Source organism: Agrobacterium sp. MCAB5 (genome assembly GCF_052114365.1).
Lineage (GTDB): Bacteria > Pseudomonadota > Alphaproteobacteria > Rhizobiales > Rhizobiaceae > Agrobacterium > Agrobacterium tumefaciens.
Window position 1 is genome coordinate 1 of record NZ_JBFREP010000005.1, and the last position, 54,770, is coordinate 54,770.

Annotated in this window: 60 protein-coding genes and 1 riboswitch (1 of these 61 running past the window's edge); of the genes, 28 read left to right on the top strand and 32 right to left on the bottom strand. The window is 58.3% G+C overall.

Annotation, left to right across the window (positions count from 1 at the left end; translation table 11 throughout):
• Nucleotides 1-239 precede the first annotated feature (239 nt).
• On the top strand, nt 240-1,613 hold the full coding sequence (locus AB4Z23_RS13170; RefSeq protein WP_112949054.1) for an ISNCY family transposase: 1,374 nt from the start codon (nt 240-242) through the stop codon (nt 1,611-1,613).
• Between the two features lie 38 nt (nt 1,614-1,651).
• Here AB4Z23_RS13170 and AB4Z23_RS13175 read toward each other — a convergent pair whose 3' ends face one another.
• Nucleotides 1,652-2,068 carry a hypothetical protein gene (locus AB4Z23_RS13175; protein ID WP_065657925.1) on the bottom strand — a complete coding sequence of 139 codons (417 nt, stop codon included), beginning with the start codon at nt 2,066-2,068 and terminating at the stop codon, nt 1,652-1,654.
• A 427-nt stretch (nt 2,069-2,495) separates the two neighbouring features.
• Here AB4Z23_RS13175 and AB4Z23_RS13180 point away from each other — a divergent pair, with 427 nt between their 5' ends.
• The 7 genes from AB4Z23_RS13180 to AB4Z23_RS13210 all read left to right on the top strand — a co-directional run bounded on the left by AB4Z23_RS13180 (nt 2,496) and on the right by AB4Z23_RS13210 (nt 7,764).
• A complete protein-coding gene (locus tag AB4Z23_RS13180; RefSeq protein ID WP_141193723.1) occupies nt 2,496-3,923 on the top strand; it encodes an ISNCY family transposase in 1,428 nt (475 codons plus the stop codon).
• Between the two features lie 63 nt (nt 3,924-3,986).
• On the top strand, nt 3,987-4,274 hold the full coding sequence (locus tag AB4Z23_RS13185) for a hypothetical protein (protein ID WP_111796279.1): 288 nt from the start codon (nt 3,987-3,989) through the stop codon (nt 4,272-4,274).
• Between the two features lie 489 nt (nt 4,275-4,763).
• Nucleotides 4,764-5,330, top strand: a complete 567-nt coding sequence (locus AB4Z23_RS13190; RefSeq protein ID WP_421414939.1) for a YceI family protein — start codon at nt 4,764-4,766, stop codon at nt 5,328-5,330.
• A gap of 111 nt (nt 5,331-5,441) precedes the next feature.
• Nucleotides 5,442-5,831, top strand: coding sequence for a COG4315 family predicted lipoprotein (locus AB4Z23_RS13195; protein ID WP_421414937.1), 390 nt, complete (start codon nt 5,442-5,444; stop codon nt 5,829-5,831).
• Between the two features lie 5 nt (nt 5,832-5,836).
• Nucleotides 5,837-6,343, top strand: coding sequence for a sigma-70 family RNA polymerase sigma factor (locus AB4Z23_RS13200; protein WP_003512998.1), 507 nt, complete (start codon nt 5,837-5,839; stop codon nt 6,341-6,343).
• Nucleotides 6,340-7,119: an anti-sigma factor family protein gene (locus AB4Z23_RS13205; protein ID WP_421476328.1), complete on the top strand. Its 780-nt coding sequence runs from the start codon at nt 6,340-6,342 to the stop codon at nt 7,117-7,119. Before AB4Z23_RS13200 ends, AB4Z23_RS13205 begins: the two co-directional genes overlap by 4 nt.
• 3 nt (nt 7,120-7,122) lie before the next feature.
• Nucleotides 7,123-7,764: a cytochrome b gene (locus AB4Z23_RS13210; protein WP_441360279.1), complete on the top strand. Its 642-nt coding sequence runs from the start codon at nt 7,123-7,125 to the stop codon at nt 7,762-7,764.
• On the opposite strand, the gene AB4Z23_RS13215 is transcribed toward AB4Z23_RS13210, so the two are convergent.
• Together AB4Z23_RS13215 and AB4Z23_RS13220 are read right to left on the bottom strand one after the other, a co-directional pair.
• Nucleotides 7,765-8,415, bottom strand: a complete 651-nt coding sequence (locus tag AB4Z23_RS13215; RefSeq protein WP_013636066.1) for a pyridoxamine 5'-phosphate oxidase family protein — start codon at nt 8,413-8,415, stop codon at nt 7,765-7,767.
• A 297-nt stretch (nt 8,416-8,712) separates the two neighbouring features.
• Nucleotides 8,713-9,363 (bottom strand): glutathione S-transferase family protein, encoded by a 651-nt coding sequence (locus AB4Z23_RS13220; RefSeq protein ID WP_421476332.1) that lies wholly within the window; start codon nt 9,361-9,363, stop codon nt 8,713-8,715.
• 268 nt (nt 9,364-9,631) lie between these two features.
• Between AB4Z23_RS13220 and AB4Z23_RS13225 the strand changes: the two genes are divergently transcribed.
• On the top strand, nt 9,632-10,288 hold the full coding sequence (locus tag AB4Z23_RS13225) for a peroxiredoxin (protein ID WP_003512980.1): 657 nt from the start codon (nt 9,632-9,634) through the stop codon (nt 10,286-10,288).
• A gap of 63 nt (nt 10,289-10,351) precedes the next feature.
• On the opposite strand, the gene AB4Z23_RS13230 is transcribed toward AB4Z23_RS13225, so the two are convergent.
• Entirely contained in the window at nt 10,352-10,804 is a 453-nt protein-coding gene (locus AB4Z23_RS13230) for a DUF5680 domain-containing protein (protein ID WP_421476336.1), read from the bottom strand.
• Nucleotides 10,805-10,970: 166 nt separating this feature from the next.
• On the opposite strand from AB4Z23_RS13230, the gene AB4Z23_RS13235 reads away from it, so the two are divergent.
• The 3 genes from AB4Z23_RS13235 to fghA are packed head-to-tail and all read left to right on the top strand — an operon-like array spanning nt 10,971 to nt 12,978.
• The gene (locus AB4Z23_RS13235) at nt 10,971-11,426 is read left to right on the top strand and encodes a YaiI/YqxD family protein (protein WP_003512976.1); all 456 of its coding nucleotides are present in this window, start codon (nt 10,971-10,973) and stop codon (nt 11,424-11,426) included.
• A 25-nt stretch (nt 11,427-11,451) separates the two neighbouring features.
• A complete protein-coding gene (locus tag AB4Z23_RS13240) occupies nt 11,452-12,111 on the top strand; it encodes a DUF1345 domain-containing protein (protein WP_013636061.1) in 660 nt (219 codons plus the stop codon).
• Nucleotides 12,112-12,144: 33 nt separating this feature from the next.
• Entirely contained in the window at nt 12,145-12,978 is an 834-nt protein-coding gene (gene fghA, locus AB4Z23_RS13245; protein WP_421476338.1) for an S-formylglutathione hydrolase, read from the top strand.
• Nucleotides 12,979-13,086: 108 nt separating this feature from the next.
• Here fghA and AB4Z23_RS13250 read toward each other — a convergent pair whose 3' ends face one another.
• On the bottom strand, nt 13,087-13,485 hold the full coding sequence (locus AB4Z23_RS13250) for a RidA family protein (protein ID WP_065657930.1): 399 nt from the start codon (nt 13,483-13,485) through the stop codon (nt 13,087-13,089).
• A gap of 165 nt (nt 13,486-13,650) precedes the next feature.
• Here AB4Z23_RS13250 and AB4Z23_RS13255 point away from each other — a divergent pair, with 165 nt between their 5' ends.
• Complete coding sequence (locus tag AB4Z23_RS13255) at nt 13,651-14,244, top strand: TetR/AcrR family transcriptional regulator (RefSeq protein WP_441360302.1); 594 nt, start codon at nt 13,651-13,653, stop codon at nt 14,242-14,244.
• Nucleotides 14,245-14,268: 24 nt separating this feature from the next.
• On the opposite strand, the gene AB4Z23_RS13260 is transcribed toward AB4Z23_RS13255, so the two are convergent.
• From AB4Z23_RS13260 to crcB, 5 genes are all read right to left on the bottom strand, one after another.
• Entirely contained in the window at nt 14,269-14,757 is a 489-nt protein-coding gene (locus AB4Z23_RS13260) for a hypothetical protein (RefSeq protein WP_421476342.1), read from the bottom strand.
• A 60-nt stretch (nt 14,758-14,817) separates the two neighbouring features.
• On the bottom strand, nt 14,818-15,612 hold the full coding sequence (locus tag AB4Z23_RS13265) for an ATP12 family chaperone protein (protein ID WP_421476344.1): 795 nt from the start codon (nt 15,610-15,612) through the stop codon (nt 14,818-14,820).
• Nucleotides 15,613-15,642: 30 nt separating this feature from the next.
• Nucleotides 15,643-16,311, bottom strand: a complete 669-nt coding sequence (locus tag AB4Z23_RS13270; RefSeq protein ID WP_003512962.1) for an HAD family hydrolase — start codon at nt 16,309-16,311, stop codon at nt 15,643-15,645.
• 6 nt (nt 16,312-16,317) lie between these two features.
• Nucleotides 16,318-17,307 carry an RluA family pseudouridine synthase gene (locus AB4Z23_RS13275; RefSeq protein ID WP_003512960.1) on the bottom strand — a complete coding sequence of 330 codons (990 nt, stop codon included), beginning with the start codon at nt 17,305-17,307 and terminating at the stop codon, nt 16,318-16,320.
• 66 nt (nt 17,308-17,373) lie between these two features.
• Complete coding sequence (gene crcB, locus AB4Z23_RS13280) at nt 17,374-17,751, bottom strand: fluoride efflux transporter CrcB (protein ID WP_013636055.1); 378 nt, start codon at nt 17,749-17,751, stop codon at nt 17,374-17,376.
• 202 nt (nt 17,752-17,953) lie between these two features.
• Here crcB and AB4Z23_RS13285 point away from each other — a divergent pair, with 202 nt between their 5' ends.
• On the top strand, nt 17,954-18,244 hold the full coding sequence (locus tag AB4Z23_RS13285; RefSeq protein ID WP_112752804.1) for a hypothetical protein: 291 nt from the start codon (nt 17,954-17,956) through the stop codon (nt 18,242-18,244).
• A 119-nt stretch (nt 18,245-18,363) separates the two neighbouring features.
• On the top strand, nt 18,364-18,792 hold the full coding sequence (locus AB4Z23_RS13290) for a plastocyanin/azurin family copper-binding protein (protein WP_003512955.1): 429 nt from the start codon (nt 18,364-18,366) through the stop codon (nt 18,790-18,792).
• A gap of 62 nt (nt 18,793-18,854) precedes the next feature.
• Here AB4Z23_RS13290 and AB4Z23_RS13295 read toward each other — a convergent pair whose 3' ends face one another.
• The gene (locus AB4Z23_RS13295) at nt 18,855-19,844 is read right to left on the bottom strand and encodes a copper chaperone PCu(A)C (RefSeq protein WP_421476346.1); all 990 of its coding nucleotides are present in this window, start codon (nt 19,842-19,844) and stop codon (nt 18,855-18,857) included.
• Nucleotides 19,845-19,932: 88 nt separating this feature from the next.
• Nucleotides 19,933-20,313, bottom strand: coding sequence for a hypothetical protein (locus tag AB4Z23_RS13300; protein WP_441360280.1), 381 nt, complete (start codon nt 20,311-20,313; stop codon nt 19,933-19,935).
• Between the two features lie 173 nt (nt 20,314-20,486).
• On the opposite strand from AB4Z23_RS13300, the gene AB4Z23_RS13305 reads away from it, so the two are divergent.
• The 5 genes from AB4Z23_RS13305 (at nt 20,487) to AB4Z23_RS13325 (ending at nt 26,396) form a co-directional block, all read left to right on the top strand.
• A complete protein-coding gene (locus tag AB4Z23_RS13305; RefSeq protein WP_003496099.1) occupies nt 20,487-20,672 on the top strand; it encodes a DUF3008 family protein in 186 nt (61 codons plus the stop codon).
• Between the two features lie 124 nt (nt 20,673-20,796).
• A riboswitch (glycine riboswitch) is annotated at nt 20,797-20,884 on the top strand.
• Between the two features lie 154 nt (nt 20,885-21,038).
• Entirely contained in the window at nt 21,039-22,178 is a 1,140-nt protein-coding gene (gene gcvT / locus AB4Z23_RS13310) for a glycine cleavage system aminomethyltransferase GcvT (RefSeq protein ID WP_111783086.1), read from the top strand.
• A 28-nt stretch (nt 22,179-22,206) separates the two neighbouring features.
• Nucleotides 22,207-22,569 (top strand): glycine cleavage system protein GcvH, encoded by a 363-nt coding sequence (gcvH, locus tag AB4Z23_RS13315; protein WP_112681812.1) that lies wholly within the window; start codon nt 22,207-22,209, stop codon nt 22,567-22,569.
• Nucleotides 22,569-25,433, top strand: a complete 2,865-nt coding sequence (gene gcvP, locus AB4Z23_RS13320; protein WP_013636048.1) for an aminomethyl-transferring glycine dehydrogenase — start codon at nt 22,569-22,571, stop codon at nt 25,431-25,433. Before gcvH ends, gcvP begins: the two co-directional genes overlap by 1 nt.
• A 159-nt stretch (nt 25,434-25,592) precedes the next feature.
• Complete coding sequence (locus tag AB4Z23_RS13325; protein WP_065688276.1) at nt 25,593-26,396, top strand: endonuclease/exonuclease/phosphatase family protein; 804 nt, start codon at nt 25,593-25,595, stop codon at nt 26,394-26,396.
• 46 nt (nt 26,397-26,442) lie between these two features.
• On the opposite strand, the gene AB4Z23_RS13330 is transcribed toward AB4Z23_RS13325, so the two are convergent.
• On the bottom strand, nt 26,443-26,946 hold the full coding sequence (locus AB4Z23_RS13330) for a hypothetical protein (RefSeq protein WP_003512942.1): 504 nt from the start codon (nt 26,944-26,946) through the stop codon (nt 26,443-26,445).
• A gap of 133 nt (nt 26,947-27,079) precedes the next feature.
• Here AB4Z23_RS13330 and AB4Z23_RS13335 point away from each other — a divergent pair, with 133 nt between their 5' ends.
• Nucleotides 27,080-28,420 carry an MFS transporter gene (locus tag AB4Z23_RS13335; protein WP_029658762.1) on the top strand — a complete coding sequence of 447 codons (1,341 nt, stop codon included), beginning with the start codon at nt 27,080-27,082 and terminating at the stop codon, nt 28,418-28,420.
• A gap of 60 nt (nt 28,421-28,480) precedes the next feature.
• Here the strand turns inward: AB4Z23_RS13335 and AB4Z23_RS13340 are convergent, their stop codons facing one another.
• The 5 genes from AB4Z23_RS13340 to cysG form a co-directional block, all read right to left on the bottom strand.
• On the bottom strand, nt 28,481-29,293 hold the full coding sequence (locus AB4Z23_RS13340; RefSeq protein ID WP_038490916.1) for a ferredoxin--NADP reductase: 813 nt from the start codon (nt 29,291-29,293) through the stop codon (nt 28,481-28,483).
• Between the two features lie 146 nt (nt 29,294-29,439).
• Nucleotides 29,440-29,946: a DUF934 domain-containing protein gene (locus AB4Z23_RS13345; protein WP_038492802.1), complete on the bottom strand. Its 507-nt coding sequence runs from the start codon at nt 29,944-29,946 to the stop codon at nt 29,440-29,442.
• A 10-nt stretch (nt 29,947-29,956) separates the two neighbouring features.
• Nucleotides 29,957-31,627: a nitrite/sulfite reductase gene (locus AB4Z23_RS13350; RefSeq protein ID WP_111795849.1), complete on the bottom strand. Its 1,671-nt coding sequence runs from the start codon at nt 31,625-31,627 to the stop codon at nt 29,957-29,959.
• An 8-nt stretch (nt 31,628-31,635) separates the two neighbouring features.
• Nucleotides 31,636-31,950: a DUF2849 domain-containing protein gene (locus tag AB4Z23_RS13355; protein ID WP_003512933.1), complete on the bottom strand. Its 315-nt coding sequence runs from the start codon at nt 31,948-31,950 to the stop codon at nt 31,636-31,638.
• The gene (gene cysG, locus AB4Z23_RS13360) at nt 31,943-33,406 is read right to left on the bottom strand and encodes a siroheme synthase CysG (protein WP_421476351.1); all 1,464 of its coding nucleotides are present in this window, start codon (nt 33,404-33,406) and stop codon (nt 31,943-31,945) included. The genes AB4Z23_RS13355 and cysG overlap by 8 nt, the downstream gene beginning before the upstream one ends.
• A gap of 261 nt (nt 33,407-33,667) precedes the next feature.
• Here cysG and AB4Z23_RS13365 point away from each other — a divergent pair, with 261 nt between their 5' ends.
• Together AB4Z23_RS13365 and mazG are read left to right on the top strand one after the other, a co-directional pair.
• Nucleotides 33,668-34,255 (top strand): deaminase, encoded by a 588-nt coding sequence (locus AB4Z23_RS13365; protein WP_038490910.1) that lies wholly within the window; start codon nt 33,668-33,670, stop codon nt 34,253-34,255.
• A 64-nt stretch (nt 34,256-34,319) separates the two neighbouring features.
• Nucleotides 34,320-35,165, top strand: coding sequence for a nucleoside triphosphate pyrophosphohydrolase (mazG, locus tag AB4Z23_RS13370; protein WP_306625408.1), 846 nt, complete (start codon nt 34,320-34,322; stop codon nt 35,163-35,165).
• A 200-nt stretch (nt 35,166-35,365) separates the two neighbouring features.
• Here mazG and hflX read toward each other — a convergent pair whose 3' ends face one another.
• The 8 genes from hflX to dusB all read right to left on the bottom strand — a co-directional run bounded on the left by hflX (nt 35,366) and on the right by dusB (nt 46,097).
• A complete protein-coding gene (gene hflX / locus AB4Z23_RS13375) occupies nt 35,366-36,790 on the bottom strand; it encodes a GTPase HflX (RefSeq protein ID WP_181408674.1) in 1,425 nt (474 codons plus the stop codon).
• A gap of 108 nt (nt 36,791-36,898) precedes the next feature.
• Nucleotides 36,899-37,141 (bottom strand): RNA chaperone Hfq, encoded by a 243-nt coding sequence (gene hfq / locus AB4Z23_RS13380; RefSeq protein WP_003496145.1) that lies wholly within the window; start codon nt 37,139-37,141, stop codon nt 36,899-36,901.
• Between the two features lie 184 nt (nt 37,142-37,325).
• Nucleotides 37,326-38,702, bottom strand: coding sequence for a Trk system potassium transporter TrkA (trkA, locus tag AB4Z23_RS13385; RefSeq protein ID WP_003512920.1), 1,377 nt, complete (start codon nt 38,700-38,702; stop codon nt 37,326-37,328).
• Between the two features lie 50 nt (nt 38,703-38,752).
• Nucleotides 38,753-40,117: a nitrogen assimilation response regulator NtrX gene (gene ntrX / locus AB4Z23_RS13390; RefSeq protein ID WP_003512918.1), complete on the bottom strand. Its 1,365-nt coding sequence runs from the start codon at nt 40,115-40,117 to the stop codon at nt 38,753-38,755.
• Entirely contained in the window at nt 40,107-42,368 is a 2,262-nt protein-coding gene (locus tag AB4Z23_RS13395) for a sensor histidine kinase NtrY-like (protein WP_003512916.1), read from the bottom strand. Before AB4Z23_RS13395 ends, ntrX begins: the two co-directional genes overlap by 11 nt.
• Nucleotides 42,369-42,517: 149 nt before the next feature.
• Nucleotides 42,518-43,969 carry a nitrogen regulation protein NR(I) gene (gene ntrC, locus AB4Z23_RS13400; RefSeq protein WP_003512914.1) on the bottom strand — a complete coding sequence of 484 codons (1,452 nt, stop codon included), beginning with the start codon at nt 43,967-43,969 and terminating at the stop codon, nt 42,518-42,520.
• Nucleotides 43,966-45,114 (bottom strand): two-component system sensor histidine kinase NtrB, encoded by a 1,149-nt coding sequence (locus AB4Z23_RS13405; RefSeq protein ID WP_003512904.1) that lies wholly within the window; start codon nt 45,112-45,114, stop codon nt 43,966-43,968. Before AB4Z23_RS13405 ends, ntrC begins: the two co-directional genes overlap by 4 nt.
• Nucleotides 45,111-46,097: a tRNA dihydrouridine synthase DusB gene (gene dusB, locus AB4Z23_RS13410; RefSeq protein WP_421476496.1), complete on the bottom strand. Its 987-nt coding sequence runs from the start codon at nt 46,095-46,097 to the stop codon at nt 45,111-45,113. Before dusB ends, AB4Z23_RS13405 begins: the two co-directional genes overlap by 4 nt.
• A gap of 305 nt (nt 46,098-46,402) precedes the next feature.
• Between dusB and AB4Z23_RS13415 the strand changes: the two genes are divergently transcribed.
• Both AB4Z23_RS13415 and AB4Z23_RS13420 read left to right on the top strand, forming a co-directional pair.
• Nucleotides 46,403-47,590 (top strand): bifunctional 2-C-methyl-D-erythritol 4-phosphate cytidylyltransferase/2-C-methyl-D-erythritol 2,4-cyclodiphosphate synthase, encoded by a 1,188-nt coding sequence (locus tag AB4Z23_RS13415; RefSeq protein WP_421476355.1) that lies wholly within the window; start codon nt 46,403-46,405, stop codon nt 47,588-47,590.
• Nucleotides 47,587-48,096 (top strand): CinA family protein, encoded by a 510-nt coding sequence (locus tag AB4Z23_RS13420; RefSeq protein WP_421476357.1) that lies wholly within the window; start codon nt 47,587-47,589, stop codon nt 48,094-48,096. Before AB4Z23_RS13415 ends, AB4Z23_RS13420 begins: the two co-directional genes overlap by 4 nt.
• On the opposite strand, the gene AB4Z23_RS13425 is transcribed toward AB4Z23_RS13420, so the two are convergent.
• Both AB4Z23_RS13425 and AB4Z23_RS13430 read right to left on the bottom strand, forming a co-directional pair.
• On the bottom strand, nt 48,078-48,533 hold the full coding sequence (locus tag AB4Z23_RS13425) for a type II toxin-antitoxin system RatA family toxin (protein ID WP_003512897.1): 456 nt from the start codon (nt 48,531-48,533) through the stop codon (nt 48,078-48,080). The two genes, AB4Z23_RS13420 and AB4Z23_RS13425, sit on opposite strands and share 19 nt — an antisense overlap.
• A gap of 9 nt (nt 48,534-48,542) precedes the next feature.
• Nucleotides 48,543-49,112 carry an AAA family ATPase gene (locus AB4Z23_RS13430; RefSeq protein WP_113555833.1) on the bottom strand — a complete coding sequence of 190 codons (570 nt, stop codon included), beginning with the start codon at nt 49,110-49,112 and terminating at the stop codon, nt 48,543-48,545.
• Nucleotides 49,113-49,360: 248 nt separating this feature from the next.
• Here AB4Z23_RS13430 and AB4Z23_RS13435 point away from each other — a divergent pair, with 248 nt between their 5' ends.
• The 3 genes from AB4Z23_RS13435 to AB4Z23_RS13445 all read left to right on the top strand — a co-directional run bounded on the left by AB4Z23_RS13435 (nt 49,361) and on the right by AB4Z23_RS13445 (nt 51,411).
• Nucleotides 49,361-49,537: a hypothetical protein gene (locus AB4Z23_RS13435; protein WP_003512893.1), complete on the top strand. Its 177-nt coding sequence runs from the start codon at nt 49,361-49,363 to the stop codon at nt 49,535-49,537.
• A 114-nt stretch (nt 49,538-49,651) separates the two neighbouring features.
• Nucleotides 49,652-50,386, top strand: coding sequence for a helix-turn-helix transcriptional regulator (locus tag AB4Z23_RS13440; protein ID WP_421476359.1), 735 nt, complete (start codon nt 49,652-49,654; stop codon nt 50,384-50,386).
• A gap of 95 nt (nt 50,387-50,481) precedes the next feature.
• Nucleotides 50,482-51,411: a DMT family transporter gene (locus tag AB4Z23_RS13445; protein WP_112674415.1), complete on the top strand. Its 930-nt coding sequence runs from the start codon at nt 50,482-50,484 to the stop codon at nt 51,409-51,411.
• 78 nt (nt 51,412-51,489) lie between these two features.
• On the opposite strand, the gene lipA is transcribed toward AB4Z23_RS13445, so the two are convergent.
• The 4 genes from lipA to AB4Z23_RS13465 form a co-directional block, all read right to left on the bottom strand.
• Nucleotides 51,490-52,461, bottom strand: coding sequence for a lipoyl synthase (gene lipA, locus AB4Z23_RS13450; protein WP_003512887.1), 972 nt, complete (start codon nt 52,459-52,461; stop codon nt 51,490-51,492).
• 104 nt (nt 52,462-52,565) lie between these two features.
• A complete protein-coding gene (locus AB4Z23_RS13455) occupies nt 52,566-52,814 on the bottom strand; it encodes a GlsB/YeaQ/YmgE family stress response membrane protein (protein ID WP_003512885.1) in 249 nt (82 codons plus the stop codon).
• Nucleotides 52,815-52,895: 81 nt separating this feature from the next.
• On the bottom strand, nt 52,896-54,341 hold the full coding sequence (gene lpdA / locus AB4Z23_RS13460) for a dihydrolipoyl dehydrogenase (protein WP_421476362.1): 1,446 nt from the start codon (nt 54,339-54,341) through the stop codon (nt 52,896-52,898).
• A gap of 58 nt (nt 54,342-54,399) precedes the next feature.
• Nucleotides 54,400-54,770, bottom strand: partial view of an SGNH/GDSL hydrolase family protein gene (locus AB4Z23_RS13465; protein ID WP_003512881.1) — the 3' portion only. 274 nt of this gene lie beyond the right edge of the window; the window shows 371 of its 645 coding nt (coding positions 275-645); its start codon lies off the right edge, out of view — the gene reads right to left on this strand; it ends in the stop codon at nt 54,400-54,402.

Here is a 54,770-nt window from a genome sequence, read left to right on the forward strand (position 1 = left end):
ACCCGCCCCCGCCCTCTCCTTGCAACCGGAGAGCCGGGTCGGCCGGGGGCTGATCGGAGGAGCAAGTGTCGCATGTCTAAATGGCCAGGACACGGAAACCGGACATTTCTACTTTGCAAATCGGCGGACATTCCAACTCCTCCGCCACATCGTATGTAGCCGCAAAGTTAAAGTGTCCTGTTTCTGCAAAGTTGGAATGTCACACTCCCCGGATCTGAATGATACCGGGGAGATTGCGGATGGGATTGATCACGATGAGCGAGCGCGATTTGCAGCGGATCGAGGTTTTGTCGAAAGTCGTTGATGGCCGCATGACCATCGTCGCAGCGGCGCATGTGCTGGCAATCAGCGCCCGGCATGTTCAGAGACTGATTGGTCGTATTGAGGCTACCGGCGCTGCCTCGATCAGACACAAGGCAATTGGTCGCCCGTCGAACAATAAAATCGCCACCGGCGTCCGCGATTACGTTTTGATTCTGGTGCGCGAACGCTACCTTGATTTCGGGCCAACGCTGGCGGCCGAGAAGCTTAAGGAAGAGCACGGCGTCACAGTCTCGCGTGAGACGCTGCGTAAGTGGATGCAGGATGCTGGCATATGGCTTTCGAGAAAACAGCGGCGGGCGTTTCATCAGCCGCGGTTGCGGCGCGAGGCTTATGGTGAACTGGTGCAGATCGACGGCTCCGAGCACCGCTGGTTTGAGGACCGTGGCCCTGCGTGCTCTCTGCTGGTCTTCGTCGACGATGCGACCGGAAAGCTGATGCAGCTGCGGTTTGTTCGATCGGAGAGCGCTTTTACCTATTTCGAGGCGCTTTCGCTTTACCTTGAAGAGCATGGCGCACCTATCGCCTTTTACTCCGACAAACATTCCGTTTTTCGTGTCGCCCGGAAAGACGCCAAGGGTGGGCAAGGCATGACGCAGTTTGGTCGCGCGCTATCGGAGCTGCACATCGAGATCCTTTGCGCCAATTCCAGCCAGGCCAAGGGACGCGTCGAGCGTATGAACAGGACATTGCAGGATCGGCTGGTCAAGGAATTGAGGCTTGCCAATATCAGTGACATGGAGACCGGCAATGCGTTTCTGCCAGCCTTCACCGAGCGATACAATGACCGCTTTGCGGTGACCCCTACCCGCCCCGACAACCTCCATCGGCCTGTCAATCTGGCGCCAAGCAGGCTGAATGACGTGCTTTGCAAACGCGAGCAAAGACACGTCGGCGCACAGCTTTCATTCTCCTATGAGCGCAAACGCATCATGCTTGAGGAGAACGACGTCACGCGCGGCCTGGTTGGAAAGTATGTCGAGACATTCGCTTACGTTGATGGTCGACTGGATATTCGATGGAAAGGTCACTCGTTGCCTTACAAGATCTTCGACAAGGACCAGCGCGTGACCCATGCGGCTGTGGTCGAGAACAAGCGTCTCGGCGAAGTACTGGCCTACATCAAAGAGCAGCAAGATCGAGACCACGCAGCTGCGCCAAAGACCAACAGTGAGAAGATCGGCTACAAGCCGAGAGGCCGCAAACCCGGTCCGCGCACGGATTTCATGAATGATCCGGACGTCATTGCGAGACGGCAAAAGGCTCTTGCTCAAATGGATGCGGCTGGGTGAAGGCCGCACCCACTTCTGCCGTGTAAACAACTGGCTTTTCAGTAAAAATGGACTTTCGACAGATCGACTTCATATGGATCTGTCTGGATTGGGCTTCCATCTTCCTTGTAAACTTCAAGCTCGGAGATTCTGCCGTTGGTTACGTGCAGCGCCAATCGCACAAGTCTGGCGATGCGAACGATACTTTTCTGGTTTGGAGCTTCATCGTCGTAAAAGCTCTCGATGGGTATATGGTCGTTTGGTCTAGGCGAAGGGGCGTCGTTGTCCTTCACGATCGCCAACGGCCCTTGACTGCGAAGCTTTAGGCTCCCGGTAGGGCTGATGCGCATCACTTCCACGGAGCTCATCTGCTCCAGGATTTCCGCTTTCCCTTGAAAGTCACCTCGCAGCAGATGCATTAGGAGCGCGCGTTCGCGATGGTCGATCTCTCTCCAGTTCTCAAGCCCATCTATCATGCCCTTCCCTCTCATCTGGCGAAGCCAAGGTGAATCTGATTGTAGCTTATGGCGCTGTCAACGGCTGACCATGACGCGACGAAAAGTGCTTTGGAGTGAGAAAGCTAAAGCCGAAGGGTGTGTTCCATCACCCGCCCCCTCCCTACCCTTGCAACCCGGCCCAGCCGGTCCGGTCGGGGGCTGATTGTTTGAGCCAGTGTCGCATTTCTAACTGGCTGGCAGAGCGACAGATGACATTTTAACTTTGCACGATTCGCGACATTTCAACCTTGCCGCCACATCGTATGTAGCGGCTATTTAGTAATGCGACAGTTGGGCCAGTTAGAGATGCGACAGTCTCGCCTCTCGATGTTCTGGTCAATGCCAACGTTGGGAGCAAGGATGACGACCTTCAACCTGGTCGAGACCATGTGCGGTCGGAGTCGTCATGTCCTGTTTGATCACCATGTCGCAGAAAGAATTGCATCGCCTCGAAGTTATTCAGAAGATCCGTGATCAGCGCCTGTGCGTTGTCCAGGCCGCTGAACTGCTTGGCCTCAGCCGAAGTCAGGTGCACAGGCTGCTGCAGGCCTATGACCACTCTGGTGCGGCCGGTCTGGTTTCGAAGAAGCGAGCGCGGCCAAGCAATCGGCGCCACAGCGAGGAGTTTCGCAATGCGGCGCTGGATCTGATCCGCGAACGCTATCTGGATTTCGGCCCGACGCTGGCGCGGGAGAAGCTGATCGAGTTGCACCGGATCTCTGTCGCCAAGGAGACGCTGCGGCAATGGATGACCGAGGCTGGCATCTGGGTCTCGCGTCGCGAACGCAAGAAGCGGGTTTTCCAACCACGCGGCCGGCGCGATTGCTTTGGCGAACTGGTGCAGATCGATGGCTCGCATCACTGGTGGTTAGAGAACCGCGGCCCCAAATGCGCCCTGCTCGTCTACATCGATGACGCCACAGGCAAGCTCTTGCATCTTCGCTTTGCCGGATCGGAGAACACGTTCGACTATCTGCGTGCGACGAAGGCTTATCTGCAGCAATGGGGCAAGCCGCTGGCTTTCTACAGCGACAAACATGGTGTCTTTCGATCGACGCATCCGTCGAAGAAGGACAGGGCAAGCGGTCTGACGCAGTTCGGCCGGGCGCTCTATGAGCTCAACATCGATATCATCTGCGCCAACACCCCGCAGGCCAAGGGTCGGGTGGAACGTGCCAACCAGACGCTGCAGGATCGGCTGGTCAAGGAGATGCGGCTTCGCGGCATCGATACGATTGAGGCTGCCAATGCCTATGCGCCGGAGTTCATGGCGGATTTCAACGCGCGTTTTGGCAAGCCGCCACGCAATCCGAAAGACATGCATCGTCCTCTGGCCGACCATGAGAACCTTGACGGCGCCATGTGCCGCAAGGAAGTGCGCACGCTGTCGCAGGCACTGACGTTGCGCTACGACAAGGTGTTATTTATCCTCGATCCAACAGAACAGGCCAATGCGCTGGCGGGAAAGAAGGTCGTCGTCTGCGACTATCCGGACGGTCGCCTCGATATCATGCACGAGAGCTTCACCCTACCCTACAGAACCTTTGATAAGTTGCGATCAGTGCACCGATCCGCAGTGGTCGAGAACAAGCGGCTGGACGACATGATGTTGATCGTGGCCGAGATGCAGGCCGGGCGGGAACAGCAGCGCAGCAAGAGCGGCCCTCGCCGCACCGGCCAGACGGATCATATGTTCGGCATTCGCGATGGCAGCCAGAGCAACGGTTATCAGAAGCGCGGCCGCAAGCCCGGCCGGCGGACGGACTTCATGAACGACCAGGAGGTGATTGCCAAAAGGCAGAAGGCGCTGGCGCGGATGGAAGCGGCGGAATGAACTGGCAACGTTGAATGCCAGCGGTCTATTGCAGACGTCAGCGGCGCATGCGAGTTTCGCGTTATGAAAGACGAACAACAAACTTCTTCCGATCATACACAAATCCACCTTGCTCCAGACGAAGCTCTGGTTCTTTTTGAGCTTCTTTCTCGTTGGTGCAAAGAGAGCAGCGCTCCCACGCCAAGCGCGTCCTGTTTCGAGAGCCCTGCCGAATGCGCTGTGCTGCACGGACTGCTTGCCGGTCTCGAAAAGCAGCTGGTTGCACCCTTCAGGGCGGACTACCTTGACTTTGTAAAAGAGGCCCGTCGCCGTTTGCAGTCATCGTGGGATTATCCTGCACTTAGGGTTTGATCTCATACCCGGAATGCCTGTTGATTGCCAAGGCAGATTATGCACCCTGCTGAGGAAGCTAAAGCCGAATAGGCATTCCCTCACCCGCCCCCGCTCCTCCCTTGCAACCCGGCCCAGCCGGTCGGATCGGGGGCTGACCGTCGGTGCCTGTATCGCGTTTCTAAACAGCTGGCGAAGTCGCGCCTCTAACCAGCTTTGACATCGTATGTAGCAGCCAGATGAAGCTTTCTATGGTCTTGAGCGCCTCACCTTCATCAGCGCCGCCTAGACACTCTGTACCTCGCTTGAGCACAATAACGAGCAAAGGATTTAGAGAAAGCACCTAGCCTTGAGTGGGCTTTGAACCCATGAAAGACATTGCTGACGAAATGCCCATGCATTGGCTGATGCGGCAAAGATTTTGATGATCTGTCGGAACTGATAGGGATTAAATAGTGGCCAGCGGTGTTCTCACGGGTACGACCACGTACTCATGAAGGAGCCTGCGCCGTGAAGCACCTCTACTCCATCACACTCGTTATTGCCACATTGGCCTGCACGCCTATATCTGCAAGCCCATTTTCGTCCGCCGCCGGACGTTACCGTATCGATCCCGCCTCGCACATCGGATTTTCGATTGCACAGGTTGCCGGTCCGGGCATCAACGGCACTATTCCCGATATATCCGGCCGCTTCGATATCGATCCGGACCAACCGTCCAAGTCCTATGTGGAAATCAGCTTGAACCCTTCCAGCGTGAAGACAGGCCAGGAACGGGTGGAAAATTTCCTGCGGTCCAGCGCGGTTTTCAACATCGCCGCCTATCCGCAGATCGTGTTTCGCTCCAACCGCGTTACGCAGGACGGGCCGCGCAGCGCGGTGGTTGAAGGTGTGCTCACGGCCCGAGGCGTCTCCAGAGCCGAGACGTTTCACGCAACATTCGTTGAGCAGCAAAAGGGTTCCGTCACCTTCCATGTCACCGGAAATATCCCCCGCCTGCCCTATGGCATGGGCGTTGGCGTGCCGCTCTATTCGAACACGGTTGCCTTCGACATAGATTTGAAGGGCGTCAGATAAAAACGAAGGAACGTCAAAAAAATCGGCGGGACGGGATTAATTGCCGCTGGCCGGTGTTCTGTCTTGTATCGGACATGGTGTCCGCACCGTTACCTCTCAAAGGACGATCTCATGCGTGAACATCATTTCATTCTGGCAGGCGCTCTCGCGCTCGCCTCCACTGCCGCGCTTGCCGAACCATACGCCGGTGGCGCGGTGGTTGAAACGGCGACGGCAAAGGGCACGATCCTGACTGACGCCAAGGGCATGACGCTTTATACGTTCGACAATGATGGCGATGGCTCGTCAGCCTGCTATGACGGCTGCACGAAGAAATGGCCGCCGCTTGCGGCTGCCAAAACCGACAAGGCGGATGGCGACTACAGACCACTCGCCCGCAGGGATGGCACGATGCAGTGGTCGCATGATGGAAAGCCGCTATATCATTGGCAGATGGACAAGAAGCCCGGCGATGTCACAGGTGATGGTGTTGGTGGCGTCTGGCACGTTGCCAAGGAATAGCACCGATGCCTGATTTTCTTGACGAGATCACAAGTTGCATACCGGCGCTTCGACGTTACGCGAATGCGCTCACGCACGACCGTGACACGGCTGACGATCTCGTTCAGGACTGCCTGGAAAGAGCCATCCGCAAAAAGGCGCTGTGGCGGCCGCAGGGGCCGTTACGTCCATGGTTGTACCGTGTGCTGGTCAACGTTTACCGCAACAATCTGCGAGGCAGAAACCGCCGGCCCTCGCAAATCCCGATTGATGATGTTGCCGAACAGATGTTTGTGCCGGCGCCGCAGACGGGCCGGATCGCGCTTGCCGAAATGGCCCGTGCCATCGAAAAACTGTCAGGCGAGCACCGTGAGGCCCTCCTCCTCGTCGTCGTCGAAGGTCTGAGTTATGCGGAAGCGGCAAAGGTCCTGGAAATTCCGTTGGGCACTTTGATGTCCCGTCTGGGGCGCGCCCGAACAGCCTTGGCCCGCATGACCCAGGAAGACCAGCCAAATCTCAAGGTGATAAAATGACTGGCAACGAGCCGCAGATAACCGAAGCCGATCTGATGTCCTATGTCGACGGGCAGCTCGAAGACCAGCGACGTGATGCCGTTCGCTCCCACCTCGCCTCCAATCCGGCCGATGCGCGCAAGGTCGAGATATGGCAGCGGCAGAATGCGACACTTACGGCTCTCTATCGCCCTGCTGATGTCGATGTTTTACCCGAGCGCCTCGATGTTTATCGGATGGAGCGGCGCTTGCGATCGGAGCGTGCAAATTGGCGCAATCTGGCAGCGGCTTCCGTTCTCGTTCTGGCAGTTGGACTGACAGGTGGCTGGTTCGGGCGCGGACTTGTGTCGGAGGTCGAGGCACCTGCCCATTCCATCGTGGCGGATGCGACGCAGGCGCACAAGTTGTTTGCAAGCGAGGTTCTGCACCCGGTCGAAGTTCGGGCTGATGCCGAGAACGGTTCGAGCCTGCCGAAATGGCTGTCAAAACGGCTCGACCGTAAACTGAACGTGCCGGACCTCACCCGCCATGGCTTGTCGCTTGTCGGCGGCCGGGTGCTGCCCAGTTCCGAAGGCGCCGCAGCTCAGCTGATGTACGAAGACAAAAGTGGGCAGCGTGTCACTCTTTACATCGTGGCCGCGGCTGAAACGAGCGATACCGCCATGCGGCGCTTCAATGTCGACGCGCTGGAAACAGTGTCCTGGGATGACGAAACAATCCGCTGTGCTCTGGTCGGCAGCCTGCCGTCCGACCGCATGGACGCTATTGCCAAAGACACCTATCAACAGCTGAGTTAGCAGATGCAATATCTCAAGGGTCATTCCGATAGAGCGACAAGCGGCGTAAGGAGATGGCGAAACACGCCCGCCTCCTTTAGTTTGGTGGCGATCGTTTTCCATTGGACAATCGCGCTCCTATTCCTCGCGCAGCTTGCGCTGGGATATCTCATGAGCCGCGACATCGATCCGGTGCTTCAGTTCAATCTTTTTCAGTATCACAAGTCGATTGGGTTTCTGGTTCTGGCCCTCGCCGCCCCCCGCTTCATCTGGTCGGTTTTCAGCAGGAAACCGCGGGCTCTGGATGGTGAAGGGATGGCTTCGAGGTTGGCCGCAAGGGCGGCTCACGCTGCACTGCTGTTCCTTACTCTTGCCGTTCCCCTTGCCGGTTGGGCCGTCGCGTCGACGTCTCCTCTGCAGATCCCCAGTTACGTCTTCGATCTTGTCGTCGTGCCGGGACTACCCATGGCGATCTCCGACCAAGCCGAGGCCTTCTGGACTAAGGTTCACGCCACTCTGGCCTATCTTGCCGCAGTTATCGTCGTTCTTCATGTGGCAGCAGCGCTGTGGCACCATTTCGTCTGCAAAGATCCAACGCTTCGGCGCATGATCCCTTTCAGGGCTGCTGACGATAACAGGAGCCGCACCGCCTCCCCTCGAAAATAGCTAATAAAGTGTTCTCTGGTAGTCCTTTTCCAGATCGTCATCCAATTTCCGCATCTCATCCTTGTTGCTGGGCGCCCCCGTCGTTTCGTCAAGGATGATTTTGATGAGCGACGGCATCTCGGAGCGATCCTGAAAATGATCCGGGCTCCACAAATGAGACCGCCGAAACGCCTTGGCGCAATGCATGAAAACCTCACTCACCCTGACGACAATCGCGAGTTTGGGCGCACGATCATTGATGCTCATGCTTCTCAGAAGTTCCGGGTCGGTTGCGAGCTTTGCCTGCCCGTTCACACGCAACGTGTCGTCAAATCCCGGTATGACAAACAACAGCCCGACGCTTGGATTGGCAATGATATTGGTCAACGTATCCAGACGATTGTTACCCGGCCGATCCGGTATCGCGAGTGTGCGTTCATCAAGAATCTTGACGAACCCCGCAGGGTCGCCGCGAGGGCTTACGTCAGCACTTCCCGCCAAATTCTGCGTTCCTATGCACAGGAACGGAGAGCGTCTGATAAATTCCCGCGCATGCTCGCCAATGGTGTCCTGACACTTCAATATCGCCAACGCGTGGGTCGCCTCGAACAATCCTCGAAGCGATGGCTCATCTGTTATTGCAAATTCCGGATCAAGTTCAAACGCCGTCATCATCCTCACCCTTGTGACGTTGCCCCGTTGTTCCCATCAGCTTCACCAGACGAAAACGCCTGGATATTGCTGACATATCGATTGTTCTTCTCTGTCCGCATTTGAGCTGCTTCTAAATCTGAGGTACGTACCTCAATATTAGCACTATCGCAGATTTCCATTTCAATCAAGCAGTAGAACCGGCTGCGATAGAGGCACAACAATCACCGAAGCGGCTGCGGGAGCCTTTGAGGGCGGGCAATCCTGTACAGACAGTGTAGTTGGTTCTTACCTAAGGCCCTCGCTATTCACCGACGTTCAACCGGTCAAGGCGGCCTTGAAGACGGCAAGCTGGTCGGCAAAGGCGCGTTGATAAGCCGGACGCGCCTCACCGCGAGCCACATAGGCTGAAAGGTTTGGATATTCGTCGAGGATGCCTGAGCTTTTTATCCTTTGCAGCACCGATATCATCAACAGATCTCCAGCGCTGAACGCACCGTCGAGCCAGTCGTCGTCACCGAGGCAGCGGGAGAGTTCGCCGAGCCGCTTGCTGATATTTTTATCGATTATCGCTAAGCGCTCTTCGTACCAGCTCTTGTCGCCCTCCAGAAACCGGGCAATCGAGCGGTCAACGATTGGCGGCTCCACTGTGTTGAGCGCGGCGAACATCCAGGTTATCGCCCGTGCCCGCGCATTCACATCCCGCGGCAACAGGCCGGCATTGCGCTCCGCGATGTGGAAAATGATCGCGCCGGATTCGAACAGTACGAGGTCGCCCTCCTCATAGGTCGGGATTTGTCCGAATGGCTGAAGTGCCAGATGCGCAGGTTCCCTCATCGCCTTGAAGGAGAGAAGGCGAACATCGTAGGACAGCCCCGCTTCCTCCAGCGCCCAGCGGACGCGCATGTCGCGGGCCAGACCCTTGCCGCCATCGGGCGAGCGTTCAAAAGCGGTAATCGTGATCGTCATTGCTGTTCCCCATCGCGTCTGTTTGGAGACTATTGGCTCATTGTGGTCGAGCATCAGCTTTTTGCACCGGCCGGAAAAGGCAGCGCGTCAGAATAGGCGTTTGCAAGAACGAAAACAATCCTTGTACGTTTCAATGACAGGTCATTAGCGTGCCGTTTGCCGTGGAAAGGGCTGGCCATTTCACGCAAAAACTCTAAGCTCCTGCGCCGGACGCGAATTGCCAAAACCTTCAGGATTTCAATTTAAATCATTAGGGAGAAACCATCAGATGAGCCTACGTATAAACGACATCGCACCCGATTTCACCGCCGAGACCACACACGGTCCGGTGAGCTTTCACGAATGGATCGGCGACGGCTGGGCGGTCCTGTTTTCGCATCCGAAGAATTTCACGCCGGTCTGCACCACGGAACTCGGCGCGATGGGCGGCCTGCAGCCGGAATTCGAAAAGCGCGGCGTCAAGATCATCGGCATTTCGGTCGATCCGGTCGAAAGCCATGAGAAATGGAAAAACGACATCCGCACCGCGACCGGCTTTAATGTCGATTATCCGCTGATCGGCGACAAGGACCTGAAAGTCGCGAAGCTCTATGACATGCTGCCGGCGGGCGCTGGCGACAGTTCCGAAGGCCGCACGCCGGCCGACAACGCCACCGTGCGCTCCGTCTTCGTTGTCGGTCCCGACAAGAAGATCAAGCTGGTCCTCACCTACCCGATGACCACCGGGCGCAACTTCGACGAAATTCTTCGCGCGATCGATTCCATCCAGCTGACTTCTAAACATCAGGTGGCGACACCGGCAAACTGGAAACAGGGCGAAGACGTCATTATCACCGCCGCCGTCTCCAACGAGGATGCGATTGCCCGTTTCGGCTCCTATGACACTGTTCTTCCATACCTGCGCAAGACGAAGCAGCCCGGCTGATTTGAAATCGATAAAGGGGCGATGGATCTCCATCGTCCCTGTTTGATCTTACTCGCGGCGCGGCTACGGCTTTATCACGCCGCCGTGGTAGTCGAGCCGGTACACCTCAACGCTGTCCCGATATATGCGCTCCACGCCAGTAAAAGTCCGAAATTCGCCCTCATTGGTATCGACATAGATCATGTCTTCGACCTCTTGGGTGAAGCCGCCGAGGAAGCGCCCTTCCCTGTATAGCGTGGAAAGCGATCGCTGGATCACCCTGCCCGCCACCGTGCCGTCGATTAGCTCAGGGCGGATGATGCGGCCGTAATAATTCATGGCCCAAAGTGGAATTCCCTGATGCCAGACGACCTCCTGACCGATGAAGTCGGTTCCGCCGAAATAGCTATCGATGTAGTTCCAGTCGCCACTTCGAAAGCCGAGGTCGTGTGAGCCGATTCGGGTGGGCGTCGAGGATTTGTTGCCGCCGCCCACATAAGTGGCGGACTTGGCCTGCACGATGAATTCTTCCACCATCGGGAATACCTCATATTAGGAACATAAAGTGAACATACTGGAGTTGCGTGAAGGTCGCAAGCGTATTCCTTACCCTGCCTGTCGCCATATTTTCACAGATGGCGGGCTTGGTAATCGCAGCGTTTGCCCTTAAAAGCGATGCATAAATGATCCTCGAAGAGTGCCCATGTCGCAGACCCCGCAAATCTATGTCGATGCCGACGCTTGCCCCGTGAAACCCGAGATTCTCAAGGTGGCGGAACGGCATGGGCTGGAGGTGACTTTCGTTGCCAATTCCGGTTTGCGCCCGTCGCGCGATCCGATGGTGAAAAACGTGATCGTATCGGCCGGTTTCGATGCGGCGGATGACTGGATTGCGGAGCGTGCGGGCGAGAACGATATCGTCATTACCGCCGATGTGCCGCTTGCCGGGCGTTGCGTTGCCAGGGGCGCGCTGGTGACGGGACCGACCGGCCGCGTTTTCGACCAAACCAACATCGGCATGGCAACTGCGATGCGCGACCTTGGCGCACACCTGCGCGAAACCGGTGAGAGCAAAGGATATAACGCGGCTTTCTCGCCGCGCGACCGGTCTGCTTTTCTGGAGACGCTTGACCGTTTCTGCCGCCGTGTCAAAAAATGACCGCGTAAACAGGAAGGCGCAGCCCATGACCCCGGCCAATCCGCAGAGCAACACCTATAGCCGCCATAAGCCTTTCTTCGTCGCTCTTTTTGTTGGCGCCTTCGGCCTTGGCTTGGCGCTGGCATTCGCACGGCCGCTCGCCATCGAAATTGCAGCCATTCTGTTTTTCCTGACCTATCTCGGGCTGGTGGCCTTTCGGCTTCCGAAATTAACGGCCCAGCACCTGAAAGCGCATGCCGATAGTGATGACCTGCCGGCAATGGCCATCATCGCCATTACGCTGATCGCTGCCACCGTCGCCGTCGTTTCACTTTTCCAGGCACTCAACCATTCCGGCGAAACCGTCTGGACGCTGCTGCTCGCCTTCGGCTCCGTGATTTTCGGGTGGCTGACAATCCACACCATGACCGCCTTGCACTACGCCCATCTTTACTGGCGTCCGGAAACCGTTGATGGCAAGCGCAAGCATCGCGGCGGCATGGATTTTCCGGCAACGAAGGAACCCTGCGGTTACGACTTCCTCTATTTCGCTGTTGTCATCGGCATGACGGCGCAGACCTCGGATGTTGCTGTAACCACGACACCGATGCGCAAGGTCACGCTCTTGCACTCCATCGTCTCCTTCTTCTTCAACACGGTTCTGGTAGCAGCGGCGGTCAATGCTGCGGTCGCGCTTGCGGGCTGAACCGGAAAAAACTCTTCATAAAGGAATGGCTTCATGAATATCATCTCGCAAAATACGACCTTTGGCGGCATGCAGGGCGTATTTTCGCACCCATCCGAAACCCTGAAATGCGAGATGACATTTGCAGTCTATGTGCCGCCGAAGGCGATCAGCGAGCCGTGCCCGGTTCTGTGGTATCTTTCCGGCCTCACTTGCACCCACGCCAATGTCATGGAAAAAGGCGAATATCGCCGCATGGCATCCGAACTCGGGCTGATCATCGTTTGCCCGGATACCAGCCCGCGTGGCAACGATGTGCCTGATGAAGTGACCAACTGGCAAATGGGCAAGGGCGCGGGCTTTTATCTCGACGCCACGCAGGAGCCTTGGTCGGAGCACTACCATATGTACAGCTACGTGACGGAAGAGCTGCCAGCCTTCATTGGCCAGCATTTCCGCGCGGATATGAGCCGTCAGGGCATTTTCGGCCATTCGATGGGCGGCCATGGTGCCATGACGATTGCGCTTAAGAACCCAGACCGCTTCAAGAGCTGCTCCGCCTTCGCCCCAATCGTCGCCCCCTCCTCTGCCGACTGGTCCGAACCGGCGCTGGAAAAATATCTCGGAACGGATCGTGCCGCATGGCGGCAATACGACGCCTGCTCGCTGGTCGAAGACGGCGCCCGTTTTCCGGAATTCCTGATCGACCAGGGCAAGGCCGACAGTTTCCTCGATAAAGGCCTGCGTCCCTGGCTGTTCGAAGAGGCGATCAAAGGAACCGATATCGGCCTGACGCTGCGCATGCACGAGCGTTACGACCACTCCTATTATTTCATCTCCAGCTTCATGGATGACCATCTGAAATGGCATGCCGAGCGACTTGGCTAAGGCTGCGAAAGGGGGAGCTTAACCTGCGCGGTTTGGATTCGTCCGACATCTTGAACAGCGACGTGACGGCGTTTTCAGTACGCCGTCTTCGCCATGGCTTTCGGAAATTTATGCATCCAAAGGAATGCGGGCGATGACCTTAATCTCGAAATCGAAGCCCGCGAGCCAGTTCACGCCTATTGCAGTCCAGTTCGGGTAAGGCTTCGTGCTGAAAATCTGCTGCTTGACGGCCATGATGGTTCCGAACTGTTTTTCGGGGTCCGTATGGAATGTCGTCACGTCGACAATATCGTCAAATGTACAACCCGCTGCATGCAGCGTGGCTTTGAGATTTTCGAAAGCCAATTGTACCTGACGTTCAAAATCGGGTTCTGGCGTTCCATCGGAACGGCTGCCCACCTGCCCGGAAACGAACAGAAGGTCCCCGGATCGGATAGCCGCCGAATAGCCGTGCTCCTCGTAAAGAGCATGTCTGTTTGCAGGAAAGATTGCTTCGCGCTTCGCCATTTTTAAATCTCTCTTCTTTGTAATCAAGTGCACTCTCTGGGCGGAACGTTACGCTTCGAGCGCTTCACACAACGCCTTATTTGATATACGGTGCGTATTTGAATTTGGTGGCATACATGCCGTATGTCAACCCATATACGTCACGTATGTAAAATTGAGGAGAGAATGGCGAAACGACGCGCGGAAACGATGGAGGAAAATCGCGTAAAACTGATCGCGGCTGCACGAAAGATTTTCGCCGAAAAGGGATACTCTTCCGCATCAATGGACGAGTTGACTGCTGAGGTTGGTCTGACGCGTGGGGCGCTTTATCACAATTTCGGAGATAAGCGTGGGCTGCTGGCGGCGGTGGTCGATCAGATCGATTATGAAATGGCGTCTCGCGCTCAAGAGATCGGGGCATTGGCCGAGGACGATTGGCAAGGTTTGCTCGCCGAGGGCGCCGCCTATATCGAAATGGCGCTTGATCCGGAAGTACAACGCATCGTTCTGCTCGACGGGCCTGCGGTATTGGGTGATCCGTCGCAGTGGCCTAGCCAGAGCAGTTGTCTGCATGCGACCAAGCGAACGGTTCAGAGCCTCATCAAACAAGGGGTCATCAAGTCAGTCGATGCGGAAGCTGCTGCTCGGCTTCTAAGCGGCGCTGCACTTAATGCTGCGCTATGGATCGCCGCCAGTGACGATCCCTTGAAGGTGCTGCCGAAGGCTGTCGAGGCTTTCCAGTCCATGGCCACCGGCCTTCTTGTGAAACCAGTTTAATCTCTATCTGGAAACCAAACTTGTTCACGGAAACAACGCCGTCGCAAGCGTTGCCGGTCCGGGTCGGCTCAGCCGGAACTCGCGGATCACGCGCTCCGCGACGCCGTAAGCGAGATCCTGCTCGATCGACTGATTGTCGAAGCTGACGACGGTGGCTGTGAATTTGGCCTCGGCGATAACCTCGCCCGTCGCCACGGCGGCCGCACGAACGATGACACGGGCCGATGCCCGTTCTCCAAACAGGAAGGGGCCGCGGGTGACGGATGCGAGGCGAATGGTCAGCACAACGCGCGGTCTGATTTCGCCGCGTGCCGTCGTTTTGATGGCATTCTGTAGTTGCGCATGAATGGATTGCATCAATGCTGGCGCTACATCCGGCCGTGCCGCTACAAAGGCGCCGCGCACATCATAAAGCAGCCGGTCGGCATTGGTCGCCTCCGGTTCCAGCCTGAAAGACATGAGCGTGAAACACGCCAGCACAACAATGCCAAGGCGTTTCAATCGAGTGTTCATGATCTGCGGCTCCCCTAACGTGAGGTAACCGCATATTCGGTCATCAGGGTTAGAAAAGCGTTAAGGCGCGATCTTCAACGCCTCCAGAACGTTGAGTGCTGCACGCATGTCGACGAGCCTGGTGGCGCGGCGCTCCAGCGCCTCCTCGTCCTCGCCCCAATGTTCGGCGGTCCAGTCCTCGTCAAGATGGGCCAGCGCCCAGGTTTCCTCCAGCGTCAGCTGCCCTTCCGCCAGTGCCAGCGCCAGAATGGCGGAGCCGGTCAGCGACGTCATGGTGTGCAGGGCGGCAAGCGCGATCGGCGTATCGTATTTTTTGAGCGTCACGGCAAAGGCTACAACCGCTTCCCGAGGCTGATCGCGATGCATGACGCCTTCGACGAGAATGAAGCGTGCGCCGAGAACATTGGCCGCCCAGTCGATCACCGGATCCCAATGGTCCGCCTGCCGCGCCACAAGCGCTTCCGGTTGACCTGCGCGGTAGCACAGGAGATCGGAAGAGGAAAAGCGCAGTATGTCCTCGAAAACCGCCTGGGTGTCGCTGGCGATACCGTCGATGGCGGTGTTCACATGCCGCGAGACCGGCATGACGACCGGGTTCACCACTTCTTTCTGCGCATCCCATTCATCGCGAAGCAGATCCGCAAGCGCCTTCGATGGCAAGACAAGCGGCTTCTTGGCGGGCGTGCGCAAAGGTTTGCCATCGAGATGGATGGTGAAGCCGCCGTCTTCCCCGTCAGCAACGGTAACGTCCTTATAGAAACGTTTCGGCAGGGGCCGCTGCATCTGGATTTGGGCGCGAAGGATCGGATCGGGGTGGCTGAGGCCTTCCGAAAGGTCGTTCAGGAGATCACGCATGGCACGTCCTCATCAGTCGAATAGAAAGGATCATTCAAGAATATCGGCGGGAACATGGGCCGGAATTTCGCTCGGATGGCTGACGACGGCGTCTGCGCCTGCCTTCCAGAGATCATCGACCGAGGCGTAGCCCCAGGCAACGCCGATGGCCTTTGCGCCGGCGGCCTTTGCCATCTGCATGTCATAGATAGCATCGCCGATGACGACAGTGTCGGCCGGAACCATGCCGGTTTCATGGCAACATTCCATCACCATGGCCGGATGCGGCTTGGAAGGGCAATCATCCGCCGTGCGCGACACGATGAAATGCTCGGCAAAACCATGCGTTTCGAGAATATGGGTCAACCCGCGACGGCCCTTGCCGGTGACCGCGCCGATCAGCACCTCATCCCGCCTGGCGAGCGTGTCGATCAAGGGCGCGATACCGTCGAACAGCGGCTCGATCATGCCAGGTCGGGCGCGGATCGGGTGATAGATTTCCCGATAGCGCTCAGTCATCGCGCGCGCCTCGTCATCCACATGCGCCTTACCGAGCATGCGGGCGATGGCGATGTCGAGCGTCAGGCCGATAATTGCCTTGGTCTGTGCAATATCAGGCCGTGGCTTTCCGAAATCGGCGAAGGTATCCACCATGACGGCATGGATAAGGCCGGCGCTGTCGACCAGCGTGCCGTCACAATCGAAAAGAACGAGTTTCATCTGATATCAGCCTTCCCTGTCGCCATCGGCCACGTCGAGGCCGAGCAGGTTCCAAGTCTGTACCATATGCGGTGGCAAAGGCGCGCTGACGCGAAGCCGGCCGCCATTCGGGTGCGGAATGTCGATATGGCGTGCATGCAGGTGCAGACGCTTTTGTACACCGCCCGGAAAATCCCAGTTCGGATCATCGATGTAATATTTCGGATCGCCGATGATCGGGTGCCCCATATGCAGTGCGTGAACGCGCAGCTGGTGGGTACGGCCGGTATAGGGCTCCATTTCCAGCCAGGCGAGGTTCTGCGCGGCGGTATCGATGACACGGTAATAGGAAATGGCGTGATCTGCCCCCTCTTCGCCGTGCTTGGCAATGCGCATGCGGTCGCCGTCGGGGGTCTGCTCCTTGACCAGCCAGGTGGAAATCTTGTCCTGATGCTTGCGCGGTACGCCGCGAACCAGCGCCCAATAGGTCTTCTTGGTATCGCGCTCGCGGAAAGCGGCCGTCAGCTTCTGTGCAGCACCTCGGGTGCGGGCCACTACCAGCACGCCCGACGTGTCACGGTCCAGACGGTGCACCAGACGCGGCTTTTCGCCCTTCGGACTGGTCCATGCTTCCAGAAGCCCGTCGATGTGACGGTTGACGCCCGAGCCGCCCTGCACGGCAATGCCGGCCGGCTTATTGAACACCAGAACCTTGTCGTCCTCATGCAGCAGCATGCGGGCCAGAAGTTCACCGTCTGCCGAATGTTTGAGGTCCCTTGATCCGATCGGTCCGCTTTTGACCTTGAGGTCGGAATCAACAGGCGGCACACGCACCATCTGTCCCGGCTGCACCCGTGCGTCCGTCTTCACCCGGCCGCCGTCCACACGCACCTGTCCGGAGCGCAGAAGCTTTTGCAGCTGCCCGAACCCCAGACCCGGATAGTGAATCTTGAACCAGCGATCGAGGCGCATACCGGCCTCGTCGGCCTCGACCTTGATATGCTCGATACCTGCCATGAAATTTCCAGTCTCTCTGTCTTGATCGCGCGCCCTGTTATCCGGCGCACCGTTTGGAGCAAGCCTTTAGAACAAACTGCGGCCCAAGGCCAGCCCGGCGAAAACCGCCGCGATGGAAACCACCAGGCTTGCCGTGATGTAAACCGCTGAAAGGCCGAGCGCGCCGCGTTCGAAAAGCGCTACCGCATCCAGCGAGAAGGACGAAAAGGTGGTGAAGCCACCGAGAACGCCGGTGACCAGAAACAGACGCATCTCCATGGACGCGTTCAGCCGCCTTGCAACAAGCTCAACCAGGAAACCGATGAGAAAGGATCCGACCACATTCACCGCCAGCGTTCCCCAAGGGAAAGTCATGCCGACAAGGCGCACACTCAACAGACCCACGAGATAGCGGAAAACCGAACCGATTGCGCCGCCTGCTGCGACAAGAGCGATATTCAGCATTTGGGGAATGTCTCCGGAGAAATACCCGACGGGTCTGTTGAAGACGTTTTCTAGAACATAGCCACGGGTGGTGAAACCCCCTTGTCCCGACCTTTTTTCGATTAAAACTCGATTAAATTGCACGTCCGCGATTTAGGCTTCCAACAAGACGCAGCTGCTAATCTGCGGTTTTACGGGTCGGCGAAGGATGGCCGGAGGTTGGATGACACAGGTTCTTTCCGTTTCTGCAAACACTGCGGCCTACGCACTGGAGGCCGTGAAGCCGTCGCAGCGTGTATCGCGCAGAAGCGAGGTTGAGGAAGCCATTCACGAATTGGCGCGCAAGGCCGAACAGGGAGACGATTTCCAGTTGAGAGCCTTGCTCACCGCCATCAAGCCGCCGGCCTTGACCCTCTATTTCCTGACAAACGCCAGCCAGCGGCAAGCCCCCCAGACAACACTCGATCAGGCCGTGCAGGCCTATGAGGAAAATCAATCCAATAAAAACTTATAATATCAATTTGATATCCATACTTATTAAATCGATTTGTAAGTTTTTTGGTGCGCATTTCGCGCGTTCAGGTTGTTGTCAGATTCAAATTTTAGTCCTTCGGTACCAACCGGAGGAAGATCATGATTTCTATTGCCCGTCACGTCACAGCCACCACGATCGCGCTCCTTGTTTCGGCGCCGGCTTTCGCGGCCACGACCATCAAGGTCACCGAAGGCGGTGAAGGTGGCGGACCAATGACACTCGTTATGGACCAGACGACGGTCAAAGCCGGTGAAGCCGTGTTTCATGTGCATAACGATGCGATGAGCGAGCAGCACGAAATGGTGCTCGTCAAGCTGAAGTCTGCAGACGAAAAAATACCGCTCAATACCGCGAAACACCGTGTCGATGAAAAACAGCTTAAAAGTCTTGGCGAAGTGGCCGACCTGAAGCCCGGCGGCGATGGTCAGCTCAAGGCAAAGCTTACGCCCGGCACATATCTCCTCTTATGCAACATAAAAGGTCACTACGAAGCGGGTATGCAGGCCAAGCTGACTGTTACAAAATAATATTGGTCGAACAAGCTGAGGCTACCGGATGAGTATTGCGTTCCGGCAGCCTCTTTTTTGCGTCAGTTGTGCTGGTGAGCGTTCTTGTCGTCACCACCCTTGGCCGAGCCTGCGGAAAGCACAATCTCGACCTTGCCAGCCTTTTCAAAGATCAGCGTCACCGGTACCTTGTCGCCTTCGGCGAACGGCTTCTTCACGTTGAAGAACATCATGTGCAGGCCGCCGGGCTTCAGTTCCACTGTCTCACCGGCGGGAATGACGATGCCGTCATCCAGCTTGCGCATCTTCATGACGTCGTTGACCATGGCCATTTCGTGAATTTCCGCACGGCCGGCGGCGGAGGATTCGACGCCGATCAGCTTGTCGTCGCTGGAACCGGTATTCTTGATCGTCACATAACCGCCGCCCACGGGCTGACCGGGCAGCATGGCCTTTGTCGCGCCAGCCGAAAGCTCGAGACTGCGAGCCTTCACCACGTCCATATCCATATCCATGGCCATAGCGGAATGATCATGCCCGCCGGCATGGGCTTTTGCGGTAACGCGGATGGTCGGCGCCGGGCTTTTCAACGAATGCGGATCGACGCCTGCGGCCGCCACCTCGTCCCAGGAAACCTTGCCTTTGTCGCCGCAAAGCTGCGTCACCTTGAAGGGAAGGTCCTGCCCGGCCTCTATGCCGGAGATTTTTCCCTGAACGGCAAAGGTGTCATAGAATTCATCCGGCAGATTGCCGCCCTTCCAGCGGATTTCGACCGCGCCGCTTTTGATGTCCTTTCCGTGGTTCTTGTAGGCTTTCTGATAGTCGCCCTTGATGACCTCAAGGTCCCAACCGGCCTTGGGCTGCGGCTTGGCAGTGATGAAGCCTTCCGGCAGCTTGATCTGCACTTCCGTGGTGGCAAGTCCGCCATCGCAGCCATGCGGCACCTGAAGTGCGGCAACGATGGTGCTTTCCTGTTCGGCCGAACCGTCAACGAAGGTCGTATGGGCGAAGGCCTGCGCCGTCGAGACGGAGGCGACGAACAGGGTGCAGGTGATGATCTTGGTGGTTTTCATTTGTTTGTCCTTGCGACTGCGGCGCCATTGGCCCGGGCAGCTGCTCCGTGCCGCCACCCGGCGGCGATGATCCTGTGAAACGAAGAGATCAGACGGACAGGGTTGGTGGGCCGCGTGCGGACGGTTTGCGGATCGTCTGGACCGAGTGAAAGCCCCATTCCGCGGTCAGGCGATTGTCGAGCCAGGCGAATTCCGTCCTCAGCCAGCCGGCCGCACCGGGCACCGGCAAGAGAATGGACGAGGCCAGCAGGCAGGCCTCGCAAAACAGGATCGCATCGCTTGAATGGGCGGGGCCGTCATTGGGGTGCGAGGCATTTACCCCGCCGCCGTGGCCTAGGCAGATTTCGGCAAAGGTGCCGTCCGGCAGCCGGTAACTCTCATCCAGAAGAACGGCAGGTGCCGCGGCGAGCGCGGGCTTGTGGGCAAAACCAAGCGACAACATCAAAAGCGCGCAGAAAATGCGAAGCATTTTCTCCACCCTTGTCAGCGGTCGTTTTCGATTTGCGTCCATCTTCTGGCGATACCCCTCTTTCCTTCCGATTTCAAAGGGGAAATTTGCCGCAGGCCCAACCGCTCAACGGAACAATCGATACAGGGCGGCATTTCCTCTCCAATACGGATCGTTTCGGAAGGAGTACCGACATGCCAGCCAAATCGAAAGCCCAGCAGAAAGCCGCGGGTGCGGCGCTGGCCGCCAAACGCGGTGAAGTCAAGAAATCCAGTTTACAAGGTGCTTCAAAAAGCATGGAGAAGTCCATGACAGAAAAGGAACTTGATGAATTGGCGTCGACAAAGCGCAAGGGTCTGCCGGAGAAAAAATCAGACTGACGGCACGCTTCGTGCGTGGAACTCGCCGTGTATCTAGCCAGCGATGGCGCAGATGGAGCAAAAATCTGTTCAGATGCGTCATTTCGTCCTTGCCAATGACCGGGCTTCGAAGATAATGAGCCTCGCATCATCGTTGGGAGAAACCGCTTCATTGCGGTGCCGAAGGAGCAACCGCCCCGGAAACTCTCAGGCAAAAGGACCACCGGTGACGACGGAACTCTGGAGAGAAGCCACCTTTCATAAGGACGGCTCGCCGAAGGGATAACAATCTCAGGCGACAAGGACAGAGGGGGCTCTTGAACCCGGCGCGTTTTTCGCGTCATGACCTGAGCCCGCGCGATCTTTCGCGCAACCCTGGAGGCGTCCTTGGACGATACCGCCGAGCTTAAAATCACGCCGCTCCATTCCCTGCATGTTTCCCTTGGCGCCCGCATGGTTCCTTTCGCCGGTTACGACATGCCGGTACAATATCCGGCGGGCGTGCTGAAGGAACATCTTCAGACCCGTACGTCTGCTGGCCTCTTCGACGTGTCCCACATGGGCCAGGTTATCGTGAAGGCGAAGTCGGGCAACAATGCCGACGCTGCAATCGCGCTTGAAAAACTGGTGCCGGTTGACATTCTCGGCCTAAAGGAAGGCCGCCAGCGTTACGGTTTCTTCACCGATGAAAACGGCTGCATCCTCGATGATCTGATGATCACCAATCGTGGCGATCACCTTTTCGTCGTCGTCAACGCGGCGTGCAAGGACGCCGATGTCGCCCATATGAAAGCGCATCTTTCTGACACTTGCGACATTACCCTTCTCGATGATCGGGCGCTGATTGCGCTTCAGGGACCACGCGCTGAAGCGGTTCTGGCCGAACTTTGGGCCGGTGTTTCCGAAATGAAGTTCATGGACGTACTGGAAGTTCCCCTCCACGACGTTCCCTGCATCGTTTCCCGTTCCGGTTATTCCGGCGAGGATGGTTTTGAAATCTCCGTGCCTGCCGAAAAGGCGGAAGAGATCGCCAAGGCCCTGCTTGAGCACCCTGATTGCGAGCCGATCGGGCTTGGAGCGCGCGACAGCCTGCGTCTTGAAGCTGGCCTTTGTCTCTACGGCAACGATATCGATACAACGACGTCCCCCATCGAAGCCTCGCTTGAATGGGCGATCCAGAAGGCGCGCCGCGCCGGCGGTGATCGCGAAGGCGGTTTCCCGGGGGCGGAGCGTATTCTCGGTGAACTCAAGGACGGCACATCGCGTCGTCGCGTCGGCCTGAAGCCAGAGGGCAAGGCACCGGTGCGCGGTCATTCCAAGCTTTTCGCGGATGCAGAAGGCAAGACGGAAATCGGCGAAGTGACTTCCGGCGGCTTCGGTCCGTCGGTCGAAGGTCCCGTTGCCATGGGTTACGTCCCTGCGGCCCATACTGCTCCCGGCACGGCGATCTTTGCGGAAGTGCGCGGCAAATATCTGCCCGTCACCGTCGCTGCCCTGCCCTTCATCAAGCCCACCTACAAACGATAATCTTCATCCCATCTCCGGAGAGAATACGATGCTGAAATTTACCGCAGAACACGAATGGCTGAAGTTCGAAGGCGATATCGCCACCGTTGGCATTACCAGCCACGCCGCTGAACAGCTTGGCGACCTCGTCTTCGTCGAATTGCCGGAAGTGGGCGCCACCTTCTCCAAGAATGGCGACGCGGCGACCGTTGAATCCGTCAAGGCGGCTTCGGATGTCTATTGTCCGCTGGATGGCGAAGTGGTGGAGATCAACCAGGCCATCGTCGACGATCCCTCGCTGGTCAATTCCGATCCGCAGGGTGCCGGCTGGTTCTTCAAGCTGAAGCTCTCCAACGTCGCGGATGCCGATACGCTGCTCGACGAGGCAGCCTACAAGGAGCTGATCGCGTAATGACGACGCCCACGGAATTCCATTTCACCGACTATCAGCCCTATGATTTCGCCAACCGGCGTCACATCGGGCCGTCGCCGTCGGAAATGGCGGAGATGCTGAAGGTCATCGGCTACAAGAGCCTCGATGCCCTGATCGACGCCACCGTTCCCTCCTCCATCCGCCAGAAGGTGCCGCTGACCTGGGGTGCAGCGCTGACCGAACGCGAGGCGCTCGACCGCCTGCGCGAGACGGCCAACAAGAACCAGGTGCTGACCTCGCTGATCGGCCAGGGCTATTACGGCACAATCACGCCGCCGGTGATCCAGCGCAACATTCTGGAAAACCCGGCCTGGTACACAGCCTATACGCCTTACCAGCCAGAAATCAGCCAGGGCCGTCTTGAGGCGCTGCTGAACTACCAGACCATGGTCTGCGATCTGACCGGCCTCGATGTCGCCAACGCATCGCTGCTCGATGAAGCGACCGCCGCTGCCGAAGCCATGGCGATGTGCCAGCGCGTCGCGAAGTCCAAGGCGACCGCCTTCTTCGTCGATGCCAATTGCCATCCGCAGACCATCGCGCTGATCGAGACACGCGCGGCGCCACTCGGCTGGAAGGTTATCGTTGGCAATCCCTTTACCGATCTCGATCCTGTCGACGTGTTCGGCGCGATCTTCCAGTATCCGGGCACCCACGGTCATGTCAGCGATTTCTCGGGCCTGATTTCCCGCCTGCACCAGACGGGCGCCATCGCTGCCGTTGCCGCCGATCTTCTGGCGCTGACGCTGTTAAAGTCCCCTGGTGAAATGGGTGCGGATATCGCCATCGGCACCTCGCAGCGTTTCGGCGTTCCGGTCGGCTATGGTGGTCCGCATGCGGCTTACATGTCCGTCAAGGATGCACATAAGCGCTCCATGCCTGGCCGTCTGGTCGGCGTCTCAGTCGATGCGCGTGGCAATCGCGCCTATCGTCTGTCGCTGCAGACCCGCGAGCAGCATATCCGCCGCGAGAAGGCTACCTCCAACATCTGCACCGCGCAGGTGCTGCTTGCAGTCATGGCGTCGATGTATGGCGTCTTCCATGGCCCGCAGGGCATCAAGGCGATTGCCCAGCAGACCCACCAGAAGGCCGTTTTGATGGCCAAGGGCCTGGAGAAGCTTGGCTACGTCATCGAGCCGGAAACCTTCTTCGACACCATCACCGTCGAAGTCGGCCATATGCAGGGCGTCATCCTGCGCTCGGCCGTTGCGGAAGGTGTGAACCTGCGCAAGGTCGGCGCGACCAAGATCGGCATGAGCCTTGACGAGCGCACGCGTCCCGCGACGCTTGAGGCGGTCTGGCGCGCATTCGGCGGCAATTTCTCGATCTCGGATTTCGAGTTGGAATATCGCCTGCCGAAGGAACTGCTGCGCACCAGCCAGTACATGACGCATCCGATCTTCCACATGAACCGTGCCGAAAGCGAGATGACCCGTTACATCCGCCGTCTTTCGGACCGTGATCTCGCGCTCGACCGCTCGATGATCCCGCTCGGTTCCTGCACCATGAAACTGAACGCAACTGCGGAAATGCTGCCCATCACGTGGCCGGAATTTTCCGACATCCATCCCTTCGTGCCAGCCAATCAGGCGCTCGGCTACAAGGAGATGATCGATGACCTCTCGGAAAAGCTGTGCTCTGTCACCGGTTACGACGCCTTCTCCATGCAGCCGAATTCCGGCGCGCAAGGGGAATATGCGGGGCTCCTGACCATCCGCAACTACCACATCGCCAATGGCGGCGCACATCGCGACGTTTGCCTCATTCCAACCTCGGCGCATGGCACCAATCCAGCCTCCGCGCAGATGGTCGGCATGAAAGTGGTGCCGGTGAAAGTGCGGGAAAACGGCGATATTGATATCGACGATTTCCGAGCAAAAGCAGAGCAGTATGCGCAAAACCTCTCGTGCTGCATGATCACCTATCCGTCCACCCATGGCGTGTTTGAGGAGACGGTTCGCGAGATTTGCGAGATCACCCATAAACACGGTGGTCAGGTCTATCTCGACGGCGCCAACATGAACGCCATGGTCGGTCTTGCCCGTCCCGGCGATATCGGTTCCGACGTCAGCCACCTCAACCTGCACAAGACCTTCTGCATCCCGCATGGCGGCGGCGGTCCGGGCATGGGGCCGATCGGCGTCAAGGCGCATCTTGCTCCCTATCTTCCCGGTCATCCGACGACGGACGGTCGTGAAGGTGCGGTTTCGGCTGCCCCCTTCGGCTCGCCGTCGATCCTGCCGATTTCCTGGAGCTACTGCCTGATGATGGGCGGCGAAGGGCTGACGCAGGCGACCAAGGTTGCGATCCTCAACGCCAACTACATCGCCGAACGGCTGAAGGGCGCTTACGACGTGCTCTACAAGTCCGAAACGGGACGAGTGGCGCATGAGTGCATCATCGACACCCGACCGCTGGCAGACAGCTGCGGCGTGACGGTGGACGACGTTGCAAAGCGTCTCGTCGACTGCGGTTTCCATGCGCCGACCATGAGCTGGCCGGTTGCCGGCACGCTGATGATCGAGCCGACGGAGTCCGAGACCAAGGCGGAAATCGACCGTTTCTGCGATGCCATGCTGGCGATCCGCGAGGAAGCCCGCGACATCGAGGAAGGCCGTGCGGACAAGACCAACAATCCGCTGAAGAACGCGCCGCACACGGTAGAAGATCTCGTCGGCGAGTGGGATCGTCCCTACAGCCGCGAACAGGGTTGCTTCCCGCCCGGCGCCTTCCGCATTGACAAATACTGGTCGCCGGTAAACCGCATTGACAATGTCTATGGCGACCGCAACCTCATCTGCACCTGCCCGCCGATGGAGGCTTATGCCGAGGCCGCCGAATAAAGGCATCGGTACGAACGAACTTATGAAGGCCCGGAGCGATCCGGGCCTTTTTCGTTCCGGACACAAGCCCCAAGACCGGGCGACCACGTCACATGCGATTGATCGTAACCCGTTCCATGCTAAACCGGATGCTGCAATTTAAGCGGTGATGGAGTTTGAATGCGTTTGATTTGCCTGAATGGTTGGGGCGGAAAGCTCCATGACGAGCTTGTTCCCTATATCTCCGCGTCCGATCCCGACATTCTATGTTTGCAGGAAGTGGTGCATACACCGGCAGCCGAAGAGGACTGGCTGAGCTATCGCGATGACGGTAGGGACCTGCCACAAAGGGCGAACTTCCTTCGCGATGTCGAAGAAGCCCTACCCGATCATCTGGCAATCTTTTGCCCGGCGGCACAGGGTGACCTCTGGCACGGGGAGACACGATATCCCTCACAATGGGGGCTGGCGACTTTCGTGCGTAAATCCATCGCGATTGTTGCGCAGGCTCAAGGTTTCGTGCACGGCTGCTTTTCTGCGGATGGGTACGGAGATCACCCGCGTTCGCGCACGGGCCATGCTGTCAGGGTTTTCGACTTCACGACCGGCCAGCCAGCCGTCATCGCCCATATGCATGGGCTGCGTGACCCCAACGGTAAACACGATATTCCCGCCCGTCTGATGCAGGCAAAACGCCTCGTGAAACTCGTCAAAGACATCGCGGAGGATGGTGACCGGATCATCGTCTGCGGCGATTTTAACGTTCTGCCTGAGAGCGACACCTTCACGATATTGAAGGAACTGGATCTCATCGAACTCGTCACGACACGTGGTTTCACAGACACGCGCACCTCGCATTATGCCAAACAAAACCGTTTTGCAGATTACATGCTGGTCAACCCGGTTGTGCAGGTCGATCACTTTGATGTGGTGAGACAGCCACAAGTCTCGGATCATTGCCCCTTGCTGCTCGAATTCAGCTAGAGGCTTAAGCCGCCTTATCGGTCGTTGTCTTCATCTCACGGTTTGGTCAGCGCACGAGCCGAATATCGCTCGTCACCACCGTCTTGCCGGTCCTGCCGTCCTTGTCGGTGGTGCGAAGCCGCAGGCCGTTTTGCCCGACTTTTTCGATTGTCATGGCTGCGACGCGGTCGCCGTTGATGTCGCGGTTCCAGCGAACCGTCAGATTGATTGCATTTCCCTGCCGCGTACCGGAAAGGGCAGACGGTCGGCCGGAGGGTCCGGTGTAAGCGCCGCTGTAACGTCCACCTTTCTCCGACAGGTCGGCCGCAATTGCGCGCCTGACCACCAGAAGGCCACGGCATGTGCCGGACATATTGAGCGACGAGGTCCCCGTTTTGGAATTCAGCGTACAATTGACGTTGATTGGTGGCGTGCCAATGCGGGTGATCACGGTTCCCTTCCCCGCCCATGTGCCTTTCAGCGACGAAAGGAATTCGCGTTCGTCCGCTAATGCCGGCTGCACACCGAGCAGCCCTGCAAAAAATAAACTCGTGATAGCCGTCGTTTTCATGGCGCGTATCCAATTTTTCACGAAGACTAACTCGCTTGCACCGTCAAACGTTCCTCCCGTTTATTTAGCAACTGTCAAAAAATTCGAGAGGCTCATGTTTCTATCGTGCCGATGCAACCAAATGCAGGCATAGATGTTTCTCGCCAGCGTCGATCAATTTCTGATCACCTACCGCATATTTTTCGGAGCATATTTCATGACGACGATCGGCGTTTTGGCACCGCGCGGCAGCCTCCCCTCCGGTGGTCTGCCTCGCAGCGGTGGTATGTCAGACCGCACGCTTTTTGCCCTTGCGGCGCTTAATTTCTTTCTGGCCGATGCTCGCGACGGGCTAGGGCCGTTCCTGGACGCATTTTTGGCGACACAGGGCTGGTCTTCGCTTTCTCTGGGGATGATTGCCACGGTCGGCGGCCTCGTCGGTCTGCTTGCCACACCGCTCTGCGGCGCGTTGGTGGACGGCACGACGTGGAAAAGAACGTTGATTGCCATCCCCGTCGTTCTCGTGACCGTCGGCGCGCTGATTACGCTGATCTTTCCCGATGCGTGGATCGTCTGGACCGGCCAGATCATGACTGCGGTTGTCGGCGCCGTCGTGGGACCGGCTCTGGCCGGACTGACGCTTGGTCTGGTCGGTGAACGCCTGTTCTCCCGTCAGATATCGAGAAACGAATTCTGGAACCATGGCGGCAATTTCGCATCGCTCTTCGCCACTTACGTTGCCGTTTCCTTCTTCGGCCTGCATGGCGTCATCGGACTGATGCTTCTGACGGCTGCCGGCGCACTTGTTGCCGCCGCCGCCATCGACCCCGACAGGATCGACCACAAGGTGGCGCGGGGCCTTGGCGAGGACAAGGGCGAACCGGGGCCTTCAGGCATCAACGTGCTGCTTCACGAACGCGGTCTGATATTCCTCGCGATCATTCTTCTCATCTTCCACTTCGGCAACGCGCCGATGGGGCGGCTTATCGCGCAGAATTTTGCCATCGAACTGCAGACACCATTTCGCACGACAGCGATCATTACCGGTGTCGCGCAATTTGCCATGATCTTCGTTGCGGCCCTGGCGCCGTGGCTTATCCGGCGCTTCGGTCTTGCGACGGTGTTCCTGATCGCGCTTGCGGCCCTGCCGATCCGCGGTCTGCTGGCTTCCGCCTTCACCGATTTCTGGGTAATCTTTCCGGTACAGTTGCTTGACGGTATCGGTGCCGGCCTTCTGGGCATCGTGACGCCTGTGGCCGCCGAACGCATTCTCAAGGGAACCGGCCGGTTCAATGTCGGCCTTGCAAGCGTCATGATGGTGCAAGGCATTGGTGCGTCCCTCAGCAACGTCGTTGCCGGCTGGCTGGTAACCAAAGGCGGTTACGCCCTTTCGCACTTGGTCGGCGGCGGCATATCGGCCATCGCCATCGCTCTCTTCTTCATCTACCGAAACGAGATTGCCCCGAAGCAGGCCGACGAAGCACTGCCTCAGTAAACCGTACAAATAAAAAAGGAGGCCTCACGGCCTCCTTCATCCAACTTGCGCAAATATCTGCTATCCGACGAAAGCGCGCTCGATGACGAACTCGGCAGGCTTGTTGTTCGCACCTTCGTTAAGCCCGGCCTTTTCAAGAAGCTCCTTCGTGTCCTTCAGCATGGCCGAAGAACCGCAGATCATGCCGCGATCGATAGAGGGATCGAGTGCGGGAACACCCAGATCCGCAAACAGCTTGCCGTTCTCAATCAGCGAGGTGATGCGGCCCTTGAAGGGATAATCCTCGCGCGTGACAGTCGCATAGTGCTTGAGCTTGTCGCCGACGATCTCGTTCAGGAATTCATGGTTCCTGATTTCCTCGACCAGATCGAAACCGTATTTCAGTTCGGCCACATCGCGGCAGGTATGGGTGAGGATGACCTCTTCAAACTTTTCATAGGTCTCAGGATCGCGGATCAGGCTTGCGAAGGGTGCGATGCCGGTGCCGGTCGAGAACATATAGAGCCGTCTGCCTGGTGTCAGCGCATCCAGAACCAGAGTGCCTGTCGGCTTCTTTCGCATAAGCACGGTATCGCCGGGCTTGATCGCCTGAAGATGCGAGGTCAACGGGCCATCCGGAACCTTGATCGAGAAGAATTCAAGTTCCTCGTCCCAGGCAGGGCTGGCGATGGAATAGGCGCGGTAGATCGGCTTTTCGCCGACCATCAGGCCGATCATGGCGAATTCGCCGGAACGGAAACGGAAGCCGGCCGGACGCGTCATGCGGAAACGGAACAGGTGATCCGTATAGTGTTCCACCGACAAAACTGTCTCGGCGTAAACACCATCAGGTATCTTGATCGCGAAATCTTCCGTCTTGGCTGGCGCGTTCATTTCAGGTTCCGTCCATTCATTCGATAAGCGACATTCTTCGACCGGGCAATTATACCATTTTTGCCGCGGTTTGAAGGCATGAGAATATCAATACTGCCATGCGCGCAGAAAATATGCATCTAAAACTCATATTTCCGCGCAACGCGTCATTGGGCCGCACGGCGGCGCCAGCTATAGGCCTCTCCACCGTTGGCCGGAAGGGCCGTCGGCTGGTAATAGACCGGGATTTCCGGCAGGCGATTTTCGGACAGGCGGCGGATCGCCGTCTCGTTCGTGACCGCAAAGCTGGTGAAGCCGGTGCGCAGCATCAGCGGCACCTGGTCGATCAAAACATCGCCAACCGCCCTCACTTCACCGGCAAAATCAAGACGGCTGCGCAGCAACGAGGCATGGCTGAAACCACGCCCGTCATTGAAGGCCGGGAAGCTGACGGCGACAAGGTCGATACGGTCGAGATAGGGCTCGAGCCGGGTGACATCGTCGGCAGGCGCAATCAGAACGCCGAGGCCGACATCATTGCTTTCGGCCGCACGGACAAGGAAATCAGCAAGCGACAGCACCGGTTTCTGCTCGGCAGTTGCCTTCACTTCTTCCGTTTCGATCACCCAGGGATCGTTTTCCACGAAGCCGTCGCGGTTCCAGATTTTCGTCATGGCAATCTCCTCAGGCGGCTTCAGCGGCGGAACCGTAGAGCGCATCCTTGAACGGCTGCGGTCCGACGCGGCGATAGGCCTCGAGGAAGGTTTCTTCCTTCGAAAGACGCAAGCCCAGATAGGTGTCGACGATAGTTTCCACCGCGTCGGTCACTTTTTCCGGCTCGAAACCACGGCCAATGATCTCACCAATCGACGTGTTTTCATCACCCGATCCGCCAAGCGTGATCTGGTAGAGTTCCGCACCCTTCTTCTCAACACCCAGAAGGCCGATATGGCCGACATGGTGGTGGCCGCAGGCATTGATGCAGCCGGAAATCTTGATCTTAAGCTCGCCGATTTCCGCCTGACGTTCCGGCGCGCCAAAACGGGTGGAGATTTCCTGCGCCACCGGAATGGAGCGCGCATTGGCAAGCGCGCAATAGTCCAGCCCGGGACAGGCAATGATATCGGTGATCAACCCGGCATTGGCAGTCGCCAGTCCGGCTCCTACAAGTGCGCGATAGACCGGCTCGAGATCGGCCAGTGCCACATGCGGCAGGATAATGTTCTGCTCGTGGCTGATGCGGATTTCGTCAAACGCGTATTCGGCGGCGATATCGGCGACGAGTTCCATCTGCTCGTCGGTCGCATCGCCGGGAATGCCGCCAATCGGCTTCAGGGAAATCGTCACCATGCCGTAGTCCGGATGCTTATGCGGCTGGACGTTCTGCTCGACAAAACGGGCAAAACCCTCATCCGCCCGCTTCCAGCGCGCCAGGCTCTCCCAGCCTTCAGGACGGTCCTTAAGTGCTGGCGGTGCGAAATAGGCGGTGATGGCTGCAATATCGGCATCCGGCAGCTTCAATTCCGTGTTTTTCAGCTGCGCGAATTCGACCTCGACCTGGCGGGCCAGTTCTTCTGCGCCGGTTTCATGCACGAGGATCTTGATACGCGCCTTGTACTTGTTGTCGCGGCGGCCGTGCAGGTTGTAAACGCGCATGACGGCCGTGGTATAGGACAGCAGGTCTTCTTCCGGCAGGAAGTCGCGGATCTTCTTGGCGATCATCGGCGTACGGCCCTGCCCGCCGCCGACATAGACGGCAAAACCGATCTCGCCCTTGTCGTTCTTTTTCAGATGCAGGCCGATATCGTGAACCTGAATCGCGGCGCGGTCGCGCTCGGCACCCGTTACAGCGATCTTGAACTTGCGCGGCAGGAACGAGAACTCCGGATGCACGGAAGACCATTGACGCAGGATTTCCGCATAAGGACGCGGATCGGCGACCTCGTCTGCGGCGGCGCCCGCGAAATGGTCGGCGGTCACGTTGCGAATGCAGTTACCCGAGGTCTGCAGCGCATGCATTTCCACGCTTGCCAGTTCGGAGAGGATATCGGGCGTGTCGGACAGGCGCGGCCAGTTGTACTGAATGTTCTGGCGGGTGGTGAAGTGGCCGTAACCCCGGTCATATTTGCGGGCGATATGGGCCAGCATCCGCATCTGCTGCGAATTCAGCGTGCCGTAGGGAATGGCGACGCGCAGCATATAGGCATGGAGCTGGAGATAGACACCGTTCATAAGGCGCAGCGGCTTGAACGCGTCCTCAGCAAGCTCGCCGGACAACCGGCGCTCGACCTGATCGCGAAACTGTGCCACGCGGCCTTCAACAAATGCGTGATCGAACTCGTCGTAACGGTACATATTCTTCCTCAGACTGCGATGAATGCTGCATCGGCCGGCTTGAAGCCGTTGGCATAGTGCATGGTCGGGCCAGCGGCGCGAATGCGCTCACGAAGCCGCGTCGGCCAAAGCTTGCCATTCTCCTCCACCACGTCTATGACATTCACGTCAACGACCTTGTTGGCGGAAAAATCCCGCTTGCCGATTTCCTCGAACGAAGCGACGGCCTCTGCGTGGCGGGCGACGATTGCGTCCTGCAGGTTCTCCGTCCATTCGCCATTGGCATCGAGCCATACAGCGATCCCATCGCCCAGGCGGTTGGCGGTCAAAACCTTGTCAGCCATTTGCATACTCCCTTTTAAGGTTCGCTGGCCGCGCAACAAGCGCGAGCGCCTCGGACCTGTCAAAATTGGCGCCCGCCACCGCATCGCCGATGATGACCATGACCGGACCGGTCAGTTCGTCGCGATGTTCGAGGTCGGGCAGATCGTTCAAAGTGCCATGCAGCAGGCGGCGATCCGCGCGGCTGGCATTTTCGATGACGGCTACGGTCGTTTCCACGCCCAGACCTGCCTCTATCAGCCTCGTCGCGACCGACGCGGCAACGCTGCGGCCCATATAGACAGCAATGGTAGCACCAGATACGGCAAGCCGCGCCCAGTCCGGCAGGACATCGCCGGTCAGATCGTGGCCGGTGGTGAAAATCAGCGACGAAGCGACACCGCGCAGCGTCAAGGGCAATTCGAAATCCGCAGCAGCGGCGAAGGCGGAGGTGATGCCCGGAACGATCTCGTAACCTATACCGGCATCGCGCAGCGCCGCCATTTCCTCTCCCGCCCGGCCGTAGACCAGCGGATCACCGGATTTGAGGCGCACGACGCGCTTGCCGTCTTTACCAAGACGCACCAGCAGGCGGTTGATCTCATCCTGCGACTTGCTGTGGCACCCCTTGCGTTTGCCGACGGACAGCCGCTCGGCGTCGCGGCGCCCCATGTCAACGATTGCCTGCGGCACTAGCGCATCATAGACGATCACATCCGCTTCCATCAGCACGCGCTGCGCGCGCAGCGTCAGCAAATCTTCAGCACCGGGACCAGCGCCCACAAGCCAGACGCGGCCTTCGCTGCGCTCGGGCGATTGCAGCAAACGGTCAGCGGCATGGCGGGCGGATGATGTATCGCCGAGAGCGACGGCATCTGCGACAGCACCGGAAAAGAACCGGCGCCAGAAATTGCGCCGCAACGCGCCCTTGGGAACATTCTGCTCGGCAGCGTCACGATAGTGCACGGCGAGGCGCGCAAGCTTGCCCAGCGACGGAGACAGCATCTGATCGATACGCGCGCGGATCATCTGGGCAAGAACCGGGCCGGCGCCTTCGGTGCCAATGGCGATGGCGACGGGTGCGCGGGCAACGAGTGCCGGCGTGAAGAAATCGCAGAACTCCGGCTGATCCACCGCATTGGCGGGGATTTTCTTGGCGCGCGCAGCCAGAACGATCTCACGGTCCAGTGCCTCGTCTCCAGTGGCGGCAAAAACCAGCGTCGCGCCTTCAATCAGCTGGCTTGCGAAACCCAAGGCCCGATGATCGATGCCGTTTTCGCTGATATAGCGCGCAAAATCCGCTTCCGGCTCGTCGGCATAAGCAATGATATGTGCATTGGTATTGGCAAGCAGCCTTACCTTCGCAAAGGCCTCGTCGCCATTGCCGAAAACAGCGACCTGCCGTCCCTCAACCCGGAAGAACGCGGGGAAGGTCGAAAGGCGATCGCCAGAAGCGGAAAAATCATGTTCGTTGTGCATCGGGCATTTATCCCGCATTGCGGCGAAAGATTGAAGAAACAGAAATTCAAGCCTTTCCGACACCTGGATTTTTATTTCTCGAACACCCCTGTTTTTGAGGAAAACTAACCGGCACACCTTTATCAACCCTGTCGAACGCCTCGAAATCCCATGAGAATCCCTTGACAAACCAGGCCCTCGCGCCGAACAAGAAGGGACTATTTTCGTCGATATCTCCATGCAAAACCGCTTCCCCCTGAGGCGGTACGAAGGATCAGACCCTTGACCAGCTCGACCATCGCCGCCCGTCTTCTCGATGTTATCGAACACGATATCCTGCCCCTGACGGCGCGCGGCGTCAGCCTCGGCAACAAGGTTTTCGGTGCGGCGATCCTGCGCAAATCCGACCTGTCGCTGGTGATCGCGGAGACGAATAACGAGTTGGAAAACCCGCTCTGGCATGGCGAAGTGCACGCGCTGAAGCGGTTTTACGAGCTGGGTGAGAAGCCGAACACCAAGGAATTGATTTTCCTTTCCACCCATGAACCCTGCACCATGTGCATGTCCGCCATCACCTGGGCCGGCTTCGATAATTTCTACTCCTTTTTCAGCCACGAGGATTCGCGCGACGCTTTCGCCATCCCGCACGACCTGAAAATCCTCAAGGAAGTTTTCGGGCTGGAGCCGGGCGGGTATCGCCGCAGCAACGCCTTCTGGAACTCTTTCTTCATTGCCGATCTGGTGGAGAGCGAAGACGATCCGCTGAAGACCGAGTTGAAGGCGCAGACGGCCCGCATCAAGGCTGCCTATGACGAGCTTTCCACCAGCTATCAGTCATCGAAGAGTGGCAACGATATTCCGCTGAACTAGAGCATTTCTAGACGGTTTTCCGCCTGGATATGTATGAAAATAAAGAACGAAGGTTTGAAAGACTATGGAAGCCTCGAAGGATATTTCCCGCCTGATCGAGATCATGGAAGCCCTGCGCCAGCCGGAAACCGGCTGCCCCTGGGATGTCGTCCAGACCTTCGAGACGATCAAGCCTTACACCATCGAAGAGGCTTATGAGGTTGCCGACGCCATCGAGCGCAAGGATATGGACGATCTTTGCGAAGAACTGGGCGACCTGTTGCTGCAGGTGGTTTTCCATGCCCGCATCGCCGAGGAACGGGGCGAATTCGCCTTTGGCGACGTGGTTGAGGCCGTGACGTCCAAAATGATCCGCCGCCATCCGCACGTCTTTGCCGTTTCCGCCGCCAATACGCCTGACAGCGTCAAGCTGCAATGGGACCAGATCAAGGCCGAGGAAAAGCGCGAGCGTGCGGAACGCCGCGCCCGCCGCGGTATCACCGAGGATTTCAAGGCCGGCTTTTTAGGCAGTGTGCAGCGTAGCCAGCCGGCTCTGACCGAGGCTCTGAAGTTGCAGGAACAGGCTGCGCGTGTCGGTTTCGATTGGTCGGATCCAGCCCCCATTCTCGACAAGATCGAGGAGGAAATCGCCGAACTGCGTGAAGCGCTAGCGGAGGGAAAGCCGGAGAAGGTCTCTGATGAACTTGGCGATCTCATCTTCGCGCTGGTCAATATCGGCCGTCACGTCAAGGCCGATCCGGAAGACGCGCTGCGCGGCACCAACACGAAATTCCGGAGGCGTTTCAATCACATCGAGACGTCGCTCACCGAAAATGGCGAAACGCTTCAGGAAGCGAGCCTTGAGAGAATGGAAGACCTGTGGCAGGCGGCAAAACGCATCGAACGCTCGCTGGATATGGTTTCGTCCTGATAACCCAGATATGCCGAAAAATTCAGAGCGCCCGGTGCTTTCGACAGTGGTGACGAAAATCTAGACCTCTCCTGCGTCACGCTCTGGCCTGCCCCGAGCATCTGCGACGTCCTGATTGTATCTGTGTGTCTAGATCCTTGGGACAAGCCCAAGGATGACGTTGAGTATAAGGGAATATACCGCAATCGTTCTGGGAGCGTTTACTGCTCCCAGTCTTCCCGCTCGCGGATGGTTGCCTTTCCAAGCTTCCGTTCCAGCTCGGTGGCCTGCGCTTCCGACAGGCGCACATCAAGGGAAACCGAACCGTCCTCATTGTCTTCGCGGCTATCCACGATGGAGTTGCTGTAGACCCATGAGATCAGCGGCAATTGCTCGACGGAGAGGACGACAGTCGTTTCCGTCAGGACACCTGACAGACGGCCGGAAATCTCGTCCATCAGGGCATCGACGCCCTCGCCCGTGACCGCCGAAACGGCACGAATATCGGAGCGGCCCTCGGCACGTTCAATGATGGCGTCATGCGCTTCTGGTTCGAGACGATCGACCTTGTTCCAGACCTCGATGATGCGCTTTTCGGCTTCCTTCTCGTCAATACCGAGATCGCCAAGAATGCGCAGCACATCGGCCGACTGGGCGGCATTATCCGGATCGGACATGTCGCGCACGTGCAAAATAAGATCGGCTTCCAGCACCTCTTCCAGCGTTGCGCGGAAAGCGGCGACGAGATGTGTCGGCAGATCGGAGATGAAACCGACGGTATCGGACAGGATAACCGTGCGGCCATGCGGCAGCTTCATGCGGCGCAAGGTTGGATCGAGCGTCGCGAACAGCATGTCTTCCGCCAGAACGCCAGCGCCGGTAATGCGATTGAACAGGGTGGACTTGCCGGCATTGGTATAACCGACCAGCGCCACGATCGGGTGCGGCACCTTGCGGCGCTTGGCGCGGTGAAGCTGGCGGGTGCGCACCACCTGCTCCAGCTCGCGCTCGAGCTTGACGATGCGATCCTGCAGCAGCCGACGGTCGGCCTCGATCTGCGTTTCACCCGGACCCCCCATGAAACCCGCGCCGCCGCGCTGGCGTTCAAGGTGGGTCCAGCTTCTGACGAGGCGGCCCTTCTGATAGTTCAGATGCGCAAGATCGACCTGCAACGTGCCTTCCTTGGTGGAGGCGCGGCGGCCGAAGATTTCGAGGATCAGGCCCGTCCTGTCGATGACCTTCGCATTCCATTGCTTTTCAAGATTGCGCTGCTGCACCGGAGTCAAAGGATGATCGACGATCACCAGACCGGAATTGGTTTCATCCAGAAGATGGCCGATTTCCTCGATCTTGCCGGTTCCAAACAATGTCGCCGGACGCGGCTGGTTGACCGGCACGACAAGACCTTGCGTCACCTCAAGATCAATGGCGAGCGCCAGCCCCTTTGCTTCCTCAAGCTTGGCCTCAACAGACCGTACAGGAGAAACCGGACCCGCCACAGCATCACGGTTTTCGCGCTGCTGCTTGAGGACAGGCACGATGACCACCGCACGCATGTCGTCGCGGTGCTTTTCCTGTTCGGGGATGATCGATTCGTTCGAGGTGTCGCGCGTCGTAATGGGTTCAGCCTTATCAAGAAATGACATTGCAGCCGACCGCATCCGTGCGGACGACTATCTGGATTAACCTGATTGAACCGGAAATGTTCCCGGTTCAGGTCAGCTTATATCGAAGATACCGTTGAGGGAGCCTGATCAGGCTGCGCCTTCTTCGCTCTCGAACATCTGCATCGGCTGGCCGGGCATGATGGTGGAGATCGCATGCTTGTAAACAAGCTGCGAGTGACCGTCACGGCGCAGAAGCACGCAGAAATTATCGAAGGAAGTGACAACGCCCGTCAGCTTGACGCCGTTGATCAGGAAAATCGTGAGCGAAATCTTTTGCTTACGAACGGTATTGAGGAAAAGATCCTGAAGGTTTTGAGAACGTTCCGCCATGGCGCCGCTTCTTTCTTTTTTGCCGGCAGGGATACCGGAAAATAATCAATCAATAATAAGCCGGCCGAGTCTAGTCCCCCGCTTGGCCGACCTGCAACTCTGGTATCAAATCGTGTCCTGTTCCGCAACGGCGAAAACAGCCGAATGAGTACGAGTATTGACCTGCTTTTTCGATTCGAAACAGTCAGAAATATTGTATCGAAACCCGGAAAAGCTGTTCCACGTCGCGCACCGCATCGGCAGATGCAAACAGCACGACGCGGTCCTTCGCCTTGATCTTCGTGCTGCCGTCCGGGCGGATCACCACACCGTCGCGATAGATCGCGCCGATGCGCACGCCATCAGGCATATCGATGTCACGGAAGGACTGGCCGACCAGCGGCGAAGTCTCCAGCGCCTCTGCCTCGATTACCTCTGCCGAGCCGCGCTGAACGGCATAAACCGACCGGATACGGCCCTTGCGCACATGCTGGAGAACGCGCGAAATGGTAACGGCCCTGGGATTGATATAGGCGTCGAGACCGAGTGAATCCGCAACCTCGTGAAAGGACGAGCTGTTCAACAATGCAAGGTTGGATTTGCAGCCGAGCTGCTTGGCCATCACCGCCGCCAGTATATTGGTCTGATCGCTGTTGGTGAGCGTCACGATCAGATCCGCATCCTGAATATCGGCCTGCAGCAAAATCTTCTGGTCCAGCGCCGAACCATGCATAACAATGGTGTTGCTGAGCTGTTCCGATGCGGCAATAGCCCTGTCGCGATCCGCCTCGATGATCTTTACCCGCGTCTTAGGCTGCAACTCCTCGATCTTCTGCGCGACGAAGTGGCCAATATTGCCGGCGCCCGCAATGACGATGCGCTGCGCCTCCTGCTCCTCATGGCCGAAGAGGCCAAGGGTGCGGCGTGCGTGCTGGCGCTGACAGATGACATAAGCGAGGTCGCCGACGCGCAGCTGCTCGGAGGAGTGCGCGACCTTGAGGATGCCGTTCCGGTAGACACCCACCACGGTTGCGATAAGGTCCGGAAAGAGGTTGGAAAGCTGCTGCAGTGGCGTGTTGATGACCGGGCAGTCCTCCATGCACTCGATTGCCAGCATGAAGACCGTGTCGTCGGCGAAACGCACGACATCGGTGGCACCCGGAAAGGCGATGCGCCTGAGTACCATCTTGCCGACTTCGACTTCAGGCGAAATCGTCACGTCGATCGACATGTTTTCGCGGCTGAACAGATCGGCATATTCCGGTTTCAGATAGCTTTGGTCGCGGATGCGGGCGATCTTGGTCGGAACGCTGAACAGCGCATGCGCAACCTCGCAGGCGACGATATTGATCTCGTCATGCAGGGTCACGGCGATGATCATGTCGGCCTGGTCCGCACCCGCCTTTGCCAGCATGTCGGGATGGGCGCCATGGCCGACATAACCGCGCACATCCAGCGTCTCTGTAATGGCGGTAATGAGGGTCGCGGAGGTATCGATGACCGATACCTCATTATCCTCGCGCGACAGTTGTTCGGCAATGCCGTAACCCACCTGCCCTGCGCCGCAAATGATGACTTTCATGCTGTCTCTCTGACGGAATAATCGATTACGACGACTTGGGCCTTCGTCTCTTATACGCCGAGAGATTTCAGTTTGCGATGCAGTGCCGATCTTTCCATGCCGACAAATTCCGCCGTTCGCGAAATATTGCCGCCGAAGCGGTTGATCTGGGCAACCAGATAGTCGCGCTCGAACATTTCACGTGCTTCGCGCAACGGCAGGGTCATGATGTGCTGATCGCCTTGCGCCGAAATCTTCGGCAGCATGTCGCCAATATCCGCCGGCAACATGTCTGCCGAGATTGGTGCCTCACCGCCTTCGGGGCGTGCCAGAATCATCAGCCGCTCGATATTGTTGCGGAGCTGGCGAATGTTACCCGGCCAATCATGCGTCTGGAGAACGGCCATGGCGTCATCGCCGATCTTGCGCGGGCGGATGCCGGCCTGTTCGGAAATCTGCCGCATGAACATGTCGACGAGGAAAGGAATATCCTCACGCCGCTCGGACAGCGCCGGCACCTTCACCGGCACCACGGCGAGGCGATGGTATAGATCTTCGCGGAACTGGCCTTCGGCGATCAGGCTTTCGAGGTGATGGGCAGTTGAGGAGATGATGCGTACATCCACCTTTACCCGCTTGCCGCCACCGACACGCTCGAACTGCTGATCGACCAGCACGCGCAGGATCTTGTTCTGCGTTTCGCGCGGCATCTCGCCAACTTCATCGAGATAGAGAACACCGCGATGGGCCTCTTCCAGAGCGCCCACCTTGCGCGGCTGCCCGGGCAGACCTTCGGTACCGAACAAGGCAATTTCCATGCGGTCCGGCGTGATGGTCGCAGCGTTCAGCGCAACGAAAGGTCCTGTGGCACGCGAGGATTTCTTGTGCACCATGCGCGCCACCAGCTCCTTTCCGGAACCGGAGGGGCCGAGGATCATGATGCGGCTGTTGGTGGGCGCCACGCGGTCAATGGTCTGGCGAAGTTGGGAAACCGCAAGCGACGCGCCGACGAGTTCAACCGCGTCGCCGGTGCGCTTCTTGAGTTCCTGCACCTCCCGCTTCAGCTTGGAGTTCTCCAGCGCGCGTTCGGCAATCAGGATCAGGCGGTCCGCCTTGAACGGTTTCTCAATAAAATCGAACGCGCCGCGCTTGATGGCGTTGACGGCGGTTTCGATGTTGCCGTGACCGGAAATCATCACAACAGGGATATCGGGATGGCGGCTCTTGATCTCGTCCAGCAGGGCCAGACCGTCGAGCTTCGACCCCTGCATCCAGATGTCGAGAAAGATGAGACGCGGAACGCGTTCGGAAATGGCGGCCAGCGCGCTGTCGCTGTCGAACGCCATGCGCGTCTCGTGGCCTTCATCGGAAAGAATACCCGCTACGATTTCGCGAATGTCCGCCTCGTCATCCACGACCAGAATATCAGACGCCATATGCTGCTTCCTTGTTATTTTTGCCGCCGACCGCCTCGATATAGGGCAGCAGCACTCTGATCATGGCACCGTGGCCATGGTCGAACTCCGGCGGGGCATCGTGGAGTTCCAGATACCCGCCATGCTCTTCGATGATTTTCTTGACGATGGCGAGGCCGAGGCCCGTGCCCTTGTCCCGCATCGTCATATAGGGTTCGAGAATGCGGTGACGGTTCTCGACGGGCAAGCCTCTGCCATTGTCGATGATGTCAGCCACGAACCGCGAATTGGCCTCGTCGAAGGATGCGCGCACCAGGATTTTGCCTGGCCGCTTTTCGCCTTCCACTGCCTCGATCGCTTCCGTTGCATTCTTGATGAGATTGCCGAACGCCTGTCCCAGCATGCGGGCATCGAACATGCCCTCCAGCGGGACATCGCCAAATTCCGTGGAGAATTTCGTGTCTGCGGCGCTTATTTCGCGCAGGAATGCCGCGTCCTTCAAGATCGAACGCAGGTCCGACTTTTCCTTCGTGGGCTTCGGCATGCGCGCAAAGGCCGAGAATTCATCCACCATCCGGCCGATGTCACCAACCTGCCGGACGATGGTGTCCGTACACTGGTCAAAGATGGCGCGATCGTTCTCGTCGATCTGCTTGCCGAAGCGGCGTTTGATGCGCTCGGCGGAAAGCTGGATAGGTGTCAGAGGATTCTTGATCTCATGCGCAATACGCCGCGCGACGTCGGACCAGGCGGTCGAGCGCTGGGCAATGACGAGATCGGTGATATCGTCGAGCGTGATGACGTAGCTGTCGCGGCTGTCGCGTGCATCCTCACGGGTCACCTGCACATTGAGCGTCCGTTCGGTGCCGCGCCGCATGATGTTGATCTGCTTGCGGAAATTGCCGCGCGACCAAGTGTTGGCCTCGGTCACGACCTCTTCGATTTCAGGCGCGATATCAGATAGTTGCGCGCCGATCAGCTGGTCGGAGGAAAGCGCCACGAATTCTTCAGCCGAAGGATTGACGATGGTGATCCTGCGGTTTTCATCAATGCCGATAACGGCGGCGGTAACGCCCGACAATACGGCCTCGATGAAGCGGCGGCGATCATCGATGTCGTCTTTCGCTTCAATGATCTGTTCCTGTTGGCTGCGCAGTTCCGAGACCATCTTGTTGAAGGTGCGCGACAGGCGGCCAACGTCGCCATCGATGGCGCGAACGGGAACCAGCACATGCATGTTCCCGGTGGCTACACTGTCTGCGGCGCTGATGAGGAGACGGATAGGACGCACGATACGGTCGGCCACCGCAATCGCGGTCCAGATCGCCGCCAGAAGCACGATCAGCGCGAAACCGAGATAAAGGATTGCAAACGCAATCTGCAACGGCGCACGGCCGGCCTCCATCGCCTTGTATTCGGCGCGGTTCTCTTCCATCAGCCGCATCGCGCCCATTACCTTGGGATCGACGGCACGCACGGTATAAAGAAACGTACCGCTGATGCCCTCGAGCTTGATGATGGCGCCGACGAGATTGGTGATGCCAGGCGGAATAAGGGTTGGCTGACCAGCGGCGGCCTTTTCAAGCGCATCGTGCGGAATGGCCGGAAGCGGCTTTTCCGTCTTGATATCGGCTTGCGCGACGGCGTCGCCGTCTTCCTGCACCAGGAATGCGCCGAGAAGACCACGGCCCTTGGCCTGACGGGTCATGAGATCGACGAAGCCGGTGCGGTCGAGATAAAAGAGCGCGCGATTGCGGTCGAGGTCGGTGGCCATCGACAGGGTCTGTCCCTGAAGATAACCGGCATTCTCCATCATATAGGCCTGGGCAATATTGCTGGAGGAATCGACGATCGACTGGGTACGTAGCGCAAACCAGCGGTCGAGACCGACATTCAGCGTCAGACTGGCGAAGATGGCGACGAGAACGGCCGGTGTAATCGCAACGATGGAAAACAGCACGACGATGCGCACATGCAATCGTGCCGCCGCCCTGCCCTTTTTCCGCGCTTTCAGCAGGCGGTTGATTTCCCGACCGATGAGAAAGATCAGTCCGATCACAAAGACCGAATTGATGACGACCGAGGCGATGACGACATTCGATGTCGGCGCAATCGGTGTTACGCCCAGAAGCACGAAAAGTGTCAGTATGGCGCAAACAAGGGCGACACCGGCAAGCACCAGCCCCGGCAGAGCGAAAGACATCCTGCGATCGGCTACCACCATTCCCGCTGCGTCTTCGGCAACGGCTTTCTCGGCGGCGGGTTTCCGCATGCATTTCTCCCAATCGCTGGCTAGCCAGCACCACATTCATGAAAATGGGCGAATCCGCCTCGTGCCGGCGAATCTCTCTCCATCCTAGTGTTTTCCAAGCAACACAATGTGGCGAAAATGCAACGACAACCGCGGCCTTGTCAACATTCTCAGCTGGGGCGGGAGCTGCGATACACGGAAACGCCAAGCTCGCGAATCTTCTTGCGCAGCGTATTGCGGTTGAGGCCAAGAAGATCGGCAGCCTTGATCTGGTTACCGCGCGTCGCCGTCAGGGCGGCGAGAATGAGCGGATATTCCAGTTCGCGCAGAACACGGTCGTAGAGACCTGGCGGCGGCAGGCCTTCGCCGAAACTTGCGAAATAATCCCGCATGTTTTCCTCGACCGCCTGCGAAATGGTCAACGAGCCGGTGCGGACCGCCATCTTGTCGAGCGGGCTGTCTGGAACATCCGACTGCAATTCCTGCTCGATGATCTCGCGGGTGATGACTTCCTGCGGATAAAGCGCCATCAGGCGACGGATCAGGTTTTCGAGTTCGCGCACGTTGCCGGGCCAGGCATAGGCCTTCATGACTTCCAGCGCCTCGGTCTCGAAACGCTTTCCTTCCAGCCCCTCCTTCTCACCCGTCTGGATGAAATGGCGCACAAGATCGGGAATATCCTCAGCGCGGTCGCGCAGCGGCGGTAGCCGCAGCGGCACGACGTTCAGGCGGTAATAGAGGTCTTCGCGGAAAAGGCCCTGGTTGATCGACTGCTTCAGGTCCTTGTTGGTGGCGGCGACGATGCGAACATCGGTCCTGATCGGCGTGCGTCCGCCCACCGTCGTATATTCGCCCTGCTGCAATACGCGCAGCAGCCGCGTCTGGGCGTCCATTGGCATATCGCCGATTTCGTCGAGAAACAGCGTGCCGCCCTCGGCCTGTTCGAAACGGCCGGTCGAGCGGTTCTGCGCGCCGGTGAAGGCGCCCTTCTCATGGCCGAACAGTTCGGATTCGATCAGATCACGCGGGATTGCCGCCATGTTGATGGCGACGAAGGGGCCGTTGCGGCGCTTGCCGTAATCATGCAGCGCGCGCGCCACCAGTTCCTTGCCGGTGCCGGATTCGCCGGTAATCATCAGCGTCAGATCGGTCTGCATCAGGCGGGCGAGAACCCGGTAGATTTCCTGCATGGCGGCCGAGCGGCCGACGAGCGGCATGCCGTCCTGCATATCGTCGTCCAGTTTGGCGGGCTTGCGCTTCGGCTCCGACAGGGCGCGGCCGATGATGGCAATCAGCTCCGTCAGGTCGAAGGGCTTGGGCAGGTAATCGTAAGCGCCCTTTTCCGAGGCCTTGATCGCGGTCATGAAAGTGTTTTGGGCACTCATCACCAGAACCGGCAGGTCCGGGCGGGCCTTCTTGATGCGCGGAAGCAGATCGAAGGCGTTTTCATCGGGCATCACGACATCGGTAACGACCAGATCGCCCTCGCCGGCAGAAACCCAGCGCCAGAGCGTTGCGGCATTGGACGTGATGCGCACATCGTAACCGGCACGGCTGAGCGCCTGATTAAGCACGGTGCGGATCGCGGCATCATCATCGGCGACGAGGATAGTAGCTGTCATCTGTCATTTCCTGTCGAGTTCGGCAAGATGCGGTCGTCCAGCGCCACTTCAGGCGAGACGGGCATCAATACGCGGAAAGTCGTGCGATGGTTCTGGCTGTCGCATTCGACAATGCCGCCATGGGCGCCAATCAGTTTGGCGACAAGCGCCAGACCCAGGCCCGAACCATTCGTCTTGGTGGTAATGAAGGGGTCGAAGAGATGCGGCAGGAGATCGGCCGGCACTCCCGGCCCATTGTCATGGACGCAAAACTCAAGCGGCAGCGAGATGCGTTCGCGGCTGCCTGCCACGGACATGCGCATGCCGGGACGATATGCCGTCGTCAGCACGATCTCGCCCTCCGACTGATTCCCGACGGCTTCCGCCGCGTTTTTCACCAGATTGAGAAAGACCTGCACCAGCTGGTCGCGATTGGCATAGACCGCCGGCAGCGATGGATCATAATTCTCGGAAATCTTGATGTTGCGGGCAAAGCCAGCCTTGGCTATGGCCTTCACATGGTCGAGCACCGAATGGATGTTGACCGGCACGCGGTCCACCGGACGCTCGTCGGAAAACACTTCCATGCGGTCAACCAGCGAGACGATACGATCGGTCTCGTCGCAGATCAGCCGCGTCAGCGCACGGTCCTCATCGGCAACCGATGTCTCGAGAAGCTGCGCGGCACCACGAATGCCCGAAAGCGGGTTTTTGATCTCATGCGCCAGCATCGAGGCAAGGCCGGTGACAGAGCGTGCAGCAGCCCGATGGGTCAATTGCCGGTCGATCTTGTCAGCCATCGACCGTTCCTGGAAGACGACGACAACAGACCCCGGCTCGCTGACAACAGGCGCGACATAGAGATCGACGAGCTTGTCCTGTCCAAGCCGGGGGGAGCTCAGATCGACCCGATATTCATTTACCGGCGCGCGGCGTTCCCGCACCTGATCGATCAGCGCAAGCAGCGGACTGCCGAAGGGAATGAAGGTGGAGACGCGGTAGCGGGCGAGATGGGAGGCGCTGGCCCCGAAAAAAGCTTCTGCTTCCCAATTGGCAAAAGCGATGAAACCTTCGGCATCCACCAGAATAACGGGATTCTGCACCGCGTTCAGAACCGCCATGGCGAGCGGGTTCGCATCTGCCGGGCTGTGTTTATCAGCGCTCATGCGGCCTTCCTTGCGGCTTCTTCGCCCGCATTGTCGCAAAGGGCGGAGCGCAGCAGATCAGCCACTTCCCCCGTATCACGCGATGTCATGATTTTAGCCTTGTCGGTGGTGGCGATCTCCGTCGCGAAACGGTCGAGATACCAGCCCAGATGTTTGCGGGCATGCCGAAGACCGGCTTCCCTTCCATAAAATTCGAGCATCATGTCGTAATGTTCGACGGCGATATCGGCAATATCGGCGAGTTGCGGCGCTGCATGTCCGGCCAGTACCGCCGGCAGCCAGGGTTGACCCTGTGCACCGCGACCGACCATAACGGCATCCGCGCCGGAACGGCTGAGGATTTCACGCGCATCTTCGGCGGTCTCGACATCGCCATTGGCGATCAGCGGCACGGAAATCACCTCCCGCACGGCGCGAATGGCATCCCAGTTCGCCCGTCCTTCGTAAAACTGCATGCGGGTGCGGCCGTGAATGGTGATGAGCTGGATGCCAGCGGCTTGAGCGCGGCGAGCAATTTCGGGTGCATTGATGGTGTTTTCATCCCAGCCGAGCCGCATCTTCAGCGTCACGGGCACATCGACCGCGCCGACGGTCGCCTCGATCAACGACAGCGCATGGTCAGGATCCCGCATCAAGGCTGAACCGGAGTACCCGCCCGTCACCTTCTTGGCCGGACAACCCATATTGATGTCGATGATGCCAGCGCCATTGTCAGCCGCAATTTTTGCCGCTTCCGCCATGAAATGGGCTTCGCGTCCGGCGAGCTGCACCATATGCGGAACCATCCCGGCATTTTTCAGCCGCGCCCAGGATTCCCCACGATTGGCGACAAGTTCCCGGCTTGCGACCATTTCAGTCACCACAAGGCCCGCGCCGTAACGCCAGGCGAGCTGACGGAAAGGCAAATCTGTCACGCCCGACATAGGCGCCAGCACTGCGCGATTACGGATCGCGACTGAGCCGATGCTGAACGGGACTGACAACTCCGGAAGGGGCAAGTGATGATCTTTCGTGCAGAAGAGTTATATGCATTATTTTTAGACAGTGTTTGCGCAGTTGCCAAGCACTTTTACAGGGTTGCACCTTTTATTTGCGCGTGGCCTGCCTGCCTGTTTTGCTGGCGGCGGCAATTTGTGCAGGTTTGAACAAACGGGATGACCGATCCTGCGGCATGTGGGTGCGGGTGGGCGGCTTATCGGGCTGGCCATTCGGGTTTTGAAACGCTAGAGCAGGACTGTCAACCATTAAGGGTTGCGCACAAAGCATAAGACCAATGCAGGAAAGTACTATGAAACTCGGCATCGTGGTTGTCGCCGCAGGACGCGGAGAAAGAGCCGGCTCCCCCGAGGAAGGGCCGAAACAATATCGCCCGATCGGTGGCAAGGCCGTGATCGAGCATACATTGTCGACCTTTTTTGCCTGGGCAGGCACATATCCTATCGTGGTCGTTATCCATGCCGACGATGCGGCACTCCTGTCACCAATCCTTGAACGGCTGAATGCCGGGGAGCGGATCGCCACCGTCACGGGCGGCGCAACCCGGCAGCAATCGGTGCTCGCTGGTCTGGAAGCGCTGGCCGCGCAAGACCTCACACATGTGATGATCCACGATGCCGTGCGGCCTTTCATCGCCGTGGACATGCTGGAACGCATCGTGGCGCTGCACAAGGCGGGCGCTGTCGGCGTTCTGCCTGCCCTGCCCGTCACTGATACGCTGAAGCGTGGCGCAGGCGATTCTGTCGCGGAAACGGTTTCAAGGCAGGGTCTTTATGCGGCGCAGACACCGCAAAGCTTCGGTTATGGCGAAATCCTCGCCGCGCATCGTGCTGCTGCCACATCTGGAAAAACCGACTTTACCGATGACGCCTCGATCGCCGAGTGGGCAAGTCTGCCTGTGACGCTGACCGAAGGCTCGGTCGACAATGTGAAACTCACTCTCAAGCGGGATATCGCCATGGCCGATGAAAAGCTCTCCTACGGACTGCCTGACGTGCGCACCGGCAATGGTTACGACGTGCACCAGCTGGAAGCAGGAGACGGTGTGACACTGTGCGGCGTCTTCATCGAACACGACCAGAAACTCAAAGGCCATTCGGATGCCGATGTGGCGCTGCATGCGCTGACGGATGCCCTGCTCGCCACCTGCGGCGCTGGCGACATAGGCGATCACTTCCCGCCTTCCGATCCGCAATGGAAGGGTGCCGCTTCGCGCATCTTCCTCGAACACGCGGCCAAGGTAGTCCGCGGCAATGGCGGCACGATCATGAATGCCGATGTCTCGCTGATTGCCGAAGCGCCGCGCATCGGACCGCATCGGCAGGCCATGCGTGAGGCGCTTTCCGACATTCTCGGCATCGCGCTGGAGCGCTGCTCGGTCAAGGCGACCACCAACGAGACGATTGGCTTCGTCGGCCGCCGCGAAGGTATTGCTGCGATTGCCACTGCCACTGTGGTCTACAAGGGCAGACCGCTATGAGCCTCTTTCCTGCGGATATACAAGAACTGGCGCGGCGGATCATTTCTGACTTTACCGCCGGCGGCTTCATGGTCTCGACGGCGGAAAGCTGTACGGGCGGCCTGATTGCTGGTTCGCTGACGGAAATCGCCGGCTCTTCTGCCGTCGTCGATCGCGGCTTCGTCACCTACACGAACCAGGCCAAGATGGACATGCTTGGGGTTGGAATTGAGACGCTGGCGAATTTCGGCGCCGTATCCCGACAGACCGCGCTGCAAATGGCGCATGGCGCGCTATTTCGTTCCCGGGCGGATTTTGCCGTGGCCGTGACCGGCATTGCCGGTCCGGGCGGAGGTTCGGCTGAAAAACCGGTGGGGCTGGTGCATCTGGCCGCCAGGTCGCGCAGCGGTAAAATCCTGCACCATGAAATGCACTACGGAGAGATCGGGCGCACGGAAATCCGTCTTGCGACCATCAGAACGGCGCTCGAGATGCTGATTACCCTCAATCAGGCTGGGTCCGCGTAGATTTTATCGGCGCGGGTCTCGAAGGCTTCGGCGAACATGCGGAAGGCCCTGTCGAACATCGATCCCATGACCGCACCGAGCAGCCGGTTCTTGAATTCATACTCGATGAAAAAATGAATGGCCGAGCCGCCCTCTGCGGAGGCTTCAAAACGCCAGCGATTGTCGAGATATTTGAACGGGCCGTCGATATATTTCACGTCGATAGCGCGCTCTGCCGGGTTCAGCAGCACCTGCGTGGTGAAGGTCTCGCGAATGGCCTTGTAGCCCACCGTCATATCAGCCACCAGCAGAGTCTTGCCGTCCCGCTCTTTGCGAGAGCGGATGACCAGCGCTTCGCAAAGCGGCAGAAACTGTGGATACTTCTCCACATCGGCGACGAGGTCGTACATGCGGTCGGGCGAGTGTTTTACAAGGCGATGCGTTTCGAACTGTGGCATGAGCGGGAGTTAATCCTCGACAACAAGAAGATCAAGAAGGCGGCGAAGCTGTTTTCGGCTTTTAAGCTGGAATACCGGCACGTTGGGACCATAAAGCGCGAAATTCTGCTCGAAGATCGGAGCGTGTCGGCGTTCGAAATTCCAGATATAGCGCAGGAAATCGAGATCCAGTCTTTCGGGGCAGCCTTCAGCCATTTCAGGACGCGCCTTGCCATACCCCTTGGCAATCCGGGTGATGGCGCCCCAAAGGCAAAGCCAACGCGGCATGCGCACCCAAAGGACGATGTCGGATCTCGGCAGACGCATGTCGAAAGACGATGGATTGCTGCCGTCCATCAGCCACCGGTCTTTGGTGACGATGGCGGCGATCCTTTGCCGCTGTTCTTGGCGCGGGCGTGCCTGCCAGCCGGGCAACCAGAAAATATCGCGATCCATGGAAATGTATTCAAATCCAAAGCGTCTTACGAGCTTCCGGGAAAGCGTAGATTTTCCGCCTCCGGAGCAACCTACGACCGAAATACGCTGCGCAGATGCGATAATCGCAGCCGCGTCCTCCACGTTTTCAAGATAGTTCGGCATCGAATAAACCTCGTCTTCGCCACCATGCCATTTTTAAATAGCGCGGCTATTATTCTGCGGCGGCATGGCCGCGGCGTCCGATGTTACGGAAATTTAACTATTGCAACCCCCTCGCAGGGATTGCTATTTATTTGCGACTAATATTACACCCATGGGATGCAACGGCGCTGGAACCTCCCATTTTCACCGCGCTTATTCATCCCTGGGTTCACACCCACATAACCCGCTTTGAGCCACTGAGTGAGCCGATGGACGATTTTTCCAACATCATCAACCTTCTCGAATCCGCCAAGCAACTTGCATCGATGAACGAAATGCCGATGCTTGCCTATCTCATCGACGTTGCGAAATGCGAGGCGAGAGAGAACAAGCCGGTTTTGCGCAAGCGCAAACGCGGCGAATCGACCGCCAAGGAAGAATGTTAGACGCCGGCTCGATAAAGCCGGCTGGCCCAATCTTCAAGACGATGTCATAATCAGGACTGAAACCGGCCGCTTTTCGAGGCGGCCGTTTCTTTGCACGATGGAAATGACAATCTCATGATCGCCGCATCCGCCGATATCAGAACCTATACGCAGGAAAGACCGAAGGAACGGCACGGCTTCGTGCAGATCGTTCTTCCGGTCTCGGGATGTCTGCGGATCGATGTAGCAGGGCTACAGGACGAATTGTCCACCGGGCGCGCGGTCTTCATTCATCCCAACACATCGCACACACAGGAAGCGACGACGATCAACCGGTCGCTGGTGGTCGATATCAACGAAACTGCTGTTCCCGAACAGGTGCTGGAGAGATTTGTCCACAAGCCGTTTCTCGATATCGCACGGGATACACGGCAGCTGATCGCTTACATGCGCGGCGTCATCGGATCGGATGGGCCGCGTGAGGATATTGCGAACCTCTGGGCACCGCTCCTGATCGACAGCCTTGCGACTGAAAAGACCGATATCCGCCACCGCCTGCATGCGCTGGGCGAGATCGTCAGAGCGGAGCCATTTTTCCCCTGGACCATCGAGACGCTCGCATCCTGCGCCGCGATCAGCGATAGCCGCCTGCATGCGCTGTTTCTGGAAGAGTTCAGCCTCCCTCCTCACCGCTGGCTTGCAGAGCTGCGCATGGACAAGGTCTGCGCATTGCTGCGCCACTCCACATTGCCGATTGCGGAAATTGCCTTGCGGGCCGGCTTCTCCGACCAGACGGCACTGACGCGCGCCATGCGCAACGCGATGGGCAAAACGCCTGCCGCTTATCGCCGGGCCTTCGGAATTCAGTGAAAGCACAGCACCTCTTCTCTCAGGAGTTTTTGTCAAGACAGCCGTACGTGGCTGTGGCACATCGCGGGCAATCGTGAATGCGGATGTGACATGACATGAACAAGACAAGCCTCGGTGTTATCTACGGCATGATGGCGGGCGCTCTCTGGGGTGCGATCTTTCTCGCCCCGAAACTCGTACCGGATTTTTCCGCCCTGCAACTGTCGACGGCCCGTTACCTGACCTACGGGCTGATTTCGCTCATCATCATCGGACCGCGCCTGAAACGGGTATCTGCCCATTTCGGTGCGCGCGAATGGATCGCGCTCGGCTGGCTGAGCATGATCGGCAACATCGCCTATTATGTCTTCATATCAACGGCGGTGAAACTGAGCGGCGTTGCCTTCACGTCCATCATCATCGGCTTCCTGCCGGTTGCCGTCACCATCATCGGCACGCGCGATCATGGCGCGGTATCGCTCAAGCGTCTGTGGCCGTCGCTCGCCTTTGGCGCAATCGGCATTATCGGCATATCCTGGCAGTCGCTGACAGAAAACGATGCGGGGCTGGATGTCTCCCGCCTTATCGGGCTGGCCTGTGCGCTTGGCGCGCTCGCCTCATGGACGGCCTTTGCGGTTGGCAATGCCCGCTGGCTGTCACGCCTTCACGATGTCAGCGCCGACGACTGGAACATGATGACGGGTGTGGTGACCGGAGGGCTGGCGCTGGCGCTCGCCATACCGGCCTTTGCTTTCGGCGGGGAAAGCCATAGTTCCGAGGACTGGCTGCATTTTGCGGCCATCGCCGCCGGTCTCGGGTTCACCGCATCCATTCTCGGAAATGCTCTCTGGAACCGCATGAGCCGCCTGCTGCCGCTCACTATGGTTGGGCAGATGATCCTGTTCGAGACGCTCTTTGCCTTGCTCTACGGTTTCCTCTGGGAAGGTCGTGGGCCAACAATCGTAGAAGTCCTGGCGATTTGCTCAGTCGTGCTGAGCGTCATCCTGTGCATGCGCGCGCATCGGCCGGAGAAGGTTGTGGCTTGACTTCAGGTGAAAGCAGCAACGTCATCCTCGGGACAAATCCAAGGATGACGCGTGAGAGAAATTGCCCGCCCCGCCCACTTACTCCGCAGCGGCCAGAAGCTTCTTCTCGCGGGCTGCGCGCAGGCGTGCAAAATCGTCGCCCGCATGGTGGGAAGAACGCGTCAGCGGGCTGGAGGAGACCATCAGGAAGCCCTTGGTATAGGCGACCGTCTCATAGGACTTGAATTCCTCCGGCGTGACGTAAGCCTCGACCTTGTGGTGCTTGCGGGTCGGCTGCAGATACTGGCCGATAGTCAGGAAGTCCACGTCAGCACTGCGCAGATCGTCCATCAACTGCAGCACTTCGTTGCGCTCTTCGCCAAGGCCGACCATGATACCTGATTTGGTGAACATGGTGGGGTCCAGTTCCTTGACGCGCTGCAACAGGCGCACGGAATGGAAATAACGCGCACCGGGGCGAACCGTGAGGTAATTGCCGGGAACGGTTTCCATATTGTGGTTGAAAACATCGGGCTTCGCCGCGACGACACGCTCCAGCGCGCCGGGCTTCTTCAGGAAGTCCGGGGTCAGAATTTCGATGGTGGTGTTGGGAGACGCAGCGCGGATCGCCCAGATCACCTTTTCGAAGTGCTCCGCGCCGCCATCGGCGAGATCATCGCGGTCGACCGAGGTAATGACGACGTGGCTGAGGCCCATCTGCTTGACGGCCTTGGCGACGTTTTCCGGCTCGTCCATGTCAAGCGCATTGGGCTTGCCGGTCGCGACGTTGCAGAAGGCGCAGGCGCGGGTGCAGATCTCACCCATGATCATGAAGGTCGCGTGTTTCTTGTCCCAGCATTCGCCGATATTTGGACAGCCGGCTTCCTCGCACACCGTCACCAGCTTGTGACTGCGCACCAGTTCGCGCGTCTCGTGGTAGCCCTTGGATGTCGGCGCCTTGACGCGGATCCATTCCGGCTTGCGCATAACCTCGGTATCAGGCCGATGGGCCTTTTCCGGGTGGCGGATACGCTTTTCTTCGGACGAAGTCCTGTCGAGAATAGTGACCATAAGAAACCTGTTTCTATCGCTTGCCGCGATCATCACATTTATTGACGCGATGCTTTAGAACAATTCCAGAAAAAGCGTAAGCCCCTTCCGGGCACGAAGCCTAGTCAGCGCCGTACCAGCTTAGCCATGAACAACAACAGGCTCGCGCCGATGAAGGACGTTACGAAATAACCGAGCCTGCTGTCCTGCACGAAAACGTCGAAGGTTCTCAGCACCGCAACGGCAACCACCGAACCGACGATGCCGAGAACGATATTCATGAAGATGCCGAAACGCATATCCATGAGTTTGCCGGCGAGCCAGCCGGCAAGACCGCCGATGATGATTGCCGCAATCCAGCCAATATTTTCCATTCCCGCGCTCCCTTATAGAACCAGCGTTGAGACATATGGGACACCCGGCATGGTTAGACAATGCCGGGCATCACGGGGCACTCATGCGTTCAGCACACGTCCGTAGGCGTCGAGCACGCTTTCCTTCATCGACTCGGAAATGGTCGGATGCGGGAAGATCGTGTGCATCAGTTCTTCTTCGGTGGTTTCGAGGTTCATGGCGACCACAAAGCCCTGAATGAGTTCGGTGACTTCCGCACCAACCATGTGCGCGCCGATCAACTCGCCTGTCTTCTTGTCGAAGATGGTCTTGACCATGCCCTGATCTTCACCGAGCGCCACGGCCTTGCCGTTGGCCGCAAAGGAGAAGCGGCCAACGCGAATATCGCGGCCCAGTTCCTTCGCCTTGGCTTCGGTGAGACCAACAGAGGCGACCTGTGGGTTGCAATAGGTGCAGCCGGGGATCTTGAGCTTGTCCATCGGGTGAACATTCGGCAGACCGGCGATCTTTTCAACGCAGATCACGGCCTCATGCTCGGCCTTGTGGGCGAGCAGCGGCGGGCCGGCGACATCGCCGATGGCGTAGACGCCAGGCACGTTGGTCTTGCCGTAACCGTCGATGACGATGAAGCCGCGATCGGTCTTCACGCCGACGGCCTCAAGGCCGATGCCTTCGATGTTGGCGACGACGCCGACAGCCGAAATCATCCGGTCAGCGGTGATCTTCTCGGACGAACCGTCCTTCTTCTCGAGCGTCGCAGTAACCGAATTCGCAGCCTTCTCGACCTTCGCAACCTTGGTTTCCAGATGGAACTTGATGCCCTGCTTCTCCAGCTGCTTCTTGGCGAAGGCAGAGATCTCCGCATCTTCGACCGGCATCACCTGGCTCATGATTTCAACGACGGTAACGTCGACACCCATGGTGCGGTAGAAGCTGGCGAATTCGATGCCGATGGCGCCGGAACCCATGACGAGCAGGGACTTCGGCAGTTCTTCCGGCTTCATTGCCTCGAAATAGGTCCAGATCAGCTTGCCATCCGGTTCGATGCCTGGAAGCGCGCGCGGGCGGGCGCCTGTGGCGATGATGATGTGCTTGGCGGTATAGGTGCCCTCGCCCAGCGTGTTCTTCGGAACCGGGCCCATCGGTTCGACGGGCTTCTTCTGGGTCTTGGAAACCACGATTTCACCGGGCTTGGTGATCTTGGCCTCGCCCCAGATGATATCGACCTTGTTCTTCTTGAACAGGAAACCGACGCCGTTGTTCATGCGGTGCGCGATGCCGCGCGAACGATCAACGATCGCCTTGACATCAGGCTTGATCGAGCCTTCGAGCGTCAGGCCGTATTCCTTGGCGTGCTGAGCCGTATGCAAGACATCGGCAGTACGCAGCAGCGCCTTGGTGGGAATGCAGCCCCAGTTGGAGCAGATGCCTGCAAGGTGCTCGCGCTCGACCACGGCAACCTTCATGCCGAGCTGGGCTGCGCGAATCGCGGCAATATAACCGCCCGGTCCCGAACCGATGATGATGACGTCATAAGATTGAGCCATAGGTATCCTGCCTTGTCCTATCGGGTCACGGCATGCCGTTCCGAAACGAGAATTGTTGTCAAAGTCCGAGCATCATGCGAACGACGGGCTCCAGCCCGCGCCCGATGGCCCGCGTGTTTTCAGCATCGAGATGAACGCCGTCTACGGGCGTCGTGCGGGCAACTGACCCCGCATCGAAAAATCCGCAATCGAGATCGTCGGCCAAATCCCGGTAGACCGGGGCGAGCATCGCCGATTCATCGATCGCATCGCGAAAGATAGCGCCCATCACGGGGTTGGCCGTTTCGCACAGTTGCGGCGGCGCGACGATCAGAACATCCGGCGCTTCCCAGTCCGGCACCTGCCAGACATGGTTGCGCACCAGTTTGACCAGCCGTTCCACACCCTTCATCGCGACGATGGCCGAGCCATGGATCGACGGTTTCAAGT

Bases quoted from the DNA above. Each gene is read 5' to 3' on its own strand.
- AB4Z23_RS13200 (WP_003512998.1), top strand. From the start codon at position 5,837: ATGCCTGATTTTCTTGACGAGATCACAAGTTGCATACCGGCGCTTCGA.
- AB4Z23_RS13240 (WP_013636061.1), top strand. From the start codon at position 11,452: ATGACCCCGGCCAATCCGCAGAGCAACACCTATAGCCGCCATAAGCCT.
- AB4Z23_RS13285 (WP_112752804.1), top strand. From the start codon at position 17,954: ATGACACAGGTTCTTTCCGTTTCTGCAAACACTGCGGCCTACGCACTG.
- AB4Z23_RS13260 (WP_421476342.1), bottom strand. From the start codon at position 14,757: ATGAACACTCGATTGAAACGCCTTGGCATTGTTGTGCTGGCGTGTTTC.
- lpdA (WP_421476362.1), bottom strand. From the start codon at position 54,341: ATGGCTCAATCTTATGACGTCATCATCATCGGTTCGGGACCGGGCGGT.
- AB4Z23_RS13435 (WP_003512893.1), top strand. From the start codon at position 49,361: ATGGACGATTTTTCCAACATCATCAACCTTCTCGAATCCGCCAAGCAA.
- hflX (WP_181408674.1), bottom strand. From the start codon at position 36,790: ATGTCATTTCTTGATAAGGCTGAACCCATTACGACGCGCGACACCTCG.
- hfq (WP_003496145.1), bottom strand. From the start codon at position 37,141: ATGGCGGAACGTTCTCAAAACCTTCAGGATCTTTTCCTCAATACCGTT.
- AB4Z23_RS13255 (WP_441360302.1), top strand. From the start codon at position 13,651: ATGGCGAAACGACGCGCGGAAACGATGGAGGAAAATCGCGTAAAACTG.
- trkA (WP_003512920.1), bottom strand. From the start codon at position 38,702: ATGAAAGTCATCATTTGCGGCGCAGGGCAGGTGGGTTACGGCATTGCC.
- AB4Z23_RS13455 (WP_003512885.1), bottom strand. From the start codon at position 52,814: ATGGAAAATATTGGCTGGATTGCGGCAATCATCATCGGCGGTCTTGCC.
- AB4Z23_RS13230 (WP_421476336.1), bottom strand. From the start codon at position 10,804: ATGGTGGAAGAATTCATCGTGCAGGCCAAGTCCGCCACTTATGTGGGC.
- ntrC (WP_003512914.1), bottom strand. From the start codon at position 43,969: ATGACAGCTACTATCCTCGTCGCCGATGATGATGCCGCGATCCGCACC.
- AB4Z23_RS13185 (WP_111796279.1), top strand. From the start codon at position 3,987: ATGAAAGACGAACAACAAACTTCTTCCGATCATACACAAATCCACCTT.
- AB4Z23_RS13345 (WP_038492802.1), bottom strand. From the start codon at position 29,946: ATGACGAAAATCTGGAACCGCGACGGCTTCGTGGAAAACGATCCCTGG.
- AB4Z23_RS13250 (WP_065657930.1), bottom strand. From the start codon at position 13,485: ATGGCGAAGCGCGAAGCAATCTTTCCTGCAAACAGACATGCTCTTTAC.
- AB4Z23_RS13290 (WP_003512955.1), top strand. From the start codon at position 18,364: ATGATTTCTATTGCCCGTCACGTCACAGCCACCACGATCGCGCTCCTT.
- lipA (WP_003512887.1), bottom strand. From the start codon at position 52,461: ATGGTCACTATTCTCGACAGGACTTCGTCCGAAGAAAAGCGTATCCGC.
- AB4Z23_RS13355 (WP_003512933.1), bottom strand. From the start codon at position 31,950: ATGGCTGACAAGGTTTTGACCGCCAACCGCCTGGGCGATGGGATCGCT.
- AB4Z23_RS13430 (WP_113555833.1), bottom strand. From the start codon at position 49,112: ATGCCGAACTATCTTGAAAACGTGGAGGACGCGGCTGCGATTATCGCA.
- AB4Z23_RS13220 (WP_421476332.1), bottom strand. From the start codon at position 9,363: ATGACGATCACGATTACCGCTTTTGAACGCTCGCCCGATGGCGGCAAG.
- AB4Z23_RS13225 (WP_003512980.1), top strand. From the start codon at position 9,632: ATGAGCCTACGTATAAACGACATCGCACCCGATTTCACCGCCGAGACC.
- AB4Z23_RS13350 (WP_111795849.1), bottom strand. From the start codon at position 31,627: ATGTACCGTTACGACGAGTTCGATCACGCATTTGTTGAAGGCCGCGTG.
- gcvH (WP_112681812.1), top strand. From the start codon at position 22,207: ATGCTGAAATTTACCGCAGAACACGAATGGCTGAAGTTCGAAGGCGAT.
- AB4Z23_RS13205 (WP_421476328.1), top strand. From the start codon at position 6,340: ATGACTGGCAACGAGCCGCAGATAACCGAAGCCGATCTGATGTCCTAT.
- ntrX (WP_003512918.1), bottom strand. From the start codon at position 40,117: ATGGCGTCTGATATTCTGGTCGTGGATGACGAGGCGGACATTCGCGAA.
- AB4Z23_RS13425 (WP_003512897.1), bottom strand. From the start codon at position 48,533: ATGCCACAGTTCGAAACGCATCGCCTTGTAAAACACTCGCCCGACCGC.
- crcB (WP_013636055.1), bottom strand. From the start codon at position 17,751: ATGCTGAATATCGCTCTTGTCGCAGCAGGCGGCGCAATCGGTTCGGTT.
- fghA (WP_421476338.1), top strand. From the start codon at position 12,145: ATGAATATCATCTCGCAAAATACGACCTTTGGCGGCATGCAGGGCGTA.
- AB4Z23_RS13295 (WP_421476346.1), bottom strand. From the start codon at position 19,844: ATGAAAACCACCAAGATCATCACCTGCACCCTGTTCGTCGCCTCCGTC.
- AB4Z23_RS13335 (WP_029658762.1), top strand. From the start codon at position 27,080: ATGTTTCTCGCCAGCGTCGATCAATTTCTGATCACCTACCGCATATTT.
- AB4Z23_RS13170 (WP_112949054.1), top strand. From the start codon at position 240: ATGGGATTGATCACGATGAGCGAGCGCGATTTGCAGCGGATCGAGGTT.
- AB4Z23_RS13305 (WP_003496099.1), top strand. From the start codon at position 20,487: ATGCCAGCCAAATCGAAAGCCCAGCAGAAAGCCGCGGGTGCGGCGCTG.
- AB4Z23_RS13405 (WP_003512904.1), bottom strand. From the start codon at position 45,114: ATGAGCGCTGATAAACACAGCCCGGCAGATGCGAACCCGCTCGCCATG.
- AB4Z23_RS13210 (WP_441360279.1), top strand. From the start codon at position 7,123: ATGCAATATCTCAAGGGTCATTCCGATAGAGCGACAAGCGGCGTAAGG.
- AB4Z23_RS13215 (WP_013636066.1), bottom strand. From the start codon at position 8,415: ATGACGGCGTTTGAACTTGATCCGGAATTTGCAATAACAGATGAGCCA.
- mazG (WP_306625408.1), top strand. From the start codon at position 34,320: ATGGAAGCCTCGAAGGATATTTCCCGCCTGATCGAGATCATGGAAGCC.
- gcvP (WP_013636048.1), top strand. From the start codon at position 22,569: ATGACGACGCCCACGGAATTCCATTTCACCGACTATCAGCCCTATGAT.
- AB4Z23_RS13265 (WP_421476344.1), bottom strand. From the start codon at position 15,612: ATGCGTGATCTCCTGAACGACCTTTCGGAAGGCCTCAGCCACCCCGAT.
- AB4Z23_RS13330 (WP_003512942.1), bottom strand. From the start codon at position 26,946: ATGAAAACGACGGCTATCACGAGTTTATTTTTTGCAGGGCTGCTCGGT.
- AB4Z23_RS13275 (WP_003512960.1), bottom strand. From the start codon at position 17,307: ATGGCAGGTATCGAGCATATCAAGGTCGAGGCCGACGAGGCCGGTATG.
- AB4Z23_RS13300 (WP_441360280.1), bottom strand. From the start codon at position 20,313: ATGCTTCGCATTTTCTGCGCGCTTTTGATGTTGTCGCTTGGTTTTGCC.
- AB4Z23_RS13270 (WP_003512962.1), bottom strand. From the start codon at position 16,311: ATGAAACTCGTTCTTTTCGATTGTGACGGCACGCTGGTCGACAGCGCC.
- AB4Z23_RS13180 (WP_141193723.1), top strand. From the start codon at position 2,496: ATGTCCTGTTTGATCACCATGTCGCAGAAAGAATTGCATCGCCTCGAA.
- cysG (WP_421476351.1), bottom strand. From the start codon at position 33,406: ATGCACAACGAACATGATTTTTCCGCTTCTGGCGATCGCCTTTCGACC.
- AB4Z23_RS13340 (WP_038490916.1), bottom strand. From the start codon at position 29,293: ATGAACGCGCCAGCCAAGACGGAAGATTTCGCGATCAAGATACCTGAT.
- AB4Z23_RS13325 (WP_065688276.1), top strand. From the start codon at position 25,593: ATGCGTTTGATTTGCCTGAATGGTTGGGGCGGAAAGCTCCATGACGAG.
- AB4Z23_RS13235 (WP_003512976.1), top strand. From the start codon at position 10,971: ATGTCGCAGACCCCGCAAATCTATGTCGATGCCGACGCTTGCCCCGTG.
- AB4Z23_RS13415 (WP_421476355.1), top strand. From the start codon at position 46,403: ATGAAACTCGGCATCGTGGTTGTCGCCGCAGGACGCGGAGAAAGAGCC.
- AB4Z23_RS13395 (WP_003512916.1), bottom strand. From the start codon at position 42,368: ATGCGGAAACCCGCCGCCGAGAAAGCCGTTGCCGAAGACGCAGCGGGA.
- AB4Z23_RS13195 (WP_421414937.1), top strand. From the start codon at position 5,442: ATGCGTGAACATCATTTCATTCTGGCAGGCGCTCTCGCGCTCGCCTCC.
- AB4Z23_RS13440 (WP_421476359.1), top strand. From the start codon at position 49,652: ATGATCGCCGCATCCGCCGATATCAGAACCTATACGCAGGAAAGACCG.
- AB4Z23_RS13175 (WP_065657925.1), bottom strand. From the start codon at position 2,068: ATGATAGATGGGCTTGAGAACTGGAGAGAGATCGACCATCGCGAACGC.
- AB4Z23_RS13445 (WP_112674415.1), top strand. From the start codon at position 50,482: ATGAACAAGACAAGCCTCGGTGTTATCTACGGCATGATGGCGGGCGCT.
- AB4Z23_RS13420 (WP_421476357.1), top strand. From the start codon at position 47,587: ATGAGCCTCTTTCCTGCGGATATACAAGAACTGGCGCGGCGGATCATT.